This window comes from cf. Phormidesmis sp. LEGE 11477 (genome assembly GCF_015207105.1).
Taxonomy (GTDB): domain Bacteria; phylum Cyanobacteriota; class Cyanobacteriia; order Phormidesmidales; family Phormidesmidaceae; genus Phormidesmis.
Map to the genome: position 1 here is coordinate 1 of NZ_JADEXO010000014.1, position 54,918 is coordinate 54,918.

Annotated in this window: 63 protein-coding genes, 1 tRNA gene and 1 pseudogene; 34 read left to right on the forward strand and 31 right to left on the reverse strand. The window is 49.8% G+C overall.

Annotated elements, in window-relative coordinates; genetic code table 11:
- The 5 genes and pseudogenes from IQ256_RS06565 to petB all read right to left on the reverse strand — a co-directional run.
- A pseudogene (locus IQ256_RS06565) lies at positions 1–425 on the reverse strand (glycosyltransferase); the annotation flags it as partial.
- Between the two features lie 4 nt (positions 426–429).
- Entirely contained in the window at positions 430–1,419 is a 990-nt protein-coding gene (locus tag IQ256_RS06570; protein ID WP_193854746.1) for a GDP-mannose 4,6-dehydratase, read from the reverse strand.
- A gap of 113 nt (positions 1,420–1,532) precedes the next feature.
- Positions 1,533–1,994 carry an anti-sigma regulatory factor gene (locus IQ256_RS06575; protein WP_193854747.1) on the reverse strand — a complete coding sequence of 154 codons (462 nt, stop codon included), beginning with the start codon at positions 1,992–1,994 and terminating at the stop codon, positions 1,533–1,535.
- A gap of 285 nt (positions 1,995–2,279) precedes the next feature.
- Positions 2,280–2,762: a cytochrome b6-f complex subunit IV gene (petD, locus tag IQ256_RS06580; protein WP_006454563.1), complete on the reverse strand. Its 483-nt coding sequence runs from the start codon at positions 2,760–2,762 to the stop codon at positions 2,280–2,282.
- 203 nt (positions 2,763–2,965) lie between these two features.
- Positions 2,966–3,634: a cytochrome b6 gene (gene petB, locus IQ256_RS06585; protein ID WP_193854748.1), complete on the reverse strand. Its 669-nt coding sequence runs from the start codon at positions 3,632–3,634 to the stop codon at positions 2,966–2,968.
- Between the two features lie 322 nt (positions 3,635–3,956).
- On the opposite strand from petB, the gene ctpA reads away from it, so the two are divergent.
- Complete coding sequence (gene ctpA, locus IQ256_RS06590) at positions 3,957–5,261, forward strand: carboxyl-terminal processing protease CtpA (protein ID WP_228024637.1); 1,305 nt, start codon at positions 3,957–3,959, stop codon at positions 5,259–5,261.
- Positions 5,262–5,309: 48 nt separating this feature from the next.
- Positions 5,310–6,599 carry an HD domain-containing protein gene (locus tag IQ256_RS06595; protein ID WP_193854749.1) on the forward strand — a complete coding sequence of 430 codons (1,290 nt, stop codon included), beginning with the start codon at positions 5,310–5,312 and terminating at the stop codon, positions 6,597–6,599.
- Between the two features lie 31 nt (positions 6,600–6,630).
- On the opposite strand, the gene IQ256_RS06600 is transcribed toward IQ256_RS06595, so the two are convergent.
- Positions 6,631–7,371, reverse strand: a complete 741-nt coding sequence (locus IQ256_RS06600; protein WP_193854750.1) for an MBL fold metallo-hydrolase — start codon at positions 7,369–7,371, stop codon at positions 6,631–6,633.
- 245 nt (positions 7,372–7,616) lie between these two features.
- Between IQ256_RS06600 and IQ256_RS06605 the strand changes: the two genes are divergently transcribed.
- Positions 7,617–9,149 (forward strand): site-2 protease family protein, encoded by a 1,533-nt coding sequence (locus IQ256_RS06605; RefSeq protein ID WP_193854751.1) that lies wholly within the window; start codon positions 7,617–7,619, stop codon positions 9,147–9,149.
- A gap of 27 nt (positions 9,150–9,176) precedes the next feature.
- On the forward strand, positions 9,177–9,641 hold the full coding sequence (locus IQ256_RS06610) for a hypothetical protein (RefSeq protein ID WP_193854752.1): 465 nt from the start codon (positions 9,177–9,179) through the stop codon (positions 9,639–9,641).
- 43 nt (positions 9,642–9,684) lie between these two features.
- On the opposite strand, the gene thrC is transcribed toward IQ256_RS06610, so the two are convergent.
- Positions 9,685–10,818, reverse strand: a complete 1,134-nt coding sequence (thrC, locus tag IQ256_RS06615) for a threonine synthase (protein WP_193854753.1) — start codon at positions 10,816–10,818, stop codon at positions 9,685–9,687.
- A 584-nt stretch (positions 10,819–11,402) separates the two neighbouring features.
- Between thrC and IQ256_RS06620 the strand changes: the two genes are divergently transcribed.
- Positions 11,403–11,654: a hypothetical protein gene (locus tag IQ256_RS06620; RefSeq protein ID WP_193854754.1), complete on the forward strand. Its 252-nt coding sequence runs from the start codon at positions 11,403–11,405 to the stop codon at positions 11,652–11,654.
- A gap of 235 nt (positions 11,655–11,889) precedes the next feature.
- Complete coding sequence (locus IQ256_RS06625; protein WP_193854755.1) at positions 11,890–12,360, forward strand: hypothetical protein; 471 nt, start codon at positions 11,890–11,892, stop codon at positions 12,358–12,360.
- Positions 12,361–12,363: 3 nt separating this feature from the next.
- Here IQ256_RS06625 and msrA read toward each other — a convergent pair whose 3' ends face one another.
- Entirely contained in the window at positions 12,364–12,843 is a 480-nt protein-coding gene (gene msrA, locus IQ256_RS06630; protein WP_193854756.1) for a peptide-methionine (S)-S-oxide reductase MsrA, read from the reverse strand.
- A 309-nt stretch (positions 12,844–13,152) separates the two neighbouring features.
- On the opposite strand from msrA, the gene IQ256_RS06635 reads away from it, so the two are divergent.
- On the forward strand, positions 13,153–13,974 hold the full coding sequence (locus IQ256_RS06635; RefSeq protein ID WP_193854757.1) for a CAP domain-containing protein: 822 nt from the start codon (positions 13,153–13,155) through the stop codon (positions 13,972–13,974).
- Between the two features lie 121 nt (positions 13,975–14,095).
- Here the strand turns inward: IQ256_RS06635 and IQ256_RS06640 are convergent, their stop codons facing one another.
- On the reverse strand, positions 14,096–14,893 hold the full coding sequence (locus IQ256_RS06640; RefSeq protein ID WP_193854758.1) for an ABC transporter permease: 798 nt from the start codon (positions 14,891–14,893) through the stop codon (positions 14,096–14,098).
- 56 nt (positions 14,894–14,949) lie between these two features.
- Here IQ256_RS06640 and IQ256_RS06645 point away from each other — a divergent pair, with 56 nt between their 5' ends.
- The 6 genes from IQ256_RS06645 (at position 14,950) to rpsN (ending at position 19,633) form a co-directional block, all read left to right on the forward strand.
- The gene (locus tag IQ256_RS06645) at positions 14,950–15,498 is read left to right on the forward strand and encodes a peroxiredoxin (protein WP_193854759.1); all 549 of its coding nucleotides are present in this window, start codon (positions 14,950–14,952) and stop codon (positions 15,496–15,498) included.
- A gap of 53 nt (positions 15,499–15,551) precedes the next feature.
- Complete coding sequence (locus IQ256_RS06650) at positions 15,552–15,791, forward strand: NifU family protein (RefSeq protein WP_193854760.1); 240 nt, start codon at positions 15,552–15,554, stop codon at positions 15,789–15,791.
- 152 nt (positions 15,792–15,943) lie between these two features.
- On the forward strand, positions 15,944–17,227 hold the full coding sequence (gene serS / locus IQ256_RS06655; RefSeq protein WP_193854761.1) for a serine--tRNA ligase: 1,284 nt from the start codon (positions 15,944–15,946) through the stop codon (positions 17,225–17,227).
- A gap of 55 nt (positions 17,228–17,282) precedes the next feature.
- Positions 17,283–18,386: an RIP metalloprotease RseP gene (gene rseP, locus IQ256_RS06660; protein WP_193854762.1), complete on the forward strand. Its 1,104-nt coding sequence runs from the start codon at positions 17,283–17,285 to the stop codon at positions 18,384–18,386.
- Positions 18,383–19,186, forward strand: a complete 804-nt coding sequence (gene nth, locus IQ256_RS06665) for an endonuclease III (protein ID WP_370623359.1) — start codon at positions 18,383–18,385, stop codon at positions 19,184–19,186. The genes rseP and nth overlap by 4 nt, the downstream gene beginning before the upstream one ends.
- A gap of 144 nt (positions 19,187–19,330) precedes the next feature.
- Positions 19,331–19,633: a 30S ribosomal protein S14 gene (gene rpsN, locus IQ256_RS06670; RefSeq protein ID WP_193854763.1), complete on the forward strand. Its 303-nt coding sequence runs from the start codon at positions 19,331–19,333 to the stop codon at positions 19,631–19,633.
- Positions 19,634–19,815: 182 nt separating this feature from the next.
- Here rpsN and IQ256_RS06675 read toward each other — a convergent pair whose 3' ends face one another.
- From IQ256_RS06675 to psbB, 8 genes are all read right to left on the reverse strand, one after another.
- Positions 19,816–20,700: a M56 family metallopeptidase gene (locus IQ256_RS06675; protein WP_228024644.1), complete on the reverse strand. Its 885-nt coding sequence runs from the start codon at positions 20,698–20,700 to the stop codon at positions 19,816–19,818.
- Positions 20,700–21,179, reverse strand: coding sequence for a BlaI/MecI/CopY family transcriptional regulator (locus IQ256_RS06680; protein ID WP_193854765.1), 480 nt, complete (start codon positions 21,177–21,179; stop codon positions 20,700–20,702). Before IQ256_RS06680 ends, IQ256_RS06675 begins: the two co-directional genes overlap by 1 nt.
- Positions 21,180–21,263: 84 nt before the next feature.
- Positions 21,264–22,526 (reverse strand): methionine adenosyltransferase, encoded by a 1,263-nt coding sequence (metK, locus tag IQ256_RS06685; RefSeq protein WP_193854766.1) that lies wholly within the window; start codon positions 22,524–22,526, stop codon positions 21,264–21,266.
- Between the two features lie 194 nt (positions 22,527–22,720).
- Complete coding sequence (locus tag IQ256_RS06690) at positions 22,721–23,452, reverse strand: HAD family hydrolase (protein ID WP_193854767.1); 732 nt, start codon at positions 23,450–23,452, stop codon at positions 22,721–22,723.
- Between the two features lie 195 nt (positions 23,453–23,647).
- Complete coding sequence (locus tag IQ256_RS06695) at positions 23,648–24,622, reverse strand: 30S ribosomal protein S1 (protein ID WP_193854768.1); 975 nt, start codon at positions 24,620–24,622, stop codon at positions 23,648–23,650.
- A 330-nt stretch (positions 24,623–24,952) separates the two neighbouring features.
- Positions 24,953–25,573 (reverse strand): transcriptional regulator NrdR, encoded by a 621-nt coding sequence (gene nrdR, locus IQ256_RS06700; protein WP_193854769.1) that lies wholly within the window; start codon positions 25,571–25,573, stop codon positions 24,953–24,955.
- A gap of 280 nt (positions 25,574–25,853) precedes the next feature.
- Entirely contained in the window at positions 25,854–25,952 is a 99-nt protein-coding gene (locus IQ256_RS06705; RefSeq protein ID WP_038016079.1) for a photosystem II reaction center protein T, read from the reverse strand.
- 112 nt (positions 25,953–26,064) lie between these two features.
- The gene (psbB, locus tag IQ256_RS06710; protein ID WP_193854770.1) at positions 26,065–27,591 is read right to left on the reverse strand and encodes a photosystem II chlorophyll-binding protein CP47; all 1,527 of its coding nucleotides are present in this window, start codon (positions 27,589–27,591) and stop codon (positions 26,065–26,067) included.
- 407 nt (positions 27,592–27,998) lie between these two features.
- Here psbB and IQ256_RS06715 point away from each other — a divergent pair, with 407 nt between their 5' ends.
- Both IQ256_RS06715 and psbM read left to right on the forward strand, forming a co-directional pair.
- Positions 27,999–28,418: a 2Fe-2S iron-sulfur cluster-binding protein gene (locus IQ256_RS06715; protein ID WP_193854771.1), complete on the forward strand. Its 420-nt coding sequence runs from the start codon at positions 27,999–28,001 to the stop codon at positions 28,416–28,418.
- Between the two features lie 134 nt (positions 28,419–28,552).
- Entirely contained in the window at positions 28,553–28,663 is a 111-nt protein-coding gene (gene psbM / locus IQ256_RS06720) for a photosystem II reaction center protein PsbM (protein ID WP_038016085.1), read from the forward strand.
- Between the two features lie 239 nt (positions 28,664–28,902).
- On the opposite strand, the gene IQ256_RS06725 is transcribed toward psbM, so the two are convergent.
- The gene (locus IQ256_RS06725; RefSeq protein WP_193854772.1) at positions 28,903–30,252 is read right to left on the reverse strand and encodes a proton extrusion protein PcxA; all 1,350 of its coding nucleotides are present in this window, start codon (positions 30,250–30,252) and stop codon (positions 28,903–28,905) included.
- Between the two features lie 119 nt (positions 30,253–30,371).
- Here IQ256_RS06725 and IQ256_RS06730 point away from each other — a divergent pair, with 119 nt between their 5' ends.
- Positions 30,372–31,073, forward strand: a complete 702-nt coding sequence (locus IQ256_RS06730) for a 4'-phosphopantetheinyl transferase superfamily protein (RefSeq protein ID WP_193854773.1) — start codon at positions 30,372–30,374, stop codon at positions 31,071–31,073.
- Positions 31,074–31,108: 35 nt separating this feature from the next.
- On the opposite strand, the gene IQ256_RS06735 is transcribed toward IQ256_RS06730, so the two are convergent.
- Both IQ256_RS06735 and IQ256_RS06740 read right to left on the reverse strand, forming a co-directional pair.
- Positions 31,109–32,134 carry a phosphodiester glycosidase family protein gene (locus IQ256_RS06735; protein ID WP_228024638.1) on the reverse strand — a complete coding sequence of 342 codons (1,026 nt, stop codon included), beginning with the start codon at positions 32,132–32,134 and terminating at the stop codon, positions 31,109–31,111.
- Positions 32,109–33,248 (reverse strand): glycosyltransferase family 2 protein, encoded by a 1,140-nt coding sequence (locus IQ256_RS06740; RefSeq protein ID WP_193854774.1) that lies wholly within the window; start codon positions 33,246–33,248, stop codon positions 32,109–32,111. The genes IQ256_RS06735 and IQ256_RS06740 overlap by 26 nt, the downstream gene beginning before the upstream one ends.
- Before the next feature lie 70 nt (positions 33,249–33,318).
- Here IQ256_RS06740 and IQ256_RS06745 point away from each other — a divergent pair, with 70 nt between their 5' ends.
- A complete protein-coding gene (locus tag IQ256_RS06745; RefSeq protein ID WP_193854775.1) occupies positions 33,319–34,332 on the forward strand; it encodes a glycosyltransferase family 2 protein in 1,014 nt (337 codons plus the stop codon).
- An 8-nt stretch (positions 34,333–34,340) separates the two neighbouring features.
- A complete protein-coding gene (locus IQ256_RS06750) occupies positions 34,341–35,612 on the forward strand; it encodes a glycosyltransferase (RefSeq protein ID WP_228024639.1) in 1,272 nt (423 codons plus the stop codon).
- A gap of 209 nt (positions 35,613–35,821) precedes the next feature.
- Here the strand turns inward: IQ256_RS06750 and IQ256_RS06755 are convergent, their stop codons facing one another.
- Genes IQ256_RS06755 through ndhC form a run of 3 tightly spaced genes read right to left on the reverse strand, consistent with a single transcriptional unit; the run spans position 35,822 to position 37,487 of the window.
- On the reverse strand, positions 35,822–36,364 hold the full coding sequence (locus IQ256_RS06755) for an NAD(P)H-quinone oxidoreductase subunit J (protein ID WP_193854777.1): 543 nt from the start codon (positions 36,362–36,364) through the stop codon (positions 35,822–35,824).
- 5 nt (positions 36,365–36,369) lie between these two features.
- Positions 36,370–37,116 (reverse strand): NADH-quinone oxidoreductase subunit NuoB, encoded by a 747-nt coding sequence (gene nuoB / locus IQ256_RS06760; protein ID WP_370623362.1) that lies wholly within the window; start codon positions 37,114–37,116, stop codon positions 36,370–36,372.
- An 8-nt stretch (positions 37,117–37,124) separates the two neighbouring features.
- Complete coding sequence (ndhC, locus tag IQ256_RS06765; RefSeq protein ID WP_193854778.1) at positions 37,125–37,487, reverse strand: photosynthetic/respiratory NAD(P)H-quinone oxidoreductase subunit C; 363 nt, start codon at positions 37,485–37,487, stop codon at positions 37,125–37,127.
- Between the two features lie 280 nt (positions 37,488–37,767).
- On the opposite strand from ndhC, the gene IQ256_RS06770 reads away from it, so the two are divergent.
- From IQ256_RS06770 to IQ256_RS06795, 6 genes are all read left to right on the forward strand, one after another.
- Complete coding sequence (locus IQ256_RS06770) at positions 37,768–38,190, forward strand: rubredoxin (RefSeq protein WP_370623360.1); 423 nt, start codon at positions 37,768–37,770, stop codon at positions 38,188–38,190.
- A 185-nt stretch (positions 38,191–38,375) separates the two neighbouring features.
- Entirely contained in the window at positions 38,376–39,410 is a 1,035-nt protein-coding gene (locus IQ256_RS06775; RefSeq protein ID WP_193854779.1) for a photosynthesis system II assembly factor Ycf48, read from the forward strand.
- Between the two features lie 250 nt (positions 39,411–39,660).
- Positions 39,661–39,903 (forward strand): cytochrome b559 subunit alpha, encoded by a 243-nt coding sequence (psbE, locus tag IQ256_RS06780; protein ID WP_006455529.1) that lies wholly within the window; start codon positions 39,661–39,663, stop codon positions 39,901–39,903.
- Positions 39,904–39,951: 48 nt separating this feature from the next.
- Positions 39,952–40,086: a cytochrome b559 subunit beta gene (gene psbF / locus IQ256_RS06785; protein WP_193854780.1), complete on the forward strand. Its 135-nt coding sequence runs from the start codon at positions 39,952–39,954 to the stop codon at positions 40,084–40,086.
- A gap of 23 nt (positions 40,087–40,109) precedes the next feature.
- Positions 40,110–40,232, forward strand: coding sequence for a photosystem II reaction center protein L (locus IQ256_RS06790; protein ID WP_193854781.1), 123 nt, complete (start codon positions 40,110–40,112; stop codon positions 40,230–40,232).
- A 100-nt stretch (positions 40,233–40,332) separates the two neighbouring features.
- Positions 40,333–40,452: a photosystem II reaction center protein J gene (locus IQ256_RS06795; RefSeq protein ID WP_193854782.1), complete on the forward strand. Its 120-nt coding sequence runs from the start codon at positions 40,333–40,335 to the stop codon at positions 40,450–40,452.
- A 128-nt stretch (positions 40,453–40,580) separates the two neighbouring features.
- Here IQ256_RS06795 and psaI read toward each other — a convergent pair whose 3' ends face one another.
- On the reverse strand, positions 40,581–40,751 hold the full coding sequence (gene psaI / locus IQ256_RS06800) for a photosystem I reaction center subunit VIII (protein ID WP_193854783.1): 171 nt from the start codon (positions 40,749–40,751) through the stop codon (positions 40,581–40,583).
- Positions 40,752–41,495: 744 nt separating this feature from the next.
- Between psaI and IQ256_RS06805 the strand changes: the two genes are divergently transcribed.
- Entirely contained in the window at positions 41,496–41,753 is a 258-nt protein-coding gene (locus tag IQ256_RS06805; protein ID WP_193854784.1) for a GlsB/YeaQ/YmgE family stress response membrane protein, read from the forward strand.
- A 183-nt stretch (positions 41,754–41,936) separates the two neighbouring features.
- Positions 41,937–43,406, forward strand: coding sequence for a hypothetical protein (locus IQ256_RS06810; protein WP_193854785.1), 1,470 nt, complete (start codon positions 41,937–41,939; stop codon positions 43,404–43,406).
- Here the strand turns inward: IQ256_RS06810 and IQ256_RS06815 are convergent.
- From IQ256_RS06815 to trxA, 4 genes are all read right to left on the reverse strand, one after another.
- Positions 43,403–44,842: an FAD-binding domain-containing protein gene (locus tag IQ256_RS06815; RefSeq protein WP_193854786.1), complete on the reverse strand. Its 1,440-nt coding sequence runs from the start codon at positions 44,840–44,842 to the stop codon at positions 43,403–43,405. The genes IQ256_RS06810 and IQ256_RS06815 overlap by 4 nt on opposite strands.
- Positions 44,843–45,055: 213 nt before the next feature.
- The gene (locus IQ256_RS06820; protein WP_193854787.1) at positions 45,056–45,607 is read right to left on the reverse strand and encodes an NUDIX hydrolase; all 552 of its coding nucleotides are present in this window, start codon (positions 45,605–45,607) and stop codon (positions 45,056–45,058) included.
- 88 nt (positions 45,608–45,695) lie between these two features.
- On the reverse strand, positions 45,696–46,295 hold the full coding sequence (folK, locus tag IQ256_RS06825; protein WP_193854788.1) for a 2-amino-4-hydroxy-6-hydroxymethyldihydropteridine diphosphokinase: 600 nt from the start codon (positions 46,293–46,295) through the stop codon (positions 45,696–45,698).
- A gap of 70 nt (positions 46,296–46,365) precedes the next feature.
- Positions 46,366–46,695, reverse strand: coding sequence for a thioredoxin (trxA, locus tag IQ256_RS06830; RefSeq protein ID WP_193854789.1), 330 nt, complete (start codon positions 46,693–46,695; stop codon positions 46,366–46,368).
- A 225-nt stretch (positions 46,696–46,920) separates the two neighbouring features.
- On the opposite strand from trxA, the gene fabG reads away from it, so the two are divergent.
- Positions 46,921–47,670: a 3-oxoacyl-[acyl-carrier-protein] reductase gene (fabG, locus tag IQ256_RS06835; RefSeq protein WP_193854790.1), complete on the forward strand. Its 750-nt coding sequence runs from the start codon at positions 46,921–46,923 to the stop codon at positions 47,668–47,670.
- A gap of 36 nt (positions 47,671–47,706) precedes the next feature.
- On the opposite strand, the gene dcd is transcribed toward fabG, so the two are convergent.
- Both dcd and IQ256_RS06845 read right to left on the reverse strand, forming a co-directional pair.
- A complete protein-coding gene (gene dcd / locus IQ256_RS06840; RefSeq protein WP_193854791.1) occupies positions 47,707–48,306 on the reverse strand; it encodes a dCTP deaminase in 600 nt (199 codons plus the stop codon).
- 4 nt (positions 48,307–48,310) lie between these two features.
- Positions 48,311–48,889, reverse strand: a complete 579-nt coding sequence (locus IQ256_RS06845) for a cob(I)yrinic acid a,c-diamide adenosyltransferase (protein ID WP_228024640.1) — start codon at positions 48,887–48,889, stop codon at positions 48,311–48,313.
- A gap of 263 nt (positions 48,890–49,152) precedes the next feature.
- On the opposite strand from IQ256_RS06845, the gene rph reads away from it, so the two are divergent.
- Entirely contained in the window at positions 49,153–49,884 is a 732-nt protein-coding gene (gene rph, locus IQ256_RS06850; RefSeq protein ID WP_193854792.1) for a ribonuclease PH, read from the forward strand.
- Between the two features lie 89 nt (positions 49,885–49,973).
- Positions 49,974–51,101 (forward strand): hypothetical protein, encoded by a 1,128-nt coding sequence (locus tag IQ256_RS06855; RefSeq protein ID WP_193854793.1) that lies wholly within the window; start codon positions 49,974–49,976, stop codon positions 51,099–51,101.
- 62 nt (positions 51,102–51,163) lie between these two features.
- On the opposite strand, the gene map is transcribed toward IQ256_RS06855, so the two are convergent.
- Entirely contained in the window at positions 51,164–51,994 is an 831-nt protein-coding gene (gene map / locus IQ256_RS06860; RefSeq protein WP_193854794.1) for a type I methionyl aminopeptidase, read from the reverse strand.
- A gap of 283 nt (positions 51,995–52,277) precedes the next feature.
- On the opposite strand from map, the gene rplS reads away from it, so the two are divergent.
- The 5 genes from rplS (at position 52,278) to rplK (ending at position 54,758) form a co-directional block, all read left to right on the forward strand.
- A complete protein-coding gene (gene rplS / locus IQ256_RS06865) occupies positions 52,278–52,640 on the forward strand; it encodes a 50S ribosomal protein L19 (RefSeq protein ID WP_006456480.1) in 363 nt (120 codons plus the stop codon).
- Positions 52,641–52,917: 277 nt separating this feature from the next.
- Positions 52,918–52,990: transfer RNA gene (locus IQ256_RS06870), tRNA-Trp, on the forward strand.
- A gap of 93 nt (positions 52,991–53,083) precedes the next feature.
- Positions 53,084–53,341 (forward strand): preprotein translocase subunit SecE, encoded by a 258-nt coding sequence (secE, locus tag IQ256_RS06875; protein ID WP_193854795.1) that lies wholly within the window; start codon positions 53,084–53,086, stop codon positions 53,339–53,341.
- Between the two features lie 165 nt (positions 53,342–53,506).
- On the forward strand, positions 53,507–54,160 hold the full coding sequence (gene nusG / locus IQ256_RS06880) for a transcription termination/antitermination protein NusG (RefSeq protein ID WP_193854796.1): 654 nt from the start codon (positions 53,507–53,509) through the stop codon (positions 54,158–54,160).
- 172 nt (positions 54,161–54,332) lie between these two features.
- A complete protein-coding gene (gene rplK, locus IQ256_RS06885) occupies positions 54,333–54,758 on the forward strand; it encodes a 50S ribosomal protein L11 (protein ID WP_006456636.1) in 426 nt (141 codons plus the stop codon).
- The last annotated feature ends 160 nt before the right edge of the window (positions 54,759–54,918 follow it).

Sequence of the window (54,918 nt, forward strand, 5' to 3'; positions counted from 1 at the left end):
GTCCATATATTGTGCGCGTGGGACAGCGCCCGCTTATCTTTTATAGGCAGCTCGCACCAGACTTCTTTGCCATAAGTTAGAACGGTATAGGGAATGTTTAGCAGTCGGCAGAGCTGGCTCACCATGCCGGCTAAGTTGATATGGCCACAGAAAACATGCTCAGGGCGCTGACGAACTAGATAAGTGGCAAACGCAAGGGTAAAGCTAACGCGCTCCTTCCAAAGATGCTCATTCTTAAAATAGTGATAGCTAAAGGGAGAATGCTTTAGAGGATGCTTGCCTGCAATGTCTCTAAGTAAAAACACATCGGCACAGTCATTAGGTCGATTAGCAAGTTGCGCGTATGCACCTAACACATCTTGAATATAAGACTGAATACCGCCTTCACAGCCGAATACTTCAATAAAAACAAACGCATGCTTCACGACGCTATGCCACTCCAGCCGGAACCAGAGTGCCTGCTTCTAGGTACTTAATGTCTGTTAGCACCATGGTGCTAACAAGTTCCTCAAAGCTGACTTGAGGTTCCCAACCGAGGTTGCGTTTTGCTTTGCTAGGATCGGCAACTAGCTGAAAGTGCTCATCGGCTCTAACTAGATGAGGATCGCTTTCGACGTACTTCTGCCAGTCTAGACCTACACAATCAAAAGCAGTCGCGACTAAGTCTCTAACAGTGTGCAGTTTGCCAGTGCCAATCACGTAATCCTCAGGGGTTTCAGCCTGAAGCATTCGCCACATAGCCTCTACATGGTCGCCAGCAAAGCCCCAGTCACGTTTGGCCTCTAGGTTGCCGATAGAGAGGCGATCGCGTAGCCCTAGCTTGATTGCCGCCGCCGCCAAAGAAACTTTTCGAGTAACAAACTGAGGCGGACGACGCGGCGACTCATGGTTATACAAAATGCCACTGCAGGCAAACAGTCCGTAGCGCTCTCGATGATGCACCATCGTCCAGTGTGCATGGAGCTTAGCTGCGCCATAGGGATTTGTTGGCCGAAAAGCGGTCTCAGCAGTTTGCGGAGAAGAACACACTTGCCCAAAAATTTCCGAAGAGCTCGCCTGATAGAAACGGGTTCTCAGTCCCAACTGGCGAGTCGCTTCTAGCATTCGAGTCGCCGTCCCTGTGATGAGATCGAGCGTACCTAGCGGATCTTTCCAGGAATCCGGCACAAAGCTAGGCGCAGCTAGGTTATAAATTTCATCAGGCTGTAGGACATCCATAGCCTGAGTAATTGCATCTGCACGGGTCAAATCGACTAAATAGGTCGTCAGCTGATCCTTGAGCTCATTCAGCTTGGTCAAACTGTGCTGTCTATCTGGTGGAACCAATCCGACAACTCGGTAGCCTTTCTCTAGTAGTAATCGACTTAGATAATAGCCGTCTTGACCAGTAATTCCGGTTATCAACGCAGTTTTAGCCATCGAAACTCTAAACCCATAGCGAAAACATAAACAGCCTTAGCTGTCTCAGCCTAAGAGTTCACAGAATCGAATAGATCTTCTACACAAGATACCTTTCGTTGTAATGAAGCCGTTTATGAAGCGCAGCTTTTGACAATGCGTAGACAGTTACGCCATGGGCTATTGGCCGGAAGCGATAGTGAAGCGGATTGATTAGCTATCGGGGAGTAGGTTACTTGATCGGCTAGTCGACGTAGCAAGAACCAACCATATCCCCCTTCTCGTAAAACGCCTGGCTTCGGTTCGCGAATGCTATCAGGGTCGAAGGGCCGACCCTGATCAAAAATGAAGATCTCGATTTTGTCGGCCTGCAGTACTAATTCAATACTAATAGGTGTAGTGCTAGGTAAGTCTGCGTGAGCATGACGCACTGCGTTGGTAAAGCCCTCTGCTAGCGCTAAGTTCAGCTTGTCATACTGTCCGTTTATCCAAGGCGCTTCGGCTGATAAACGAGAAACAATCGACCGAAACCACTGCTGTACGACTGTAAGTTCTTCTAAATAGCTACCTACAGTAAGATGGGCTTTCTCCGACATTTTTGAATTAGCTTCTGCCCTACGGCCAAAACATAGAAATCTTTGCAAGGGATCATCGTGCGAGTCATTGTTTAGAATCTATCATCTCCCGTCAGAATCTTATGAGAGTTTATATTTCGCTTTAATAATTTTGATTTTATCTAGGAAGATATCTATCAATACATTGACAGCAAAATCGCTTAGATCCCCTGTAGAAATCTAAGCGATTCGCCTTTTGCTCTAACAGCTACCTAGTCTTTCAAAAAAATAGATCTGTTGGCAGAGATATCCAAGTCTAAAAACGATCTAGAAAAGCCCAAGAGTTAAAGAAGTATCAATTGGGAAAGTTGCGCCAATACCCAACCACAGCGTCACTACCGTACCGAATAGGAACACAGCAGTAGCAACGGGACGGCGAAACGGGTTTTGAAACTTGTTCACATTCTCGATAAAGGGAACAAGGATCAACCCCAAAGGAATAGCAGTCATTGCAGCAATCCCTAAAAGCTTATTGGGTAGAACCCTTAGCATTTGGAAAGTTGGGTAGAGGTACCACTCAGGCAAAATTTCTAGGGGTGTTGCAAACGGGTTAGCGGGTTCACCCACAAGCGCAGGATCAAGAACAGCTAAAGCTACACAGCAAGCAATAGTCCCCATAATTACAATTGGGAACACATAGAGAAGATCGTTAGGCCAAGCAGGCTCACCGTAGTAGTTGTGACCCATGCCCTTTTTAAGCTTCTCTCTCAGCATTGGATCGCTAAGATCCGGCTTCTTAAGAATCGACATCGTTTATCTTCCTAAAATAATGACACTTGCAGCTATCTACTATGCTACCTCGGTTCGCCTATTCACTCCACAGACCTATGACATATTCCCAGGGCTGTAAGCTCAATTAGCACCGATACAGTGAACAAAATACACAGCCAAAAAATAATAGAACTAGAAACCTAGCCTTAAGTTAAATCGACTTTAGACTAGGTTTGACCTGCTTACAAGGGACCAGAGATGCCTTGCTTACGAATCATGATGAAGTGAAGCAGCATGAAGACTGCGATGAACCATGGCAGCACGAAGGTATGAAGGCTGTAGAAACGAGTCAAGGTTGCCTGACCGACGCTTTCACCACCTCGCATGAGTTCAACGATGGTTCCACCGACGACGGGAATCGCACTAGGCACACCAGATACAATCTTTACCGCCCAGTAGCCGACTTGATCCCAAGGAAGAGAGTAGCCAGTAACGCCGAAAGATACGGTGATGACAGCAAGGATAACGCCAGTAACCCAGGTCAGTTCGCGAGGCTTCTTGAATCCACCTGTGAGGTAGACACGGAAGACATGGAGAATCATGACGAGAACCATCATGCTGGCAGACCAGCGATGGACAGAGCGGATCAACCAACCAAAGTTGACGTCTGTCATCAGATACTGAACTGAAGCAAAAGCATCAGTCACAGTAGGTCTGTAGTAAAAGGTCATTGCAAACCCAGTGGCGAACTGGATGATGAAGCAAACGAGTGTGATGCCGCCGAGACAGTAAAAGATGTTCACGTGAGGTGGAACATACTTGCTAGAGATATCATCAGCGAGTGCCTGAATCTCTAGTCGCTCATCGAACCACTTATAGGGCTGGGAGTCGGTGACTTGCTTAGTAAACATGAAGCAAAATAAGGTGTGTCTTAGGGTTATGTACCAATACTAAAAAATGTAACACAGTAGAAGGGGTGAGGGGTTTGCTTTGCGGGCAAGTTCTACTGATTTCGTGGGAGGTACGTCATTCTGCTCGCGATCGCTCTTTCGATTATGAGGCTTGATACAGCTCGTTTTGGCTCTGATGGCTGTCCAAATTAAGTGAAACTTTAAGAAAAACCTGTATTTGCTAGAGTATACATAACTTTACGTTTGGTGCTATCTAGCTGAAGCTGACGGCCTGTTTGCCCTCTGTGACGGGATTTGGTACGAAAAGAAGCCGTATTTTTTTATGAGAGCTGTATATAAGGCAATGGGAAAACGGATGGGAAGACGATTTTTTCGGATTGGGCTGAAGATTGCGCTAACCATCACATTGGTCGTCATACTATGGCTAGGCGCTGCAGATAGGAGTCTTAATGGACTTGGCAAGATGCCATCCGCCTCGGCTTTTACCAATCAACAGCAGCTAGTGATGGAAGTGTGGCGAATCGTCAATCGCAGCTATTTGGACGAGACATTTAATCATCAGAACTGGTGGTTCATGCGTCAAAAGGTACTGCGGAAGTCACTGCCCACCTGGAAAGAAACCTACACGGCGATCTCCGAGATGCTGGCGGTGCTAGACGATCCTTACACCCGGTTCTTACCCCCCCAGCAGTACCAGAGCCTGCAGACAAACACCAACGGAGAACTATTAGGGGTGGGTTTGCAGATTGCGAAAGACGAAGAGGCTAGCCCACTGCGGATAATTGCCCCAATTGAAGGATCGCCAGCAGAGTCAGCGGGGCTGCAGCCTTTAGATACGATTTTGGCAATCAATGGAACCTCGACGGAGTCACTCAGTCTCGACGAAGCGGCAGCTCGGATGCGAGGAGCGATCGGGACGAAGGTAACGCTGACGGTAGGCCGCGAGCAGTTGGAGCCTTTTGATGTCAACGTGCAGCGTGATCGCATTACACTCAATCCAGTTTCCTTCGAGCTACGCGCTGAGCCTGGCCTGCCTAAAATGGGCTATCTCCGCTTGGGACAGTTCAATGGCAACGCCGTTGAAGAGCTAAGAGAGTCACTGCAGGCGTTAGAAAGCCAGGGCGCAGACGCTTACATTTTGGATCTGCGGAACAATCCAGGCGGCCTGTTGCAAGCAGGTATTGAAATTGCTCGGATGTGGATAGATCAAGGCACAGTTGTATACACCGTGAATCGACAGGGCTCGCTCGGTAGCTATGACGCCAACGGTAAGGCAATTACTTCTGATCCTTTAGTTGTGTTAGTCAATAAGGGGACAGCTAGCGCTAGTGAGATTCTATCGGGCGCATTGCAAGACAACGGTCGAGCCCAGCTAGTTGGAGAGACCACGTTTGGCAAAGGGCTAATTCAGTCTCTTTTCGATTTGCCTCACGGGGCAGGTCTAGCGGTCACAATCGCTAAATATGAGACCCCCAGCCATCGAGATATCAACAAGCTCGGAATCGATCCTGATCAGGTCGTAACCAGTTCTGTAGAACGTCGTCAGCAGTTTGGATCAAAAGAAGATGCTCAATACGAAGCGGCAGTAGCGCTGTTAGCACAATCGTTTGCGATGGCTCAAAAGTAGTTTTTATCAGAGAGCTCCACGCCATGTCAGAGGCTATGTGTTGAATAGATGTCTAGAAGCATGCGTACCTACCACGATCCCCTGCACGGTGCGATCACTTTAGACGGAACAGACGAGGTTGAGGCGCTGCTAAAGGCGCTGATTGATACACCAGAGTTTCAGCGACTACGACGAATTAGGCAACTAGGGCCAGCGAGTCTGACTTTTCATGGCGCTGAGATGTCGCGTTTTACCCATTCTTTGGGCGCAATGGCAGTCGCTAGACGAGCATTCGATCGACTAGCCTCGCTGTACAAAGAGCTGAGGGAGCATCGTGCTACGGTTCTGTGTGCTGCGCTGCTGCACGATATTGGGCACGGCCCTTTTAGCCACACTGCCGAGGAAATCTTTGGGTCTCACCACGAGCAGTGGACGATCGCTATTATCAAACGCTCGCTGACCATTCGACCGCTTTTAGACGCCTTTCATCCGAGCCTTTGGCAATCGATTACGCAGGTCTACACACACACTCATCCCATCCCGTGTGTGTGGCAGCTGGTCTCTAGTCAGTTGGATTGCGATCGCATCGACTACTTAATGAGAGACAGCTACTTTACTGGTGCAGCCTACGGTCAGCTAGATCTCGATCGAATTGTGCTAGCGCTAAACTACGATCCAGTTAGTCAGCAGCTGATTGCTGAGCGAAAAGGACTCGCAGCCATTGAACACTATTTGGTCGTGCGCTCTTTTATGTACGCTCAAATTTACAACCACTCAAAGAATCTCTCTGCTACCTGGATTCTAGAGCAGGCGTTTGATCGGGCCAGGGAGCTACTGACCAGAGGTGAACTGACTGCCGACGAAACAGTCACTGCATGGTTGATAGACCCATCCGATCAGCTTTCGCTAGAGGCTTACCTAGCTGGGGACGACATCGTCTTTACTTACCATCTGCAGCGCTGGCAGCAGCATTCTGATTCGGCGCTGCGCGATCTTTGTCAGCGCTTTCTAAATCGCAGGCTGCTAAGGGTTCTAGAAGTCACCTATGCAACGCCAGCAGAGCGTGAAAGCCTGTTGGAAAGTGTGCAACAGCAGCTTTTAGCAGAAGGGGTAGACGCGCATAGATACAGCGGGCTAAAACATACCTGGAGCAAAGGCTACAGCGTCTATCAGCGGGGCATAAAAATTCAAACACCCAGAGGGCTAAAAGATATCAAGCAACTTTCTGGGCTGGTACGAACGCTCTGTGAACCCGCGCAGCGCACCTGGCTGATTCATCCTAAAGAAATTCAGGTAGGTGTTTGCCCGCTGCCGGAGGAGGAGCTAGCAAACAGCAATTCCTTGATAGCGACCCCTTGATAGCGCCCCCTCGACAGCGACCCCTCGACAGCTAAATCACTGGTTTAGCAGCCGCTAGGGCTTGCCAGTTGGTGCTCTCTAGCTGTTGATAGGCCGCTTTGATTGTCTTATCTCCTCTCAGATAGCCAGTGCTAGCACCAGGGCAGATGTAGCTTAGATCATCTGCGGTAAAGTCGCTGAGCAGTTGCTGAGCGTAGCGCAACTGACGAGGCCAGTGAAAAGTTTTGGACAATCTCAGCGGGACAGGCGCGCCATTGCGGTCAGGGACGAGATGTCTGCCTGTGAACAAGACGCCGCCATAGTTACTGTAATAGAGGCTAGCAGACCCTGGCGAATGGCCCGGATTCCAAATGACTTTGCTCGTGGATGATAGGGTGCGATCGCGATGAAAAACCACCGTCTCAACGCCTGGGAGCAAATAGGCTTCTTGCTCTTGAATCAGCACTTGAGCATTGAATTCCCTTTGAAACTCTTTGACCCTTGCCATACCACCACGATGCGTAATAAAAAGCGTTTGGATGCCCCCCTTAGAATGAATAAACTCTCGATGAAAGTCCGTCAGGGCCGGACAATCGACTAGGATGTTTGCTCCCTTGTGGCCCCCTTGATCAGCCTCCTTGTCGGTGGTTTGCACCCATGGCGCTAGATCTTCCAAAATGAGATAGGCCGTTCCTCCTAGCGTTTCGCGATTAGGTGCAAAGGCAAATATAGTATCGAAGACAGTCTGCGGTTGCTTATCTTTAGTGGACTGTGTAGAAATAGACTGACCCATCAATGCAAAACCTTAGAGTGCGAAGCTTTAAAGTACAAACCCTTAGAGTGCGAAAACTCAAAAAGTCAACGAAACAACGAATCTGGGACGCTGAATTACAATAAAAAATACAGCTCGACTGCTCTAGCTAATCACCTGTCTAGAGACATTTGCTTTTTAAGAGATATTCGCCTTCTTAAGAGAGACTACTATCCCTTCTCATCCAAACACATCTGTTCCATCATAATTCGCGTCTAGCTCTATCTATGCCCCTTGTTTTACTTACGCTGCTTATCGGTCTGATGACCTACTGGGTCATCAACAATCGGCTTTCAAAGGCCAAGACGCCCGTCCCACTGTGGCTGATATGGCTAGTGATGATGGCACCTATCCTCGTCTTCACAGTGTGGATGAATGTTGGCGATGGCAATCCACCCCCTGCCATTTTGCTGTACGGGCTGATGGCTGGATCGACGCTGTTCTTGTACACGACGCTGGTTGTATCGAGCGTACAGGCTAAGCAGCGGGCGATGGACACAGCGCAACAGTCAGCAGATGGACCAAAAAAAGAACTGCCACCAGCGAAAAAAGAGCCGACTAACCCGCTGAGCCGCGACGAAGAAACGTTGCTACAGCGATGCTTTCCCTGGTCAACTTACTATTTGCAAAATATTGAATACTTGCCCCAGGCAATGATCTGTAAAGGCAAGCTCAAAACGTCGCCGCAAGAAGCTTATAAAACGGTACAAAAAAATGTCGAAAGCAGCTTTGGCGATCGCTTTCTAGTCCTTTTGCAGGAAGGTCTAAACGGCACACCTTTCTTTGCGCTGGTCCCTAACCCACAGGCCAAGAATGCTATGCAGGCACTGCCAGCCTCAGCGACTCCAGCTCAGATAGCCCAACTCAAAAAGTACAGTCAACGGCAGGTTACTCGCCCTGTCTTAGCAGCGGTGCTGGCTTTGGTCACGCTACTGACGACGACGTTTGTCGGCAGCGTATTGGTTGGCGGTATCGACGATCCTGCTGCGCTTCAAGCCGAGCCAGAATTGCTACTGCCGGGTCTGGCCTATAGCCTATCTTTAATGTTTATTCTAGGCGTCCATGAGTCAGGGCACTACTTGGCAACGCGCTACCATCGGCTCAAGGCAACACTGCCTTACTTCATTCCCATTCCTTTTTTCTTGGGGACCTTAGGGGCGTTTATACAAATGCGATCGCCTATACCCAATCGCCGAGCTCTCTTTGATGTGGGTATTTCCGGGCCGCTTGCTGGACTGATCGTTAGTCTCCCTATCCTGGCCTGGGGACTCGCTAATTCTACTGTCGTCCCTCTAAGTGAGGCTTCGCAGCTACTGAGTTTCGACTCACTAAATCCTAGTCGATCGATTGCGCTGTTAGTCATGAGCAAACTCGCGCTTGGTCAGACTTTGCAGGCGGATAGCGCGATCGATCTACATCCGCTGGCGATTTCTGGCTGTTTGGGATTAATCGTGACGGCGCTAAACCTGATGCCGGTGGGTCAGCTAGATGGCGGACATATCGTTCATGCTATGTATGGCCAGCGAACTGCGATCATTGTCAGCCATGTGGCTAGGGTGCTGATGCTGGTATTGGCTTACGCCTATCAAGAATTTTTGTTTTGGGCGCTCTTTCTGCTATTTGTGCCTGCCGCGCAACCCGCTTTGAACGACGTAAGCGAACTCAACGGCCCGCGTGACTTTTTAGGCTTAGTGTCTTTGGCACTGCTGGTTATTATTATTCTGCCTGCGCCTGCTTCGCTGCAAGGGCTGCTATTGTGAGGTTGCTATTGTGAGGTTTTGACTACAATGACTCAACCAAATGCGGCTCAATGGCTAGCAGAAGTTCAAGCCCTGAAACGTCAGGTCAGTGAACTGCAGCAAGAGCGAGAACGGGCTTATGATAGTGCTAACAACTGGCGCAAGCTGTACGATTTGGAAGCGCAGCAAAGGCGTAGAGAGTCTGCGATCGCCGCTGGTAAGATTGAACGGCTTCAAAAAGATCTTAGCGATCTGCGATCGGCGAATGCAGAGGGCGATCGTTCTGCAGCAGCCACTATAGCTTCATCCATTTCGTCCAACGAAAAAGGCACTCAGCTATCGCAGCTTCAGTCTGAGCTAGCAGCAGCCCAACAAGAATGCAAGCGAATTCAGTCTCAGCTAGAAACCGAACAGGCAGAGCATACGAAAACTCGAAACAGCCTGACTGCAGCCCTAGGCGATGCTGTTGACCTACTGTCTAAGGAACGAACTGCGGCTAATTTAGAAAAGTGAATCCGCAGACCGGCAGATCGATAGTGGCAATTCTACAGCAGCACTAGAAACCCATGACCTTCGCTAGGCTATCCGCATCTGGAGAAAGCCCCGCCTTGAACTGATTACCGCTGCGCTCGATTGCCGCCTCAGGATCTTTCAGGCCATTGCCAGTCAGGACACAAACGATCTTAGCGCCTTCGGGCACCTGCTCTTTGACTTTGAGTAATCCAGCAACAGAAGCCGCACTAGCCGGCTCACAGAAAATCCCTTCCTCTGAAGCTAGCATGCTGTAGGCCGCCGCAATTTCATCATCGGTAACAGCATGAAAAGCGCCGCCACTCTCATCTTTAGCTGCGATCGCCTTGTCCCAACTAGCCGGATTTCCAATTCGAATGGCTGTCGCAAAAGTATCAGGTGATTCGATCGGATGACCCATGATTAGGGGCGCTGCGCCTGCCGCCTGAAAGCCCATCATCTGCGGCAATTGCTGACAGCGGCCTACTGCTTTGAACTCTTTGAATCCTTTCCAATAGGCAGTAATATTGCCTGCATTACCCACCGGGATGCACAGCCAGTCAGGCGCATCACCCAGGGCATCTACTAGCTCAAAAGCCCCTGTTTTTTGCCCTTCAATTCTATAGGGGTTAACAGAATTTACTAAAGTGATTGGATAGCGATCAGCCACAGCTCTGACCGAAGCCAACGCCTGATCAAAGTTGCCTTTGATAGCTAGAATCTCAGCGCCGTACAGAAGCGCCTGAGCAAGTTTTCCCATTGCCACATAGCCATCAGGAATGACGACATAGGCCCGTAGTCCACCTCTTCTGGCATAGGCAGCAGCAGCAGCAGATGTATTGCCCGTACTGGCGCAGATAACGGCCTGGGCACCTGCCTCTTTGGCTTTGGTGATAGCCATAGTCATACCCCTGTCTTTGAAGCTACCAGTGGGGTTAAGGCCATCGTACTTGATGAAAACCTGCACCGATTTGCCAATGCGAGCGGCAATAGAGGGTACCGGAATCAGTGGCGTGTTGCCTTCGTGGAGCGTGACAACAGGCGTAGAGTCACTAACCGGTAGATACTGGCGGTAGGTTTCTATGAGTCCTGGCCAGCCCTTGTGCGGGGCAACTTGCTTAGCCGATTGACTGTCAGTAGCGACAGTCGAAGAGGGGGGGGAGTTGAGGCTGAGAGTCACAATATTTTCCAACTACCAATATCATCTATGAGCCTAATCTATACAGACAGCAGTTCTGTATGCGGTCCCAGTAATGTTTAGTCAAGTTTACCTTGAGAAAGCGGTAGGGGGGTCAGTAGAAAACAAGAAATAAACCATCCTATCTACGATAGTGAGCTTCCTAGAGAGAATAGTGCTGCTCTTGAGGCGGACAGAACTGTCTCTATGCTATTTCCCATACCAGAAGCGGCCAGCTAGTAAATTGACACCCGCAAACCAGACACTTTCATCTCAGCCTAGCTAGCATCCAATCACGTGGTTCAGGTGATATTAGATTCTACAGTTGATAAGTATTAACTACTAGTTAACGGTAGACTATAGCTAACCGCTTTCATCATTCAGCTAGCTCTGATCAGTTAGCTCTATGCTGGCTGGTTTTGTGCTAGTAGAGCTAGCTTGAGTCGCTCTGAATCGTAGTCGATACTTCGGCTGTTTCTCTGCCTAATCATTAAGCTTTCGTGACAACATGCAGAATGTGTGATGTATTTAGTGGTCAGAGAAAAGTGACTGTTTAGTGTGTGATGAGTAAGTATATGAATGAGACTATGCCTTTATCCCAGCAGCCCTCTGCAGCTTCATCTACGGTTTCATCCACAGCTTCTTTGGCCGCTGCTAGCGGTGATGAGGTGGATCAACAACCCGCTAATGACAGCGACCAGCTGTGCTGGATTCAGATAAAGGGTTATCCATATCACCCCGATCACCAGGTCGAGCTACTACATCTGCAGGCAGAAGCAGATGCATTGATGATCAAGCTACAGGCTGCTAAAACAAAAGATCTTGAAGATGAGGCATAACAGCCTATGCCGCGCTTAGCAGTCAAGCTATATAGCTGAGTAATACAGCACAGCTATATGTCTAGAACCGTCAATGCATGTTGCTGCCTGTTAAGAATTTACTACCGAAGCGTGAGTCTAGTTTTTGTCAGACTATCTTTATAGATGAAAACCAGAACGAGGTGCGAAATGAAGCCTTGCTGGTTTGAGCCTACGTAAAGATTAGAGAATGAAGAAAAACAGCGCCTCTAACCCTTTGTCTTACACTTCGTTGAACTATAGTTCAACCTACCGCTGTCCAGCCTGCGCCAGTGGGGAGCTCAATGTGATCGCGCTGATGGACGTGTTTGCCTGTGACTTCTGTCGGCATATGTTCACAGCTAATCTAGACACGCAGTCTGTACAGCTCGCGGATACGGTTCGCTCGCGGATCTGGCACTGGAACGGTTGGCGTTGGCGAACCTCGCAGCAGCGCGATACGGCGGCTGTAATGGTATGGGCTTTCTCGGCTGGGCTGACGATTGTCCCGGTCACGTTGATAGCTTTATCCAACTACATTTTTCCACCCCTAGAAGCCTCTAACTTTCCATTGATGTGGATTGAGCTGACCTTAGTTGCTCATGGCGTTATGGCTGGCTGGCTACTGGCCGAATATCACCACTGGCCCTGGTACATTTCTAGCCGGATTCGACTAAAGCAGCTTCGAGAACGCTGGTTTTCTAGCTAAAAGCTAGCTATTTTTCCTCGCTAGGTATTGCTGATGATCGGCGGTAGCTAGCCAGTATTCGCCAGCAGGCTGTATCTCAGTAACGATTGGATTGTCGTAGGTACTAGAAGCATCGAGCGCTGCCTTTGAGCGTTTCGCGGCAGTGGCCTGTTCAGGCGTGTGCCAAAAGATAACCGACCGATACTGTTCGCCTCGATCTGGGCCCTGCCGATTGAGCGTGGTGGGGTCGTGACAGTTCCAAAATATGTCTAGCAGCTCTAAATAGTTAATGCCCTCAGGGTCGTAATACACCTGGGCAACTTCCGCATGGCCGGTGATCCGAGAGAGCACGTCCAAATAGCTGGGATTAGCAAAGTGTCCTCCCATGTAGCCAACGGATGTAGAAATAACGCCTGGATGCTGACGAAACGCTTCTTCTACGTGCCAAAAACAGCCTGCGCCGAAAGTAGCAACGGCCTGTTTGTCTATTAAAGCTGCTGGCATTCGCTCGTCACCTCAGCAGAATATTGTGTTGTAGATAATACATCAATTTTTTTAGTTACGTAGATGTGAAATTCGATACATCACCCTGACGCTGGGGACTGGACGCATCGCCCTTACACAGAGTTTACGTGTTCTTTTGCCTATACCGGTATCCGAGTTTGGGCCGCGATCGTCACGAGCTCGGATGGCTCCTCATTTTCTGAAGAATTAGATTACGTAATGTAATTGGCAGGTTCAAGACCTCTTGTAGGCTAGATTTCCTTGCTACCGCATTTTTTGCGTGAGACTATCTTCCTCAGGAGAATTCTAATGAAATGGACCACCTTAGGAAGTCTTCTGCTGGTTGGATTAGTCGCAACTGGATGCGGTAGCGAGGGCGAAGGAGCCGCTCAAAAGGACAGCGGCGGATCAGCAGGTTCACCTAAGTCAGATGTATCTAATAGCTGCGGGTTCCTCAGTAATTCCTTTTCGAGACTATTGAAACTAACGAATCAGGCCCGTGCTGAAGCTGGCGCAGAACCACTAAGGTTTTCTCTTCAGCTGGGTCAGTCAGCCCAGGCATATGCTCAAGATCTAGCCACCCAAAATTTCTTTTCTCATGATGGGCGAGATGGTTCAACTTTCAAGTCAAGAATTGCTGATACGGGCTACGACTTTGAAAATGCCGGTGAAAACCTGGTAGCCGGCAGGAATTACAAAGCACAAGATGCTTTCGATGCTTGGATGAGGAGTAATGAAGGGCACCGAGAGAATTTGTTAAGTAAGTCGTTTACCGAGGTCGGCTTTGGGCTATTTGATGCGACTGGTAGCTCTACGTATGGTCGCTACTGGGTAAAACATCTAGGAACGCCTGAGTCTGGGCGCAGCAGAGGAGGCGTTTATATTCCAGATGAGTGCGGCGTAACAACATCGGGGGCAGCGGCGATCGCGAACGCAGCGGCAGTCTCTGGAGCAAGCGCGGTCGCAGGACGCTCTATCTTTGGACACTCTGCTATGGAAATTGCAGATGTGGAAATCGCAGAGATCGTACCGCAGCCCAGTAGTAACACTAAAGCTATTCCAGAGCCTGCTCTAGTGACGGGCTTAGCGCTTTTCGGAATCATGTTTCGGCGAACAAAAAGGCGATCGTGATCGCTTCAGTCCTGATGTTTCAAAGACCTATATATTTCGACGGACTAACGTTTCGACGAACTAGCCTTGATGCAGCTAACGCTAGGGTCTGATACTAAATTCTAGCGCTAGGCTCCAATCGCTACAGCTGTTTTTCTCTAATCAGCATGCGCTGATAGGATAACCAGCCAACAGCGACCATACTTATAGAAAAACTGAGCAATACCCAGAAGTGACTGCCTTCTTCGCCGAGAGGATATTCGGTATTAAGCAAAGCGTTGGTAAGCGCTTCGGTCATGTGATAAATCGGGTTGAATCTGGCGATGTTCAACAGCGACTCAGGAAATAGAGAAATCGGCAAGAAAGCGCCGCCTAGAACCATCAGTGGAACGCCAAATGCCGCGATCAGAGCGCTGACATCCTCTGTTCGGCGGGCAAATTGAGTGCCGAGCATAAAACCTAGACCGACATAGGCCAAGATGCTAAGCCAGATGATCAGCGCCGCTAGCAGCCAGGCAGCACCCGTGAAGTTGGCACCGGCTGCGAGTGCGATCGCAAAGATCACCAGCGACTGCCCAACCCCAATCACGCTATGAGCTAGGAATATCCCTAGAAAATACGAAACGCCACTCAAGGGCGATAGAAATAGACGTTTTAGCGTCTGCTGCTCGCGTTCGGAAACAACAGTGGCGACGCCACCGCCCAGGCAGCTAAAAAACAGTGCTGCGCCGACTAGCGTGGGTGGAGCCGCGATCTCAAACGCCATACTTGCCGTCGTATCGGCCCGCTCGGCGGTAATAAAGCCATTTAGCATCAAGATCAGGGCCGGAAAAATTAGCCAGGAGATCAGGCTACGGCCTCGCCTAAATAGCTCAGTCAGAATGCGACGAGCCACTGCCCAACTTTCGCGCCAGTACTTTTCTAGGATGAAGGTAGTCATAAAAGAAACCTAGCTCGTGCGTTATAAACTTGGAGTAGCCTTTTACCTATCACGTTATGACGCTCCGCCGCATAGTTCTGGTCACATGCTTTAGCTTTATACTGAGTCTGCTGACCCTGATTAACCTACCCGCAGCGCACGCGATGGGTGGCACACAGCCAGATATTGACCAGCCAGCTCCTGCGTTTACGCTACCGAGCAACAGCGATGACGGAGAGATTGCACTCAGCGATTATCTAGGTCAGTGGGTAGTTTTATATTTTTATCCACGAGACTTTACGCCCGGCTGCACATTAGAAGCAAGACGGTTTCAGCAAGACTTGCCTGAATACCAAGCTAGAAACGCGCAGATTCTAGGCGTAAGCGCAGATGATGTTGATTCTCACGCCGAGTTTTGTGATTCAGAAGCCCTGGTCTTTCCACTCCTATCTGATCCAGACGGTGCAGTCAGCCAGGCTTATGGCTCTTGGATGAAGCCAATGTCAATGCGCCACACCTATGTGATCGACCCAGAAGGGATATTGAAAGAACGGTTTCTAGGCGTGCGACCAGCCATACATAGTCAAGAAGTATTGGCTAGGTTGGATGAACTGAGCGCTAGCTAGCTGGCAAACCCGCTAGACTAGAAATATTGTTGAAATCTAGTGGAGAAAATACTATGTCAACTTTAGCTTTGACTAGGCCCAACGTTGAAAAAGTCTTAGACGATCTACGGCCCTATCTAATGGCCGATGGTGGCAACGTGGAGCTAGTAGAGCTAGACGGACCCATCGTCAAGCTCCGTTTGCAAGGGGCTTGTGGCAGCTGCCCTAGCTCTGCGATGACGCTACGGATGGGTATCGAGCGCCGTCTGCGCGAGTTTATTCCTGAGATCGCTGAAATCGAGCAGGTATTTTAACGACCTGATATTCGATAATTTATTCGACTAGGGATTAACTGGGGACGGTAGGGCAATGAGCTTTACCGTCCCTTTCGCTGTTAATCTTGCTAGAGAAAACAGTTGAAGAAAAACTGGCTGAAGAACGCTTAGGAATAGGTAAAGGAAGGACCGTGCTCGACATCAAGCAAATTCGCAATCAAACCGAAAAAGTAAAGGCTGCATTAGACAAGCGAGGCAGTTATGATTTGCAGCCCTTGCTTGAGCTAGACAGTCAACAGCGTGAGCTTGAGCAGCGGCGTTCTGAGTTGCAGGCCCGTAGTAATGAGGTAGGTAAATCAGTCGGTCAAAAGATTCGCGCAGGCGCAGACCCAAAAGGGGATGAGGTCAAGTCACTGCGTGAAGCGGGCAACCAGGTTAAGCAGGAGATTGGCGAACTTGAGCCGAAAGAACGAGAGCTTAAAGCTCAGATTGAATCGATCTTGCTGACGCTGCCGAATCTGCCTAGCGATTCGACGCCAGTTGGAAAAAGTGAAGATGACAACGTGGAGCTACGGCGTTGGGGAGATGAGCTGATTCCGGCGGATGGTGAGGATAGACTGCCGCACTACGAAATCGGTGAAAAGCTTGGCATTATGAATTTTGAGCGCTCGGTCAAGATCGCGCAGAGTCGGTTTGTGACCTTGACTGGCGCTGGGGCAGCGCTGGAGCGATCGCTGATCTCTTTTATGCTAGATCGGCACACAGGCGTAGGCTACAACGAGGTTCTACCGCCGATCTTGGTAAATTCGGCATCGATGCAGGGTTCGGGGCAGCTACCGAAGTTTGCTGAAGATGGGTTTAAGTGCGATCGCGACGATCTTTGGCTCACCCCCACCGCCGAAGTCCCGTTGACGAACCTTCACCGCGACGAAGTCCTAACCGCCGATCAGCTGCCGATTGACTACTGCGCCTATACCCCGTGCTTTCGTCGTGAAGCTGGGAGCTACGGCAGGGACACTAGGGGCCTGATCCGTCTCCACCAGTTCAACAAAGTTGAGATGTACAAGTTCGTTCACCCTGGCAGCTCGTTTGACGAACTCGAAAAACTGACCGCTGATGCCGAAGATATTTTGCAGCAGCTCAAGCTGCCGTACCGGGTGCTAGAGCTGTGTAGCGGCGATCTCGGCTTCAACGCAACCAAGACATACGACCTCGAAGTGTGGCTGCCTTCTGCTGGCAAATATAGAGAAATCTCTAGCTGCTCAAACTGCATTGACTTTCAGGGGCGCAGAGCTAACATTCGCTTCAAAGAATCCGGGAAGAAAGGCACTGAGTACGTTCATACCCTCAACGGCTCTGGTTTAGCCGTCGGGAGAACGATGGCCGCAATCCTAGAAAACTATCAGAAACCGGACGGTACGGTAGAGATTCCCGAAGTCCTGCAGAAGTATATGGGCACACAAGCCATAAGCTAGCGCTGTACAATAACACCTGTGACGACAACAAAAGTTAACCTAACGCAGCGCTTCTATGACCGTACTGGCCGTAATCGGAGTTTTAGCCCTTCTAATCTTTGTTCATGAGCTTGGCCACTTTATGGCAGCTCGCTTGCAGGGCATTCATGTCAATCGTTTCTCTATCGGCTTCGGTCCGATCTTGTGGAAATATCAAGGTCCGCAGACTGAGTATGCGCTTAGGGCCATTCCGCTAGGCGGCTTTGTTGGCTTCCCAGACGAAGATCCTGACAGCACGATTCCCGCCGATGATCCTGACTTACTAGGCAATCGTCCGGTTCTAGATAGAGCTATCGTGATTAGCGCTGGCGTCATTGCCAATATGGTATTTGCCTATCTGGTGTTTGTCATTCAGTTCGGCAGCATCGGCGTCCCTGATAGCTTTAACCTCAAGCCAGGTGTGTTTATTCCAGAGGTCATGCAAGGAACGCCCGCTGAAGTAGCTGGCATCAAATCTGGCGACATAATTTTGGCAGTAAATGGCGATCGCCTTGGCAGTGAAGTCGAAGGCGAAGACAGCGCGCAAAGGACGCTGATTCGGATCATTCAGGCCAACGAAAATGAGCCAGTCGACCTGACACTACAGCGATTCGATAGGCAGCTAGCAGTGACCGTTACGCCTCAGGTCAAAAAGCCCGGTGGCGACGCAGTGATCGGCGTTGCCCTACAGCCGAACGGTTCTGTTGAGTATCGCCGCGCCAATAGTCCGACAGAAGTGCTCAGCGTTGCTGCTAGAGAATTTCAAGAAAAGACAGTCCTAGTCGCGAGCGGTATGCTCTCTTTAATTACTGACTTTTCCTCTATGGCTGGTCAGGTCGGCAGCCCAGTCAAAATCGTCGAACAGGGGGCAGGACTGGCCAAAACAGATGGACGTAGCCTGTTTCCCTTCGCGGCTATTATCAGCATCAACTTGGCAATTATCAATATTTTGCCTTTGCCTGCGTTAGACGGCGGTCAGCTCGCTTTCTTGATGATTGAAGCGCTGCGCGGCAAGCCGCTACCCGTCCGCCTGCAAGAAAGTGTCATGCAAACAGGCATCTTCCTTTTGCTGGGGCTAGGTGTCTTCTTGATTATTCGAGATACCACCCAGCTTGAAGTTCTACAAAATCTCAGGCAGTGAATCCTCCCGTCCAGTTAGGCCCACCGCCTAGTAAAGAGAACGGCTACGTTGCTGTTCCACAGCCCTTACCGGACCTGCCGCCGCCGCTACTGCGTCCGGTGCAGAAGCTACGGAAAAAAGAGCGCGCGCTAGAAATCCTGTCGCGGCTGAAGGCGATTTATCCAGAAGCGCCCTGTTCTCTAGACCATGAAACGCCCGTGCAGCTGATGGTCGCGACTATGCTATCGGCGCAGTGTACGGATGCTCGGGTCAACAAGGTAACCCCTGCTTTGTTCGAGCGCTTCCCTGACGCTGAATCTATGGCCGGAGCAGACATCGCTGAGCTAGAGGAGCTAGTTCGCTCTACTGGCTTTTTTCGAAGTAAGGCGAAGAACATTCGAGCAGCTTGTCACAAAATTGTCACTGAATTTGATGGCGTAGTGCCGAATTCTATGGAAGCGCTAACGAGTCTACCTGGCGTGGCGCGAAAAACGGCTAATGTCGTCCTGGCGCATGCGTTTGATATTCATGAGGGCGTGACAGTAGATACTCATGTAAAACGGCTCTCTGGCTTATTTGGCCTTACAAAGCAGACAGAGCCAACCAAGATCGAGCAAGATCTGATGAAGCTGCTGCCTCAGCCCGACTGGGAGAACTGGTCAATTCGATTGGTGTATCATGGGCGGGCGGTGTGCAGCGCTAGAAATCCCAACTGTTCTGGCTGTGAACTGCTAGATATTTGTCCAGGGGCAATCAAAATTCGTAAAGCGGCTGAGAGAGCAGCAAAGGTAGCTGAGCGGTCAAAGGCGAAGAAGCGATAGGCGAATCGCCAAGTCTTCTAAACTGGCATCGTTAATAAGTTGGCATTGGTAGAGTTAGCCAATAAAATTCAGACGTTTACAAAAGCTGCTAACGCTCATATAATCAAAGACTGAGTACTAGAAAATAGTAAGTAATCCTGCCTCATGGCTAAGAAAAGCATGGTTGCGCGCCAGAAAAAGCGCGAGAAATTAGTCGCAAAGTACGCGGATAAGCGTGAAGCTTTGCTCAAAGAATTTGCCCAAGCGCCTAACCAGGCTCAAAAGCTGGATATCCACCGTCAGATTCAGCAATTACCTAGAAACAGCGCCCCCACTCGCCTCAACAACCGCTGTTGGAAAACAGGACGTCCGCGTGGCTACTACCGCGACTTTGGCCTTTGCCGCAATGCTCTACGTGATATGGCTCACCAGGGTCTGTTGCCTGGCGTAGTTAAATCCAGCTGGTAGAGTCTAGTCGGTAGGCTTAGCTGCTAAAAGCTCAACCTACCAAAACTACAGCTAGTAGATTCTTTTCAACTTTTTAAAAAGGGACTTTCACTATTGCGGTGGAAGTCCCTTTTTATAGCGAGTTTACTAACGGCAGAGAACATCAGCGCAGCGTAACGGATTGATTGGTAATAGTGATTTTGTTAGTAGTGGAATGGGATTGTGAGCAGCGGCGTCAGTGAGAGCGACACGGCTAACCAATGTTCGGGCAGGAGCCTAAGCGATTTAACATCTTCGCCAAGTAGCGCGTCCACTCTTTGGTTGAGACGGCTCTGAGGAGTCGGCCAGCTAAATCCAGGGCAAATCTCTTCTGTCGTCGTTAGCGGAGCCTGGATAACGCTCAGCAGTGACTCTGCTAGGACCAGCGCATCAACACTCTTGGCGGCCCAGCGGTCGGCTCTAATTTCTCGAAGCAGCATCAACTCTTGCCATAGTGCCTCAGTGTAGGGCAGCCAGCGAGTAAGACGACGCAAGCCCCCCAACCAAAGGAACCAAAAAGTGTCACGATAATGGGCGTGTCCGGCTTCGTGAGCAACGACTGCATGCAGATGTTCTTCATCTAAACAGTCAAGCAACCCCTGACTGAGGACGAGTTCAGATGACCACAGGCCGACTCTAGCGCAGTAGACAACCGCAGAGTCTATGCATCTGCTGGTTGCGATACCGTCGGCAGTTTGAATGGTGTGTATGGGATAGTTGTGGACGGCATGACGCCGCATCTGCAGCGACAGCCAGCTGAGCTTGGCCCAGAGAGCTAGGGCGCTTAAAATGAAGCCGAAAGAAATGAGATAGCTGAGCTGACCGTCTAAATGACGAGAACTGCTAAAGCCCATCACAACGATTGCGATCGCAGTCGTCAACAGCAATAGCGGCGGTGCGACGAACGCAGCTAGGGCACGGGTCCAGCGAGCAGACCACTGATGAGCTGGCCGGTGAGCAAGGCGCTGAGCCGGTGAAGCTATGAACTGACTGAGCACACGAGCAGCGATCGCAATTACAATCGATAGCCCGATCATCTGGAGGTGCATCACTGCTGCTGGCCTCCTTGCTGAGGGTCTTGCTGCTGATCTTGAGACAACTGATTTTGAGACGACTGGTCTCTAGCTATTCTAGCGGCCTTTACTTTCTGGGCGATCGCATCTAGCTGGTCTAGGCTGTGGTCATCTAGCGTGTCGGCAAAAGCAGCGACAATCTCTGGACTGCCAACCGCTAAGAACTGATGCAGCTGCTGGTGAGCCTTGAGAATTTCGGCGCTGCGGCGCGAGACCAGCGCTTTCCAAATGTGAATTCGATTCTGGCGATCGCAGCTTACCCAGCCCTTCTTGGTCAGTCGCTTCAGCACAGTCGATACGGACGAATACGTCAGTTCTCGTTCAATATCTTCCAAGATGTGCTGATGGATAGCCGTAGCCGAGGTTGGGCCAAGCAGCCACAAAATCTCAACAATCTCAGCCTCAAGCGGCCCTAACGACAGGTTTTGAGGCTGATACGACGGAAATGGAGTCATCTGCGATATTACCGTAGCGTCTTAGCCCCTAAAGCCTATCATCTGAGTCAAAATCGTTAGTCGACGGGTCGTCAACCAACTCCGCTACACGCTGACCACCTCTCGTTTAGCCACAGCCGATTTTAGCTCTGCGACCTTGTCCGTTTTCTCCCAAGGCAAATCGAGATCGTCTCGGCCAAAGTGACCATAAGCAGCCACATCTTGATAGAAACGACCACCCCGCTCTGAAGGCAGCTTGTTTAGGTTGAAGGTTTCGATGATGCCAGCGGGTCGCAGCTCAAAGTGGTTAGTGATTAGCGCTAGCAGCTTGTCATCTGAGACAGTGCCAGTACCAAAAGTCTCAACAAAAATGCTCGTTGGTCTAGCCACACCGATCGCATAGCTGAGCTGCACTTCGCATCTATCAGCTAGTCCTGCTGCCACAATGTTTTTAGCGACGTATCGGCAAGCATAGGCCGCGCTGCGATCGACCTTAGTCGGGTCTTTGCCAGAAAAGGCACCGCCGCCGTGCCTAGAGTAGCCGCCATAGGTATCCACAATGATCTTCCGCCCGGTTAAGCCAGAATCACCTTGAGGTCCACCAATAACAAACTTTCCGGTGGGATTCACTAAAAAGCGAGTTTTTTCGGAAGGCTGAATATCTAAGCCTGCAAAAGCAGGTAAGACAACCGCTTTCCACAAGTCTTTTTTGATGCGAGCTTGTACATCCTGGTTACTGCTCAAACCGTCAAAGGTTTCCTGATGCTGAGTAGAAACCAGAATGGTATCAATGCCAACTGGCTGACCGTCTTCATATTCAATGGTGACTTGAGTCTTTCCATCTGGGCCTAGATAGGCGAGCTGACCACTCTTTCTAACGGCAGCTAGCTCGCGAGAAATTCTGTGGGCTAGGCTAATAGGCAAAGGCATCAGCTCGGGCGTTTCATTACAGGCAAATCCAAACATAATGCCTTGGTCGCCCGCGCCAATAGCGTCCCAACGCTCATCGCTCGTCTGTTCACGGGTTTCTTGAGCCTGGTCTACACCCTGGGCAATGTCGGCTGACTGCTCATCTAGGGCGATTAGAACAGAGCAGCTATCAGATGAGAAGCCGTTATTCTTGGGATTGGTATAGCCAATTTCGGCAATTTTCTCACGAACAACTTTGACAAAGTTCGCAGAGGCACTAGAAGAGATCTCTCCAGTCACAACGACTAAACCCGTATTGACAACGACCTCAGCAGCGACTCTACTGCTGGGATCTAGGGCCAGCATTGTGTCTAGAATAGTGTCCGAAATCTGATCACAAATTTTATCGGGGTGTCCCTCTGTGACCGACTCTGACGTAAACAGATAGCGACGAGACAATAGCCAATTCTCCTTAACCTGAGATGCGAAGCCTTTTTAGATAGCTTTAGATGACTCACAAAACGCACAGGGGGCCGTGTGTTTTGTCTGACATGATATCCAAAGTACCTCGTTATGCTGTCTGTACACCAATCGAAAGCACTAATAGGCTTCTAGCTGAAACGTTCAACGTGGCAATTTTTTGGCCAGTTAAGCTAGCAGCGAATTTGTGACAGGTGCGAAAATGTTCTGACAGTTGGTGCGAGGGTAGGCGATCGCGTCCAGCCGCCAACCATCCCTAAAAAGCCAGCCGCCCCTTGTTTTGCCAGCATTAGATCAGAAGCAGAGTCGCCAACAACTAGGGTTTCGCCGGGACTAACAGACAGAGATTTACAGGCAAACGATAGAAACCCTGGCTGTGTTTTGAGCGGGAAGCCCTGAGCCGCACCGCAATACCAGCCGATTTCAGCTAGATCATAGTGCTCTACGAATTTGGCCACCTCTGAATGAAGATCGCAAGAAACAATACCAAGCTTGATATTAGCTAGCGATAGCCGAGACAGCAGCGAGCGCACGCCTTCTAGCAAAGGAGTCTGCTCAACTTTTGGCGCGAGGGCAATATCGGCCTGGGCAAAAGCGGATTGAGCGATTGTCTGGGCTTCAATCCAGCCTGTACCAGTGGCCGCAATATAGGCAGCAGCCGCCACTTCATTTTCTTGGCGGCTGCCCACTGCTAGCAGTCCAGTCGGATCGAGGCTGCTTGTTGTTAGGCCAAAGGCGGCCAGCAAGTTGGCATGGAAAGCGGGGGGCTGGTTTGGAATGGATTGCGATCGCGCCATTCCCACCTTGCCTAGATACTCCTCGACATTCGCTAGCGTGCCATCTTTGTCAAATAAAACGGCCCGAATTGATTCAAACTTATGATCGTGGCAATAGATAGTTGCCATAGGGTTTCTTTGTCATATATGTGGTGAAATACGCAAAAGCTGAAAGCATAAAGAAGGAAAGGCCAACTGACCTTTCCTTCTAAGCACCGTAGCTCAAAGACTATATTTCGAGCTCGAAGAGATATAAACAGTGACGTAGCCTATCGCTAGTGCCTACGCCTCAGATTCCAAGTCTCAGACTCCAAAACTCAAACTCTATGCCTCGGTCTCTACCAACTGTTCTTCTACCACATAGCCATCATCACTAACAGCCTCTCCAGACTCGCCTAACGCCTTCTGACGTAGCTGCTCGCGATAGCGCTCCGCCATCTCTTCTGCCTTGTCATAGACCAGATCAGGATTTTTCACCATGTCACCCGGTTCCGGCTCTAGCTGCTTGGTCGAAAGTGAAATCCGTCCTCGCTCAGCATCTAGATCAATAATCATCACCTTAATTTCGTCATTCACATTCAAAACGGAATTAGGCGTATCGATGTGGTCGTGAGAAATCTCAGAGATGTGAAGCAGACCGCTGACGCCACCGATGTCAATAAACGCACCGTATGGCTTCAGGCCACGCACCGTACCTAGCACGACTTCGCTGACCTGTAGACCGTTCATCTTGCGCTCGACTAGCGCTCGGCGGTGGCTCAGAACCAGACGATTGCGCTCTTCGTCCACTTCCAAGAACTTCAGCGGCAGCTCTTCTCCGACCAAATCTTCTTTAGGTTTGCGGGTGCTGATGTGAGAGCCTGGAATAAATCCGCGCAGACCCTCGATTCGCACCAGTGCGCCACCTCGGTTAGTCGCAAAGACAAGTGAACGAACAGTCGCGTCTTCTTGCTGAAGCTGACGAACGCGCTCCCAGGCGCGCATGTACTCAATGCGGCGAATAGAAAGCGTTAGCTGACCGTCTTCGTTATCGTCTGTCAGAATAAAGAATTCGCGAGTCTCATTTGACTGGAGAACTTCTTCGGCACCTTCAACTCGGTTGATAGACATCTCCTGAATCGGGAGATAAGCAGCTGTTTTAGCACCAATATCGATCAGAGCACCCCGAGGTTCGATGCTAAATACGGTTCCTGGAACGATATCACCGGGGTTGAAATTGTAGTCGTATTGGTCTAAGAGTGCTGCAAAATCGTCGTGTGTAAAACCAATGTCTGCGCTTTGAGTATCCGAGTTGGCCATGCTAGATTTTTCCTACAGTTATTCTGTCTCCGCGAACGAGTGAACACCTCGCGATCACAGCCATTTTCCAAGATCTTTTGATCTCTGCGTTCGGCTTACGTAATCGCTTATAAATCTTACTAAGGTTTTCAGTTAGAAAAGGCAATCGACGCCTTTGAGGTCTCCTGTCACAAGAATAATCATCATAGAACACAGAGGATACAAAACGCCATCATTTTTAACAGGCGTTTGAGCCTTTGCCGCATTATTTTGAGCTCGCCGCTTTGAAGCTCACCCCCTCAATCGAAGCAATATTCAAGCGCTATAGTTCGAGCGCTATAGAAGGATTGGCTAGGCATTGCTGGGTAGTGGTACTCGATCTGCCGCTTTTTCTCTACTAGTAGAGTTATCAGTTGAGTCAGATGCCCCAGAACAATCAACACCGACTGAAGCGTAGTTGGGCTCAGCGTTCTCTTCCTTGGTCGCGGTCTTTCCCGAATGATCGTCACGAGCTTGCGTGTGGTCGTCTTTGAGGTGATTAAGTGCCTCTGCAAAGTCACGAATTCCTTGAAACTGTCGATAGACTGAGGCAAAACGGACGTAGGCGACTTCGCTGACGGATTTGAGATGACTTAATACCAGCTCACCAATTTCTTCGCTAGTAACTTCCCGAATGACTTTTTGCTGTAGCCCAGCTTCAATATCATCCACGATACGCTCAATAGTTTGAGCGGTGACACCCGTTTTTTCACAGGCGGTAATAATACCACGCAGCAGTTTGGAACGATCAAAAGACTCGCGATCGCCTCTTTGTTTAAGTACCGTAATAGGTACATATTCGATTCGCTCGTAGGTCGTGAAGCGGCGTTCGCATTCTAAGCACTCACGACGGCGGCGGATGCTGCGCTCAGACTCTGCCGATCTCGATTCTAGAACACGGTTATTTGGATACTGGCAAAATGGACACTGCATGACAGGTCAGTCTCTAAAAGACGAGCTTTCTGTAGGGTTCCCCTACTGCAACGTTACGACAAAACGAGCTTAACTAACACGATTGCCAGAGAAAATGTCTTAGCAGAAACGCACCAGACGGGTTGATGAAGTCTAGCAATGAACTGAATAGCTGCTATCAAACAAACCTTCAAATAGTCAGAAAGCTGACGCTAATCAACCTCTTTCAAGGAAGATCAAGCGCCAGCCCTCTTTTGATAATAACGGTCTCGAAATACCGCTAATCAGTAGCCTGTATCGATTAGTCTTTGGTAATTTTTGGGGGTTCGCGAAATGCGATCGCAAAAAACAAAGTTCCAATAATACAAGCAAAAATCAAAATGTAAGCAACAGCTTCCATAACGCATTCTCCAAATGAACGACATCTTGCCCTGAACCGAAATTGCCTCGAACCAGAGCAAAAACTAAGACAGGCTCTAACACTATATTAGAGCCTACCCTAGCCGATTAACTTACTTAGAAACCTTAGTTGAGAGGTCACCTACCTTCTGATAGAAACCCCACTCAACCTGCTGAGGCGATAGGTCAGGATCGACACCCGCAAATACGTCTCTAAATAACGTACGAGCGCCATGCCAGATATGACCAAAGAAGAACAGCAGCGCAAAGACCGCATGTCCGTAGGTAAACCAGCCGCGAGGACTAGAACGGAATACACCGTCAGAATCCAGCGTTGCCCGGTCAAACTCAAACGGTTCACCCAACTGAGCTTTACGCGCATAGCGCTTAACTGCAGCGGGGTCTGTAATATGCTGGCCGTCTAGCTCACCACCGTAGAAGTCAACAACTACGCCAGTCTGCTCAAAGCTATACTTCGATTCAGCTCGGCGGAACGGGATGTCAGCGCGCAAGTTCTGGTCCTTATCAACAAGAACAACTGGGAAAGTCTCAAAGAAGTTAGGCAAGCGACGAACCGTTAGCTCGCGGCCATCACCATCGTGAAAGACAGGATGCCCTAGCCAAGCAGTCGCAATACCATCGCCTGTATTCATCGGGCCAACGCGGAACAAACCACCCTTGGCAGGGCTGTTGCCTACATAGTCGTAGAACGCAAGCTTCTCAGGAATACTGGCGTAAGCTTCTTCCTCAGAAGCACCGCCAGCAACAGCTCGCTGTACACGTCGGTCGATCTCTTCGGCGAAGTAGCTGCCATCCCACTGATAGCGAGTTGGGCCAAACAGTTCAATGGGTGTCGTCGCAGAGCCGTACCACATTGTGCCAGCTACGATGAAAGCCGCAAAGAATACAGCCGCAATCGAGCTAGATAGCACGGTCTCGATATTACCCATACGCAGCGCTTTGTACAGCCGCTGTGGCGGACGAACCGTGAGGTGAAATAGCCCAGCCACAATGCCGACAATACCTGCCGCAATATGGTGAGCAACCACGCCACCTGGATTAAACGGGTTAAAGCCAGCCGGTCCCCACTCAGGAGCAACCCCCTGAACATGGCCAGTCAAGCCATACGGATCAGAAACCCACATGCCAGGTCCCCAGAGACCTGTGAGATGAAACGCTCCGAAACCGAAGCACAGTAGACCAGAGAGAAATAGGTGGATGCCGAACATCTTAGGCAAGTCCAGAGCAGGCTCGCCCGTACGGGGGTCGCGGAAAAGCTCTAGATCCCAAAACACCCAGTGCCAGCAAGCTGCCAAGAACAGCAGGCCGGACAATACGATGTGAGCGAGTGCCACACCTTCAAAAGACCAAAAGCCAGGGCTTACACCCGTAGCTCCGGTTACGTCCCAGCCGCCCCAAGACCCTGTTACACCCAATCGGGTCATAAAAGGAAGCACGAACATGCCCTGCCGCCACATGGGGTTGAGCACTGGATCGCTTGGATCAAAAGTGGCTAGCTCGAACAGGGCCATAGAACCTGCCCAGCCGGCTACAAGTGCCGTATGCATTAAATGTACAGAAATCAAACGCCCTGGGTCATTCAGAACGACTGTATGTACTCGGTACCAAGGTAGACCCATTGACTACGCTCCTCCTTGTTTTGCTAAAAAAATGTTGATTGCCTACTTAAACTTTTGTGAACATCAAAATTTGAGTCCAAACCGAGCTTTTGTAGAGCGAAGCCTGTTAATAAAAATTTGATGTCCGCTAAAAAGACTTCAGATATTACTAAGGCTACCAGATATAGAACCTCTCCAAACCTGTAAAGTGGCGACTATATGGCGATTATCCCTGCTTTTTGCCAAAGAAAAAGTAAGAAATTAGACCCGTCTGCCCAGGTTCGTACACAAAAATGTAAAAATGAAGGTGTATAAAGAAGTGTAACTATTCCTCAACCTTCAAAGCAAGCGTGAGGCAAACGAAATGGCCTGATAATAGATGGCCTAATCAGCAAAGACGCGGCAGAAATACAGATGGGACACAGCTCATGGTTAGTATTAAGTTTGTTAAAGAAAATAAGGAAATTGAGGTAGCTACTGGCTCAAACCTCAGGTTCAAGGCCCAGGAAAACAACATTGATATCTATACCTTCATGGGCAAGCTCACTCAGTGCGGTGGCTATGGTCAGTGCGGTACCTGCGTTGTGGATATCGTAGAAGGAGCGCATAACTTATCTCCTCGTAACGCGGTTGAAGATCGCATGCTTAAGAAACGCCCTTCAACCTGCCGATTGGCTTGTCAAACGGTCGTAAACGGCTCGATCAGCGTTGTGACCAAGCCTGATAAAAAGGAAAGCTTGAAAAAACTCAAAGCAGAAAAGGCAGCGCTTCAAGCTGCTGAAGCAGTTCCTCAAGAGTCAGCGGGCGAAGATAGCCCCTCTGGCAAAACCATAGCCTCAGTGGATTAGACCTTGGCAGAACTGTCCTTTGGCAATCTCTTTAGTAATGTAGAAGGCAAGCGGACAGAGCGTGGAGTGCTATGCTGAGGCTGTCGGCTGCAAATATTTGTCGGCTGTAAATATTTAGGATTAGGTAGGGTCTTATGGAAACTAACAAACTAGGCTTTGTTGCTAGCGTTTTGTTTGTCTTTGTTCCGACGGTATTTTTGTTGATTTTGTATATTCAAACTGCGAGTAAGAAGACAGGTACATAGCTCGCGACTAGAGGAGCTGACTGTAGAAATCATCGCCAAAAATATTAGCTATGTATGCTGGCGTACCCCCTAAACCATAAGGATATTACGAAGACAGTCTTGCAAAGGCTCAATCCGCCTAGCTTGGCTTCGTTTGGCTTGAATCTGCCTTAAATCTGCAGGGCAGCTCGTCTGGTCTAGTCCATTCCAATATCCAAATAAAAAGCCCTTCAGATAGCGAGTATCAGGAGGGCTTCTTTTTATTCATTCATATTTTTATAGGTAGCAACAGCAGAGGGAGAGATACGGTTGAGGTATCGGAAAATCCAATACTTAAAAACGGTATCGAGGATGACTGGAAAGGTAGCAATGAACAGAAAGATAAAGTTGCGGTTAGCTGGTAATCCTAAGTGATCGGCCATGCCTTCTAGTAGAACCTCCCACCCATGTGGGGAATGGAAGCCGACGAAGATATCAGTAAAAAGAATGATGATAAAAGCTTTAGCACTATCGCTAAGACCGTAGATGATTTCGTCAATAAAGCCCTTAAGGGTGGCAACCTGCTCTCGGCAGTTGGTCAGGAGCAAGGAGAAGCTAAGAACCGCAATCACGTCGGCAAATACATTTTCTACTGCGTCGGCGCTGCGTTGACGATAGTCTTCTTCGATCTGGAAAGCTTTCTGTTTAACCCGCTCTTCGATCTCTAGTTCGGTCAGGCTGGGGGCTTTGCCAATCAAGACTTCGAATCGAAAGCGTTCTTCGTACCGCTGCAGTTCGTGAAGGGCTTCTTCCTCCATGGCTACGTTGAGGAAGACCTCTGCTTGAGTCGTGTCACGAGTGTATTCAACCAGGGGGGCAACCAAAAAGTTTTTGCTTAAGTACTGGGCTAGCAGCGGTACGATGATCAACTGCAAGACGAAAGTGATAGCAATTGTGGTTTGAGTCTTGGAATTGCGAAAGTTGCGAACGACCTCGACTTCGGCTTCAGGATCGAGGTCTTGTTTGATGCGATCAACCGTACGCAGAATAGAGCGAGGCAGGACACTACTGCTGCGGCTGAGCGCTTCGTTTTGAGTGTCATCTTTGGAGCTATTTTTTAGCTTCCTATCAGAAAGCTCGCTGGAAGAAGATTGATTAGTAGGGCTATTGGCGGATCGTGGGGAAAGAGAATTGGCGGCGGTTGCTTGAAGCTGGTTGAGCGAGAGCAGAGAAGTCTGGCCGTATCGCTCTAAGACTTCGTCGACAAGCTGAAGCTTTTTGAAGAAAACCGCAGGACCGCTGATCTGATTGAGGGGCAGATCGTCAGGCAGTGAGATGGAGCGGCGGCCAATGCTAGATAGCTGCAGCGCGTCGCTGCTGGTTCGAAATTCAGCCATCCGCCGCCGAATAATGGAAAGATATTTGCGGCGGTCTTTTTGCAAGATGCGATAGGAACTAGCGCTGTAGGTGCCGTTTTCTGGGGTGATCGGTTTGCCGTTGAAGTAATTTTCTTCGATCTGGCAAATCTTGAGAGCAGCCTCGTAAGCTTGGTCTAAGGATCTATCAGGCGTGCCAAAGAACCACCGCCGAAGCCGGCTGATGATTCCTAGTTGCTGCGAAGAGTTTGTCATTGCTAACTAAAGCTGCAGCCTGCGAGTGATTAGTGCTTATATCTTACGGGGATGACAAATTATCTTAGTTTATTGTGAGCTTATTGTGGACAAAATTAGCATTCTAGTTGCGCGCTTGTATGGGTGAGGCTGTTCAGGTTTGGCGAGTGCCGCTGCTGATATCAGACCAGGCGATCGCACGGTATGCAAAGTGCTTGTCTGCAGATGAGCGCGCGCGGGCGGATCGGTTTCGGTTCGAGGCAGATCGCCGTAAGTTTGTAGTTGCCAGAGGAACGCTGCGGCATTTGCTGGGGAAGCGATTTGGCTGCGCGGCGGGGGCGATCGCATTCTGCTATAGCAAATACGGCAAGCCCGAGACCAGCGCTGACCCAAGTGGTTACAGCTTTCACTTCAATCTTTCCCACTCAGGAGAAATCGCTTTGTGTGCGCTAGGGGGCGATCGCACTGTAGGCATCGATATCGAAAAGGTCAAGCCGATCCAGCGTCTCGACAGCCTGTTAGAGCGGTGCCTAGTCGCAAGGGAAAAAGCGATAGTAAAATCTCAGCCGATAGAACAGCAGCCTTCTGCTTTTTTGCAGCACTGGACCTGCAAAGAAGCCTATCTAAAGGCGATTGGTTTGGGACTGTCGCAGTCGATGACCACTGTAGAAGTCGATCTAAATCCGGCCCCGTTCGATTCACCTCGATTCGTCCATGTGCCGGATGAGTGCGCGGCAGGCTGGCAGCTACACAGGATAGCGGTGCCCGAAACTTATGTAGCAGCCTTAGTCGTCGCCGGAGAATCGGCTGTAGACGTCAAAGATTGGCAGCATTCTGATTAGCTGGATCTGGCTAGCGAAACTTAAAGTCAGTTCTGTCAACGATCTGGCTGCGTGAGTAGGATGACGGACTTAACTGGCCGTCGAACTGGGTTGTCTTCGGCATCTGCGAGGCCAAAGTAGGTTTGGCCTGCTACGAATAGCGCTGAGGAACTGCCGCCGTCTAGATTTAACAGCTTAGTAATGCCTAGAGATTTGGCGAAGTCTGCTAGTTCTAGAAGCGTCATGCCGCTAGAGCTAGCGTTCTTTTCGACCATGATTAGCGCGATCGCCCCGTCTGGATAAAGGCCGATGGCGCTGCGAGCATTGGGCTGTAGGCTACCGATGGCATCTCGAATTAGCGTGCCGTTGTCGTAGTCTATAAACGCTTCAGTCTCAGAGGTATCGATCGGTAGAAGCTGCGGACCTGCACCAATAGCGGTGCTTACCCGGCAGCCATCGGGTGGCGGCGCGTCGTGAAAGGTGATGTCGTAAGTAGTAGCATTTGCCACGTCAGCATCTGCGCTGCGGCAGCGATAGACCCGAAATTCTGAACGGTTAAGAATCTGAGGCATATACTGACTTAGATCCAAGTTATCAACGAGGCGTTCATTATCCGCAGGATCGCCGATGGTCTGACCTTGAGAAATTAGGTGAGAGGTGGTTTTGCCGTTGTTCGGATCGAAGAATCCGCCGTTGATGATGTAGTCGGCGCTAGAGTCTTCGGCAAAGGCTTCTATGGTGGCAAGACCAGTGGCAAGATCTTCAGCAACTGCAATCGATAGCTCGGCGCTGACAGGCTGAGTGACTACGTGTGCGATCGCCTCTCCGACAACGTGCGTTCTATGACCATAGGCTCTGATTGCGTCAGCAGATGTTGTTCTGGCAGTGTCAATCTTGTTGTTTTCAATCTTGGGTGCAGTCTTGGGGTCCATCACTCGCGGTTCATTTGGCACAGCCGCCGCCCACTGCCTAGAAAATCTAGTCAACAGCCAGGTGCTGCCTAATCCTAGACACAGCAGCAGACCAAGTGCTGCCCATAGATTACGCGGCGATAGATTACGCGGCGGTCGTCGCGGTGGCATTTCTAACTTTCTCGCTGTAGTCTTTAGCACGCAGTTGACGAAAGCCTGTGAAGACGATTTGCCTGGCCCACGCTGGTAAGTACGATAGCACTTGGCCTAGCTTTGCTCGATTTGAAAGAGTGCCTGCTTGTTTGAGCTCAGTGATCAGAGTTCTACCGCGTTCTGTTTCGCCTTTCTCGATCAGGCGCAGGGCTAAAACTTGCTTGAGGTTTTGCAGACTGCTAAGGCGAAACTGTTCTAGCGCTGGGCGATCGCAAAACTGATAGCTAGCTAGACAAAAAGACTTGGCGCTGAGGAAATGAATATCTTGATTAAGACTGGTTTGACCGCCGTGGAATCGGTATTCCATCAGCCGTTTGGGTAAGAAGTAGGCAGTTTGATTGGCGATCGCACAGCGCACTAATAGATCAAAATCCTCACAGCCATCCGCCTCAAACCGCATAAAGTCTATAGCCTCTAAACTACGCTTACGAAACAGCGAAGACCCTACCTGCAAGCTTTGTTTCACGAGCGTTTCGTAGAGTAAATCATCGACGATACCGCCCAATCGATCTTTTCCCCATTTAATCGAATTCGCTACCGTTGCGGCCTGATCTCGCTGATTCAAAACATTGATTATCCAATGATCTGAGCAAACAAAATCGACGGTGGGCTCAGCCTCAAGCACAGCCACCGCTTCTTCTAGAAAGGTGGACGTTAGCGCGTCATCGTCATCAAACTTGATGAAATACTGGCCTTTGGCAGCGTCGTAGCCAGACCTCATATTGCGGCTTCGCTGAATATTTTGAGGATGTCGAATGTAGCGAATGCGCGGATCGGCCCACTGACTAATGACTTCAGCAGTGCGATCTTGTGAAGCGTCATCGCAGATAATGAGCTCGAAATCGGAATAGGTTTGATCGAGCACGCTAGCCACGGCGTAGGGCAAAATGTCAGCGCGATTATAGGTAGGAATGCAGACGCTGACTTTAGGATTATGGGCTGGAGCTTTTTGCTCACCGCCTGCTGACTCAGTATCTGCTGCTAACCCATTGTCTGCTGACTCAGTATCTGCTGCTGGCTCAGTATCTGCTGCTGACTCACTGCCCGTTGAATAGAAAGAATCGTTTGCCACAAGATATAGGAATAAGGGTGGGAAGACTGGTAAAGATATCGACCTTTTGTTGAATACTTTCGGTAGGTTTATGACTCCCCCATATAGCGCTGGCTATAGCGAGGATGCTTCTACATATTGCCCACAGGTCTCAGTCATTGTGCCCATCTACAATGGCGAGCAAGATTTGCCAGGATTGTTGGACTGTCTGCTTTCCCAGACCTATCTGGCCGATCGAGTTGAGTTTTTGCTAGTAGATAACGGCAGTAGTGATAGCACCGCTCAAATCCTATCGACCGCTACCGCTCGCTTTGCTGCCAAAGGGCTAGTACTCAAAGTCCTTAGCGAGACCCACATTCAAAGCGCCTACGCTGCTCGCAACGCTGGCATTCGCGCCGCGACAGGCGAGATTTTGGCGTTTACGGATGCCGACTGCTACCCTCACTCTTGCTGGCTCTCGGAGCTGGTACAGCCCTTTCAAGATTCTGAGGTGGGGTTAGTTGCGGGCGAAATTTCGGCCCTGCCAGGCAATAACTGGTTAGAAACCTACGCTGAGCGCAAGGCGTTTATGAGCCAGCATCACACGCTAAACCATGCGTTTTGTCCGTATGGTCAAACGGCTAATCTAGGCGTGCGAGTGCGATCGCTACACAAAGTTGGCCTATTCCGTCCGTATTTGACCACAGGCGGCGATGCCGATATCTGCTGGCGGATTCAAAAAGAAGGGGGCTGGAAAATTCAGGCTGCGCCCAAAGCACTGGTTCAGCATCGGCATCGGCAGACACTCAAAGAACTCGGTCGTCAGTGGTATCGATACGGTCAATCCAATCGTTACTTACATGAGCTATATGGCGTTGATTTAGCTAGACCTCTGCCCAGCCGGGAGCGCAGTCGTAGTTTCTTTCGATGGCTGCTAAAGGATTTGCCGAGTGCGCTAGCTGGATTTATCTGCTGTCAAGAAGCAGCGATTGAAGCCGTCATCGTGCCGCTCGATATCTACTGCGCTCGGGCTCGCGATCTGGGTCAAAAAGAAGCCAGACTGCCTGATGCTGCCCGGCAAAAGCCAACTTTTGAAGTCACTGTTCCTATCCCGGCTGTGGAATGAATATTTTAATGCTGTCAGCGACGTTTCCCTATCCGCCGACCAGAGGAGGGACTTCGGTCAGGACATTCAATCTACTGAAATATCTAAAGCAGCAGGGACACCATATTAGCTTGGGCACGCTGCGATCGCCTGATGTGACGTTTGATGAGATCGAGGCTTTGGCAGAGTGGGTAGATCAGCTAGCCGTGTTCAATCGCCCGGCGGATGCTTCGAGTCCATCCTCTCTTAGAAAAATGCAGCAAAAAGCGCAGCGGCTGGCGGATTTTGCCGTCAGCGGCGTCCCACCTAGCGTGAGTACGACTCATTCTGAGGATATGCAGATTTGGGTAGATCAGCAGATCGCCAGTGATTTGTTTGACGCGATTACCTGCGAGCACTGCGTCAATGAAGCGTACGTACCGGATGACATTTTGCGGAAAGTTCCAGTAGCGGTAGTGAATATTCACAGCTCTGTGTACGGCACCTGTGCCCATCAGCTAGCAGGGGGAATGGCTGAGAAGCCTTGGCGCGATCGCATCAACCTTCCCCTACTCAAACGCTACGAGCACCACTACTGCCAAAAATTCTCTCACCTGGTGGTAACCACCACCGAAGACCAAGCGCAGATTCAATCGCTTAGCGGTAAAAACAATATTCAAGTCATTCCTAACGGCGTTGATTTAGAAGCCTTTCCCTATCGCGTCCAAGATCCGGGTGGTCAGCAGCTAGTATTCATCGGCGCGATGGATAATCTTCCTAATATCGACGCAGTTACCTTCTTGGCCCAAAAGATCTTGCCCCTAATCAGAGCGCACTATCCTGATACCACGCTTTCACTAGTTGGCGCTCGCCCAACGCCAACGGTCCAGGCACTAGGCAACTTACCCAATGTAACTGTGACTGGCAAAGTGCCAGAAATGACGCCTTATCTACACGAATCTGCGGTCTGCGTGATTCCGATGCGGACGGGTTACGGCATCAAGAACAAAACGCTGGAGGCGATGGCAGCAGGAATTCCGGTGGTGGCTAGCGATCGCGGGTTAGAAGGATTGGAGGTCGATGGCGATCGGATTCCTTTACGGGCCCTGCGAGCAAACACCGCTGAAGAATTTACCGAGGCGATCCAGCGACTGTTTGAATCTATAGATCTAAGGCGAACGCTCTCGGCGAATGGTCGAAGGATGATTGAGGAAGGATTTACCTGGGCGATCGCCGGTAAAAGATATGAACAGCTGCTATGCACTGCCGAAGTCTCAGATAACCGAGACAGTAGCCCTCGATCTGAGTCCAGCCGACCATAGCATTGGCTGATTGACCAATATCCAACCTATAGGTCGAAAGCCATGGCGAACGCTACACGTTCGAGAAACGCTATGGCTTCAGTCACTTTACCGTATAACTCTCCGCGCTAGTCTGACAAAAGCCCGCCAAAAAAGGCCTTCTACACAGCGTAGAAGACCTCATGAGCAAGCATTTATCTCATTTTCATTCGCTTCTTCAGCAGACTGCTCTAATAGGCGTCTTGGAGCTCATAGAAATCAGGAGAGATATAGTCCTTACGCAAAGGCCAGCCTTCCCAGTCCTCTGGCATCAGCAGCCGCTTCAAATTAGGATGCCCTTCATAGACAATCCCAAATAGGTCATAGCACTCTCGTTCTTGCCAGTCTGCTGCTTTCCATATCCAATAAACCGAAGGAATCTGAGGATTATCCCTCGGTAGAAAGCACTTGATTCGAACTTCAGCTGGCGCGTCCGCATCGTCGCTTAGCTTAGTGAGGTCGTAGACGCTGACCAAATCTTGACCCGGACCAGAATCATAGGCGCTCTGACAGCGCAGATAGTTAAATCCATAGGCATAGAGCGCAGTCGCAAAAGGCAGCAGGAACTGCGGGTCAACTTTGAGAACCTCGATCCCGGCATGGTCGCGCTCCATGACCTCATGGCCAAACCCCTGTTCACTTAGCCAGGTAGAGACCTCTCCAGCCTCGACAATTGCGGCATCATCAGACTCTTCCGACTGCGTAGCCGCCTCTTTATTTTCTGTATCAGCCATCTACCTCACGCCTTTTCCTTATCAACGTCTGCACCTTCTAATTTTGCCTCCGATGCTGAGCGCTCGACAGGCATACCCATCGCTTCCATCAGCTCTTTCGGCGGCGTATCCCTCGTACCAGAAGCCAAATATTCGCCAGTTAATATAGGCGCAACCACTTTCATCTCGTGAGCGCGCGTATAAAAACGATGCGTCTCTTGAAACTCTGCTCGCTCCTGCATAGACTCGTTCGCAATCTTCTTACGCAGCTTGATCACCGCATCAAAGATCGCCTCAGGTCTAGGCGGACAGCCAGGAATATAGACATCAACCGGAATGATTTTGTCTACGCCGCGCAAAGCGGTCGGCGAATCCGAGCTGAACATACCGCCAGTGATAGTACATGCGCCCATCGCCATCACATAGGCAGGTTTAGGCATCTGCTCGTATAGCCGCACTAGAGCAGGGGCCATCTTCATGGTCACAGTACCAGCTACAATAATGAGATCGGCCTGACGAGGGCTGGCCCGAGGCGCTAGACCAAAGCGGTCAAAGTCAAAGCGAGAACCTAGCAGCGCTGCAAACTCAATAAAACAGCAGGCCGTACCGTACAGCAAGGGAAACAGGCTTGAAAGCCGAGTCCAGTTGTATAGATCATCAACCGTCGTCAAAATGACATTTTCAGAGAGATCCTGCGTAACGCCTGTTCTGGCCGCAGGATTCATGATCCGCTCGCCCGGATTTACTAGCGGGTTTTGCATATCTGCTCGCATACCTTTACCTATGACCACTCCAAAGCTCCTTTACGCCATGCGTAGACTAGACCAACTACCAAAATAGCGATAAAAACCAACGCCTCCACAAATGCTAAAAGCCCTAACGTGTGGAAAGCAACTGCCCAAGGATACAAAAAGACTGTCTCTACATCGAAGACCACAAAAACCAGCGCAAACATGTAGTAGCGAATGTTGAACTGAATCCAGGCACCGCCAATGGGCTCACAGCCTGACTCGTAGGTTGTTCGGCTAGCGGGTCCAGCGCTGGCAGGGCGCAATAGCTTAGATGCGCCCAAGGCCACTACCGGTACCAGGCTACTGATGATCAAAAAGCCTAGAAAGTACTCGTATCCACTTAAAACAAACACAGCGTATGCCTTGAACCGTTGACAAAATTTCTCTTATTGTAGCGGGCTAAGCCTATAGCAGTAGCCTACTTTCTGAGTCTGACAAAGATTTCTATCGCAACAGAAAGTTGATAGAAATCTATATGAGTAGACTACTGCTTAAGCAGAAAGAAACAAAAAGGTGGGCAGAAACAAAAGCGTTCAGACCACATCCTTGCTGAGAGAAAACCACTCTATGCAATAATAGTTTACAAATATTTCATATTTTCAGTTCGCCATACCAGGCAAGTGTTTTAATCTCATGACTACTGAGCCGACTACTAATCCCGATCCGGAATCGTCCCCGATCGAGGAAATGATTCCGCTGGTGAAGCCTGACGGTTCTGATGCAGAAGAAAAACCACCTACTCCTGAGGAAATGGATCGGTTTGAGTGCCGTTCTTGTGGCTATACCTACGAACCTACTAAGGGGGATAGCCGCAGTGAAACACCGCGCGGCGTTCCCTTTAGAGAGCTACCTCTGGATTGGCGATGCAGTGTCTGTGGCTCTAGCAAGTCGCAGTTTAGCAATATCGGGCCAGCCGGTTCTGCTTCTGGTTTCAAAGAGAACTTGAGCTACGGGTTTGGTGTAAACACGCTGACACCTGGACAGAAAAACGTGCTGATCTTCGGCGCTCTAGGACTAGCTGTCCTCTTCTTCTTGAGTCTTTATGGACTGCGATAGTGGCTAGCTCGTGTGCAAGCTTTATAGGTGAGTTTGGTAGTTCACTGCTAGAGTTTGTTTCTTTTACAAATGGCGACTGACCTATTCGGTTATACGGCGTTAGTTGTTTAACGTTTGACTATTTAATGTTTGACTATGTTCTTTCGGATTGATTTTTTGCTGGAGTTGTTATGCAAACGGTTTTAATGTCCTTTCTCATAACCGCTTTTACAGCTGTGAAAGGAACCCTTAGAAAGGGAGTGATGTTGGCTTTAGTTGCGGTGCTAACAACTAGCTGTAGCAATATATTTTTACCAGGGACAGAGACTAACCCCTGGGACGTGATTGCGCTGCCAACTGAGGCATCTATCTCTGATGTGGCTTTTGCGGGTGATGGTGAGCACGGATGGTTAGTCGGTAGTCGCACAACGCTGCTGGAATCAACGGACGCTGGCAAAACCTGGGATACTCGCATTCTAGAGCTAGGTGACCAGAATTACACTTTTACCTCGATTGACTTTGAAGGGGATGAAGGCTGGCTAGTTGGGCAGCCCAATATCATGCTGCACACTACAAATGGTGGCACTTCCTGGTCTAATATTCCGCTCGATCCAAAGCTGCCAGGACAGCCGCTGCTGGTGACCGCAACCGGCAAGGATTCGGCTGAGCTCGCTACAGATATTGGCGCTATCTACGTCACTGAAGATGGCGGTCAGCAGTGGAAGGGCTTGGTTCAGTCGGCGGTGGGTGTCGTCAGAAACATGACCAGAAACCCAGATGGTCGCTACGTGGCGGTATCTTCTAGAGGTAATTTCTACTCGACTTGGCTACCCGGACAAGAAGCCTGGCAGCCCCATAACCGAGAGAACTCGAAACGACTGCAAAATATGGGCTTTACAAAAGACGGTTTGCTGTGGCTAATCGCCAGAGGCGGACAGATTCAGTTTGGGACTGAGCAGGTCGAGTATGAGGACTGGAGCGAGCCGATTAACCCTGAATTCGCATCTAGTTGGGGGCTGTTGGATGCTGCCTACCGTACGCCTGAAGAACTATGGGTAACTGGCGGCAGTGGCAACTTGCTAGTCAGTAAAGACGGGGGAGAGACCTGGGCCAAAGATAAGGCAGTCGAAAATGTTCCAACGAACTTCTACAGGGCCAAGTTTTTAGGGCCTGACCGTGGTTATGTCTTGGGTCAGCGGGGCTATTTACTGCGCTATGTTGGAGATGGGCTGCCAGTTTGAGCGGAACGCTGACGCGGGGTTCTCACCCTGAGCTCAAAATTAGTTGAGGGTCTCAGCTAAAGGCGGCTTCAGCAAAAATGAAGAAAGGCAAAAATGGAGAAGTGATGGAGAAAAGAGATTCTTGAACATTTTTCTCATACTTGCTTGTGAGTATGGCTGAGAGTTTCGTATGATGAGTCTACATACCGAATATTTTTCATACAGACCAAACGTTTTTTCTAAGAAGATTTAGTTAGGAGATCTAAGAGATATGGCTGGCGTTACCGGCGAAAGACCTTTTGGTGACATTGTCACTAGTGTTCGCTACTGGATTATTCACAGCATCACCATTCCGGCTCTGTTCATTGCGGGCTGGTTGTTCGTTTCGACGGGCCTTGCCTACGATGCATTTGGCACTCCTCGTCCTAACGAGTACTACCCTAGTAACCAAATGGAGCTACCGATTGTAGACGATCGCTACAACCCCGATCGCACGTTGAAGTATCAAGACTAGTTCGCGGCGCTCGATTTCTTTACAAGACGATTTTTCTGGAGACTTCTCATGACTAGTGGTAACCCCAACGAACCGATTACCTATCCAATTTTCACTGTGCGCTGGCTGTCTGTACATGCTTTGGCTGTGCCTTCAGTATTTTTCCTAGGCGCGATCGCAGCAATGCAGTTCATTCAACGCTAAGCCCCTAAAGGAGACACATTTCCATGGCTGATAGACCCACTAACCCGAATAAGCAGCCCGTAGAGCTAAACCGAACGTCTTTGTTCTTGGGTTTGCTCGTTGTCTTTGTGACCGGCTTGCTATTTTCTAGCTACTTCTTTAACTAACTACTTCTTTAAATAAGTTGTGGCGAAATTCAAAAGCAGGATATCTAATTAGATTAGGTATCTAAAGACATTTCCCTTGTTGTGAGTAGGATTAGGTTCCATGTTTCAAAACGGTAAGATTCCTCTTTGGATCGTAGCGACGGTCGCTGGCATCGGCGTTCTAGGTGTTGTTGGCATCTTCTTCTACGGTTCCTACGTGGGCACTGGCGCTGCTGTCTAGGCAAGTCGCTTAAACACGTAAAAGCATTAAAGAAGCCATCCGATCGAGCTGATCGGATGGCTTCCTTTTTTTTGTTTCTGTACAGAAAAGCCTAGAAGGCCATATAGCTTCGTCCGCTTGGGCTGAGCTTAGACCACATCTGTTTGGCTATCTTCAGATACCTGACCCCAAGGCGCGGACTCACCGCCTGTGGTGGCTTGACCGCGTTCGATATATATGAAGAGGGCAGCCATTGCGATCGCAGGAAAGACCAAACCAACCGTAGGGACTAGAATCGAAGGGAGAAAAGAAGCCGACATGTTCACCAATCCTTATATTAAAACTAACTGAACACCACTACCTTACTCTGAATCCGGGTCGCGGTGATCCTCCCTTAGTCGAAGTTAAAAATTAAACGCCAGCGGTTTTGTCAGGAATGATCCGGCACTAGCACCGTTAGCACCGAAGTGGCTCGTTGACGCTCTCCCCCTAACCCTATGGGTATAGTCGGAGATTCTTGCTTCAAAGACTCTTAACTAGATACCTAAGCAAGCTTAAGTACCCCCGTCAGCCCGTCTCGACAAGCATTTTAATTAACGTCCACTGTGCGCCCCACAGCAGACGGTGAACAAGTACAAAACTGATATGTTCAACCTATATCGCACAAAGTTTTACCCCAAGCACGATTTAGCTTGGGAACCCAATACTTCGTTTTCAAGGTTCAGTGCTTTGGCCCACATGACTGGTTACCTCAGCAGTACTATTGTATCAAAAGTTGCCATGATTGAGCAACATCATACGCAAGACTGTTCGCAAAGCTCACCCGTTTACACCACCCCCTAAGCTTCGCTATAGACGGAGTCCTAGCGGAGTCTGGATAGTGGCGATCTGCGAGCACCAATTCAGCCCTATCAGTTTAGCTTGATGCTAATACATCATCTCAAAGATAGATCCAATGTCTCCCTTATGAGGGGCGAGATCTACGGGTAACGCAGGCTACAGTGTGAAGCACAAGGGGGAAACCACTGTAAATCCCCTGTATTTAATCACTGGAGATTTTTATTATGGGCATTCTTGCTTGGGTTGTTTTAGGCTTATTGGCTGGTGCGATCGCTCGCGCTATCTACCCTGGTCACCAAGGACTCGGCATTCTTGGAACTATGGTTCTAGGTATCATTGGTGCGGTTGTTGGTGGCTTCATTGCTAACATATTCGTCCCTGGGGCGGCAGCAGGCTTGACCATTCCCGGCGTTATCGTCGCTGTACTGGGTGCTATCATCACTTTGTTCATCTACTACGCGGTTACAAAGCGCACTGCGTAATTGGCGCTGTATAGCCAGTAGATACCAGTAGCGGGATATAAGCGTGAGGCGAGAGCTTCCCTTTTATTTCTATACAAATAGGTTTAGAGAGGGTCAACCGGGCAACTGTCTGGTTGACCTTTTCGGCTTTAGAATACTGTCGTGCCTTCACCTAATAGCTCTGCTACTTGCTAATACCTGCTAATGAAAGAAACTCAATCTATCGCTCGTTCAGTCACCGAAGCTAGAGAAACGCAGCAAACGCAGCACTGGATAGAAAAGCTACAAAGCTATCCTGCCCTCAAAGAACAGGTTGTCAATTTTGTTTTTGATGCGGAAGATGAGATCGCGGTTTCGCTAGAAAAGTTCTCAGCCAAACAGCTCTCTCGCTGGGCGACGCCAAAGCTAGTAGGTCTTGATCGTACAGAGCTAGCAACCGACATGTTTATCACCGAGGGCCAGGTAAAAGGTCAATTCGTTATTCAGCAGTTCATAGCGGCTGATTCGGCTCTGGCAAGCGAGGTTCAAGCATGGCTAGGTCAGTGGACAAACAGCTTCACCGGACTGTTTGAAGTAACAGACGTAAAAGCCGTGGATGCAGAATTAGGCCAGGTAGGTAATCGATACCAGTTGATGAACTGGCTGACCGAGAAAAATTACGGTGTCTATCCAAACAGCCTGCAGTCCGCTGAAATGCTGAAGCGTCTCAAGGTGGGTGAGATCGTATTGGCGAGACTCGTTCCACTAACCGCTGATGAATGGACATTTTCGGGACCAATCACATTGCTAGGAAAATTAGGAAAGCCCAAGCTAGCGGTCGCTATTGGTAACTTCAAAAAGTGGTTTCCAGAACAGCTCTATGGCGATGCCCCTGAACTCAAAGAAGCTGCGTGGGATTCGGTAAAGCAGCAGTACGAGGATTTTATCGATATTTTTGGGCCAACGCCTGTGACCTTGCCAGGGGAGGAACTGAATGAAAAACTGCAGGCTTATCAACAGGAATCTACAGAAAAGCAGCTAGCTGATGCTGGCATAGACAGTGACAAATCTTTTCTAGAGATGGCGAAAGCCCAAAACCTTTCGGATGCAGAAATCGACGAGGCGCTAGCGGCAGTGGGCGACGACAACAAGGCAGCAAAGGCAATATTGACGAGTAAACAGTCAATTAAAATGGTGATGCCAAAAGTAGAGCTGCCTGACAATCTACGCAAGGCTCAGTCGGTAACGGTGTTTTCTCATCCTCGCTGGGGGCAGTCGTTTTTACCGGACTATCACAGATTAGAGACGTTGGTGAATATAAGTGAGGGCGATCGCACTGAAGAGAACACAGCAGAGCTGCGATCGCTCGTGCTCAAATATTTAGAAGACGAACAGGTCAACGCCCATGTCTGGCAGCACATGCAGCAGCGCTTTGGGAAAACGATTGAACCGTTAGTCCAAGCACTCACAAAATCACCCGAACTGGACATTCAGACAGACTTTGAGCAGATGCTCGCTCGCTACGACAAGCCCCTAGCTCCTACGCTGCCAGAGAGCGCTAGCGTACCAATTCATCTACATAACCTGTTTCAAGTGGCGCTAAAGCAGGTAGGAAAAAGCGCTAGCGGTGAAAAGACATCCAAGAAGAAATCAGCTAAGAAAAAATCAGCCAAGAAAAAAACAGGCTTCGGTTAATTCTTTTGGGCCTTGTACCTTTCTTTAAAAATAGCCTGCTGTTCTTTATGATCGACGACCTTCGAAGGATAGCCCGTACCCTCCAAATCTTCTGGGTCAATCTTGCCGCTGACTAGCGCCCCCGTATCCAGATGACGAATCTCAGGTAGCCACTGACGGATATATTCAGCCTCTGGATCGTACTTCTTAGCCTGGCTTGCTGGATTAAAGATCCGTAGAGGTTTGGGGTCCATACCACTCGAAGCGCTCCACTGCCAGCCGCCATTGTTAGCAGAGAGATCGCCATCAAACAGGCACTGCATAAAGTACTTTTCGCCCCAGCGCCAGTCGATGATTAAATCTTTGGTCAAGAAGCTAGCGACGATCATGCGGCAGCGGTTGTGCATCCAGCCAGTTTCATTGAGCTGTCGCATGGCAGCATCTACAATCGGGTAGCCAGTTTTGCCCTCACACCAGGCTTGAAAAAGATCTTCGTCATTGTCCCAAGGAAAATCTTTCAGCGGTTCGCGGTAGGGGCCTTTGGCCAAACCTGGAAAGGTATACATGACGCTTTGGTAAAACTCTCTCCAGGCCAGCTCCTGCTGCCAGGTGCGAATGTTATTACGGGTTTCTTCGCTACGCGCCCGGCTATAGGCATCGCTGGCGTGTTCCCAAACGGTGCGAATGCCGATCGTGCCAAACTTAAGCGCGGCGCTAAGCGTAGAAGTGCCTGTAATAGCCGGATAGTCACGCTGCTGATCGTACTGCGCGATCGCCCGTTGATCGTCGCAAAAATCTTCCAACTGAGCCAGCGCAGCGGCTTCTCCCGGTTCTAATAAGAGCGGGTTATCCCACTCATATCCCAACGCTTCGGCAGTAGGTAAGTCAATATTTCCAGCTTTGTTAGCCAGTGACTTCTGATGGGGGCTCAGGCCAGTGACTTCGGTCAGTGCTGGGGCCGGTGGCTGCTTTTCTTGTTCGATCCACTTGCGCCAAAATGGCGTATAAACCTTGTAGGGATCGCCTGCTCCAGTTTTAAGCGCGTCGGGTGGATGAAGCAGCTGATCCCAGTATTGCGTCGATCTTTCGATGCCTTCATCTTTTAAAGCGTTGGCGACGTTAGTATCTCTTTCTCTAGCATAAGGCTCAACATCGCGGTTCCAGTAGACAGCCGTAGCTTCTAAGGCGCTGGCCAGTTTAGGGATGGCTTTTTCGGGCTGACCTTTAAAGATGAGAAGCTCACTGCCAGCGGATTTATAGCTGGCTTGCAATTCAGCTAGAGAGCCAATCATGTAGGTAACGCGGGCTGGGGCGATGTCATCACCCTCTAAAATGCCAGGATCTAGGCAGAAGAGGCCAATGACCTTCGAGCTACGTTTTCGCGCCGCCGCCAGTCCTAAATTGTCTCGAACTCGTAAATCCCGCCGATGCCAAAACAGCACCAAATCGTCCGCCATAGCCTGCACTTGATGAAAAAGTATCGGGGTTTAGTATAGCGAGATTGGCTTCGACTCCGCTCAGCCTACGGGTTGGAATCAGAAAGCGAGATTGGCTTCGGCTCCGCTCAGCCTGTAGGTTGGAATCAGAAGTAGGATTGAGAAACTTTGATTGAGAAATTTCGAGGACTGGGCGAATGTCTGAGCGGAGCCGCAGTCCAGTCTAGATAGGCTCTAGATAGACAGCGCTGACCTAGCCATATAGAAAGCGGCGATAGACTTGGCATCTATAGGAGTGCCAGACAGAATCTCTTTTTCTAAAGTCTCTGCATCCATTAGTAAGACTTCGAGGTCTTCGTCTTCTTCTAGCTGAGGACCGTCGGGCAGCTTCTCTAAGTCAGTTGCCAGGTAGGCATAGATAATTTCGTCAGAATAGCCAGGCGCGTTGGGAAACTTTCCCAGGCTTTTCCACGTGGCTGCTTTATAGCCAGTTTCTTCTTGAATCTCTCTTTGAATCGTTACCAGTGGCTGCTCATCGATTTCGACAGTGCCCGCTGGAAATTCTAGCAGGCGGGCTTGCAAGGCAAAGCGATACTGACGGACTAAAACAAATCGATTATCGTTTGTGATCGGAACAGCCATTGAGCCACCTGGATGCCGAATACATTCCCAATCACCGACTGACTTATTTGGTAATCGAAACCTAGAGACCTCGAAGTTGAACTTTTTGCCTTCGTAAAACAGGCGGTGCTTCAGCAGCTGAGGCGGTTCTTGTCCAAAGGGCATGGCGATGCGGTTCTGAAGGGGCAGTTTTGAGAGGGTAGTTTTGAGGAGCCAAGTTTGATAGCTAGTTTAGTGCTTCTAGTGACTAGGTCTATACCGTCTGCGACTCGTAACTTGACTCATAACTTGACTCGTAACTTGTAGGTGGGGCGGGGCCGATTTTCTCTGTGGCCTGATCTAGCGCTTGCTTTGAGAGCTTCGCTAAGCAAGCTTCTATCGTGGTTTGAAAGATGGGATGCTGCCATTTGGGGGCGATGTCTGTGAGTGGCACTAGGACGAAACGCCTCTCGTGTAGCCGAGGGTGAGGAATGGTGAGTCCGGGGATATCAATAATGTGACTGTCGTACAGCAGCAGGTCAAGATCTAACGATCTAGGGCCCCATCTTTCTTTTCGCACTCTGCCAAATTGTTTCTCGATGGCGAGCAGGTGGCGAAGCAGCTGCTGTGGGGATAGCGCCGTTTTGATAGTGATACAGGCATTGATATAGTCGGGCTGAGGCGGACCAACGGCAGCGGTTTTGTAGAAGGGCGACCTGGCTACCACGGTGGTATGCGTGGCGCTATCAATCACCTCAATCGCCGCCGATAGAGTCTTTTGCGACTCTCCTATGTTGCTGCCCAGCGCAATGGCTGCCGGTAGCCAGGTAGTGCGATCGCGATCGTCGCTGTCGGTTTTAGACAAGTAACTCATCGAAGTGCGCGAGAAAGGAAAGCACTGGGGAAGAAGTTTCTCTCCCCCAGCTTTAAGTGATCAGACCCAACTAAGCGTCTCCGTTGAGGACGCCTCTGACCCGGCTAATTAGCTGATCTGCGGTTAGAACCCCTTCAATGCGATCTACGGGCTGACCACCTTTAAATAGAACCATCGTTGGCAGTGCATGAATATTGTGCTGGGAGGCGATTTGGGGATATTTCTCAGTATCGACTTTGGCAATTTTGAGCTCACCCTTCATCTGCGCGCCAACATCGACCAAGATCTTCGCCATCATTTGGCAAGGACCGCACCAGTCAGCATAGAAATCAACCAAGACCGGCTGCTCAGCGCTACCTACCAAATCCTCAAAACTCTTGAATTCCTGTTTGACTGCCATAGACTTTAATAAAACCTAGAAAAAGAACTTATCTATGCTAGACGCCCACTTAAACGGTGACGCCTTTGCACCGCAATAATTTAAGACTACGCAATAAATTGATAGACGCAATAGACTGACCCAGCCGAAACAGAGGAAGTAGGCGAAGCAGTAATTGATTCACTTCCCCTCTGCGGCTTACAGTGATTGGGCTGAACGCACGTATTTTAAGGAAGCAAAACCATCATGGCTAGAGCGCTAGACGGGAAGGTCGCCATCATTACTGGCTCATCTAGAGGAATTGGCAAAGCGGCGGCTTTAGCACTAGCTGAGCAGGGCGGCAAGATTGTGGTGAACTATGCCCGTTCTAGCGAGGCGGCAGATGCGGTAGTAGCGCAGATTGCAGAATCTGGAGGAGAGGCGATCGCGCTCCAAGCCGACGTCTCTAAATCCGATGAAGTCGATGCCCTAATCCAGTCCACAATGGACAAGTTTGGCCGCATTGACGTACTAGTCAACAACGCGGGCATCACCCGCGATACCTTACTCCTACGGATGAAGCCCGCCGACTGGCAGGCTGTCATCGACCTTAATCTTACAGGCGTATTCCTTTGCACCCGCGCTGTCAGCAAGATCATGCTAAAGCAGCGCTCGGGTCGAATTATCAATATCTCTTCTGTTGCTGGACTGATGGGTAACCCCGGACAGGCGAACTACAGCGCTGCCAAAGCAGGCGTTATCGGCTTTACCAAAACCATCGCCAAAGAACTGGCACCACGGGGAGTGACTGCCAACGCGGTTGCGCCTGGCTTCATCGCCACTGATATGACAGGCGATCTAAAAAATACCGAAGAAATTCTCAAATATATTCCTCTAGGCCGCTACGGGCAGCCGGAAGAAGTTGCAGGTCTGATTCGATTCTTAGCATCCGATCCGGCTGCGGCCTACATTACTGGTCAAGTGATGAATGTAGACGGCGGTATGGTGATGCATTAGTTCTGAGCCGTGGCGTGAGCCCTGATAGGTAACCTTCTACACGCGGGCAATCGTGACTGCTTCGGGCTGGTCTTGATACTTCCCTCGCCTGGTATCGTAGCTGACCTGGCAGGGTTCACCTTCTAAAAACAAGAGCTGGACAACGCCTTCGTTGGCATAGATCCGACAGTCGGCGCTAGAGGAATTGGAAAATTCTAGGGTGAGATAGCCACGCCAGCCGGCTTCAGCAGGGGTGAGGTTGGCGATAATGCCACAGCGAGCGTAGGTACTTTTGCCAATACAGATAGTGGTGATGTTGTTTGGCATCTGTAGTCTTTCTAAGGCAACGCCTAGCCCATAAGAATGCGCTGGCAAGATGAAATAGCTGCCGTTCTGGTCTGTTTTGAGCTGTGTGGGTTCTAAATTCTCAGGGTTGAAGTTCTTTGGATCGATGACGGTACCGGGAACATGCCGAAAGATCCGAAACTCGTTAGGCGAAAGGCGAATGTCGTAGCCGTAAGAAGAAAGTCCGTAGCTGATAACAGGCGTTTCATGCCCATCATTAGGTAGCTGCGCGCGGCGAATCAGTGAGGCTTCAAAAGGAGAAATCATGCCTTCGCTAGCGGCCTGCTTGATCCAGGCATCATTTTTGATCATCGACTTATACCAGGTAGTTACGGCGGAACTGGGTGACCTGATCGGCCACCTCTAAGAGCGACTCTGGCATTTGCGCGCCAGTAAAAATAACTTCTACATGAGAGGGGCGATCTTTGATCAAGGTCAGCACTTCATTTTCTAGAACCAGCCCGAAGTCAATCGCTAGACTCAGCTCATCCAGGACGATCAATCCGTATACGCCACCCCGCACGGCAAGCTGCGCGTGTGCCCACAGTGCTTGTACCGCCGCTCTAGTCTGATCGTCGACTTCTGGTCCTTTTATACAGGTCAGACTGCCACAGCGCACCCAGTCGAGATTTTGGCCCATGCTCATAGGATTTTCAGGCCCCTGACCGATTCCCCCTTTCAAAAACTGCATAATCAGCACAGGGAGCCCCTGCTCTGCTACGCGCATCGCCTGCACCATCACGTTGGTAAAGAAGGTGCGATGCTGTGAGGTAAAGACCTGCACGCTACCTTCGATCGCGCTAAGCAGTGGATGTCGTAGCGGATGACCAATGGCCGAAATGGTGGCTGGACCGTTATCTAGCGAGCTAGGCAGTACTCTAAGCAGGGAACCCATGAAGCGATGGCAGCGAAATAACAGGTGGCAAAGCAAAGCGCGCTTAGCGTGACGACGTAGCTTCGACCAACCAAATATAGCGTAGCGGATGTCTTTTACAAGAAACAATACGCTATATGTCGAAACTGAGCCCTAAAGCGGCGGCGATCGAAACTGAGGCAGTCTCGGCGTATGATTCAACACAGATTCCCTAATTCTCAGTGCCGTTCTATTCCTTAGCTCAGTAATTCCCCATCCCTTAACTCCCAATCCCCCGATCCCTTATGCCCTGGCAACGCCCTGACCAACGACAGCCCGATCAGCTCCGCCCATTCAAATTCGAGCGCCAATTTACCCACTATTCAGCCGGATCGGTACTAGCTCACTGCGGCGATACCAGAGTGCTATGTACGGCGTCGATTGAAACGGGAGTCCCTCGCTTTCTCAAAGACTCTGGGCAGGGATGGCTGACAGCGGAGTATCGGATGCTACCGGGTTCGACCCAGACCCGGAAGTCTAGAGAGTTTATGAAGCTCTCAGGGCGCACCCAGGAAATTCAGCGGTTGATCGGACGCAGTTTACGAGCGGCGCTAGATATGGAGGCGCTAGGCGAGCGAACAATTACCATCGATGCGGATGTATTGCAGGCGGATGGTGGCACTAGGACAACCGCTATTACTGGCGCGTATGTGGCGCTGGAAGATGCGATCGCCCACCTGATAAAAACTGGTGAACTCACAACCTCTCCTTTGCGTCATCAAATTGCGGCCATCTCGGTCGGCCTACTAGAAGGCGATCCTTTTCTAGATCTGAACTATCCCGAAGATTTTGCCGCTGATATTGACTTCAATGTGGTGATGAATGAGAAGCTAGAATTCATCGAAGTGCAGGGTACGGCTGAAGCGGGTAGCTTTACGCGATCGCAGCTCAACGCCATGCTCGAATACGCCGAGAAAGGTATCTCGCAGCTTATGCAGCTACAAAAAGCGGCGTTAGCTAACGGAATTGCCAGCTAGCTGAGGACGCCTAGAATATTGAACCTACAGGCTCTTAAAGGGTAAGCATCTTCGCTATCCTTGGTACTACGAAGATCGCACATTTTCCTATGAAGCTCGTTCAATTCATTCGCCCTCTTTTTCTGGTGGCTCTTGGTCTGCACGCGCTAGTGCTGTTCTTACCAACGGGCGAGGAATCAGAAGTAGCTGTCGTAGAAGATCTATCTTTTTCTGATGACTCGGATCTGTTGGATTCTACCTCAGATAATTTGCTGAGAAGGCCGTTGGGCACACCAGCCTCGGATCAGCTACCTATTGCCAACCCAAGTTCGGTAGCGATCGCGAGCCGGAAAGCTGCCAAGCCGACTGCCGCACGCATGCCCGCGCAGACTCAGACTGCGGTTCGGCGTACCAGTCCCTTGGCCAGTCAAACAGCTAGTCCACAAACTAATCGTCCTGCTGACGGCGACAATAACAGCTCGACTGATCGCAGTAGTGAATCACCTACCAACGATTCGCAAACTGAAGACCCCTCAACAAGCGTCACCGACCAGCAAACACCCGCTACTAATCAGACTAGACGCCGCCGTCCTCCAACCAACAACATTCCTAATCTTTCTAGCACCGCTACTAATAGTCCGTCAGATAATGGCCAGACGGCTAGTCGCCAGACAACCACAGGCGCTGATGGAGAAACTGTACTTTCTGCGGCGAATCTAGCAGCAAAACTTACAAACCCAATATCAGATGAGCAGCTAGAGTCTTTACTCGATCAGATCAGCGATCTAGCTGCCTCTTTGACATACAGTGAGGAAAATACAGACGATGCCAGCGCTAGTCAAAATCGAATCGACTGGCAGGCCGATATTCAAAGGCAGGCTAACGTTGGCAAGATAGAGAGCATCGCGCCAAGGGCGATCGCAGATCTTACCGAGATCGACTATCCGATTGAGTCGCCAAAGCAAGCTGGGATGAAAGCGCGATCGCTCAGCCTCTGTTTGGAAGAAACCCCCCACAATGCCGAAGTCGGTGTCCGCTTCGACTCGCAAGGCAACGTGGCAGGCAATCCCCTTCTGGTCCGCAGTACCGGTTACGACGCGCTTAACGACGAAATTATTGCTACCGTCATCAGCTATGACGACTTTCCACCCAACCGTAATTCCAAAGCCTATCTCTTGGAATTCGAGATTGATTACGACGCTGAAGCCTGCGTCAGCCTAGAAGAACTAAGAGAATAGTCCAATATCAAACGACTGAAGCTAGATTTCGAACTCAGGAATTCTAGAGTTTCAAGATAAACCTAGACCCGATCGCGGTCAGTCAAAATCTCATGTCCGCTCTCAGTCACTAATACCGTATGCTCCCACTGTGCAGACCAAGTGCGATCTAGCGTAACCACCGTCCAGCGATCGCTCAAAGTCCGCGTGTGCTGACTGCCCGCATTCAAAATTGGCTCAATCGCCAGCGTCATCCCTGCTTTCAAAGTCACATTCGGAGCCTGATTAGTGCGAAAGTTGAACACGGCTGGCTCCTCATGCAGATTGCGGCCCACGCCATGCCCGGTAAATTCTTCTACGACGCTAAACCGGTTCTCTTTCACCGAATCTTCTATAGCCCCAGCAATGTCTAGCAGCGTATTACCTGGCTTTACCTGTTCGATCCCGGCATATAGCGCTGCTTGAGCCGCCGCCGCGAGCCGCTGGGCCTCTGGCTTCACCTTCCCTACAGAAATCGTGATACAAGAGTCGCCATGAAATCCATCAAAGTAGGCACCCGTATCAATCTTGACTAGATCGCCATTGTTGATTTTCTTTCGCTTGCGAGGGATGCCATGAACAACTTCATTATTCACACTCGCGCAAATAGAGGCTGGAAACCCGTGATAACCCTTGAAGCTAGGCGTTGCCCCCATCTCACGAATCCGCTTCTCAGCGTAATCATCCAAATCGGCAGTGGTCATTCCCGCTGCAGTGAGATCGTTGATTTCCTTTAGCACCGTTGCCACGATCTTAGAAGCCGCTCGCATCTTTTCAATTTCCATCTCTGACTTCAGCTCGATGCGTCTGCCCGACATCCCTTGAAGCGCGGGCGGGAAAGATATCTTGGGCAATAGGTTGGTCAAAAAATTCATGGAATTGACTACTAAAAAGGCATATTGGCGCAGATATATCGTAACGGTTCTGAGGGTTGAAAACGGAACAAACTCCCAACAGCCCTCTAAAAGCAAACATTACGCAAGAGACATTTCGCAGGCAGGTCGCGCTAGATAAGTTCTAGACTAGATAGGTAAAGGCAGTCAGGGAATTGCCAGCAGGCAAACCTAGAAAACTTATGCCTGCCTCTTTCAAAAAAGGTCTCAACTTTCTGCGTTTATGCTATATCCTTAAAGACTGTGCGCTTTTACAAAGGCTGAGATGAACGCTGAAGCAATAATTCGCTCAATTGAAGCGGAACAAATTAAAGACGATCTACCCAAGATCTATGTTGGGGATACGATTCGTGTCGGTGTACGAATTGTTGAGGGCGGCAAAGAGCGCGTCCAACCCTACGAAGGGACCGTCATTGCGATGCGTAATGGCGGCATTAATGAAACCATCACCGTTCGTCGCATCTTTCAAGGCGTTGGCGTAGAGCGGGTATTTTTGCTGCATGCTCCAAGAGTTGCTAGTATTAAGGTGATTCGCCGAGGTAAGGCGCGTCGGGCGAAGCTGTATTACTTGCGCGATCGCATCGGTAAAGCAACTCGCCTGAAGCAGCGCTTTGACCGCTCTCTCTAACTCAGAAGGCTAGTCTCAGAAGGCTAGTTTAGAGAGCTTAGTTTAGAGGGTCTAGTCTGGAGAGCCTAATTTAGAGAGCTAGCTAAAGCAGTTGGCTTTTGAACAGTTAGATTAAAAACTCTATTTTCCAAGGCTCGATTTCAAGCTCTTCTATTCAGGCTCTCCAATCTTATTGTGTAGGTTGAACCCAACTTCTCATCTTATTGGTAGGGCTTACTATCGGGGTTCATCGGTTGAGTCTAATTGGTTGGGTGCGCCCCGTAGCCAACCGACGTATGCGTCCTTAGTTCAGTTGGTAGAACGTCGGTCTCCAAAACCGAATGTCGGGGGTTCGAGTCCCTCAGGGCGTGTTTTCCCATACTTTATGTGTTTTACGCGCTTTAATTGATTAGAGTGCTTAAGTTGAGTGCTTACTGTTGTGGGTAGGCAAGGAATCATAACCAGTGGCTAAAAAAGATACCAAGCAGGCCGAGAACAAAGGCAAAGCCAGTAAGAAACCCGCTGAGCTTGAGGCAAGTGAGGGATTTAGCGCTAATGCCTTTGCTCAAGGTACTCGCGAGGAGCTTACCAAAGTAATCTGGCCAACCCGTCAGCAGTTAATTAGCGAATCGGCAGCGGTGATTCTGATGGTTGGTCTGTCTGCAACGCTAATCTACTTTGTAGATAAGCTGTTTGGCTGGGCCTCGCGCCAGGTTTTTTAAGTGCCTACCAGATTTTTAAGCGCCTGCTTTTTGAGGGCCATCTCTTACGCTGTACTGAACGTCGGCGGTAGAGGTTTTTCATCCAGCTAACATAATTGTCTTTACACAGACCTATTTAGATTTTTAACGAATTAGATTTTTTAGCGAACTTGAGCGAGTTTGATTATGGCTGCCGACGATCTTAACTACGACGAGTCTCAAGCCCTTGAGGAAAGAGAGTCCGAACAGGGAGAAGAAAAAGTAACCGTACGGACCCAAAGACCTCGCTGGTACGCAGTGCAAGTCGCCTCTGGATGCGAGAAAAAGGTCAAGCTCACCTTGGAGCAACGGGTAAAAACCTTTGATTTATCTAATATAATTTTGGAGGTAGAAATTCCTCAAACGCCTGCCGTCAAAATGCGAAAAGATGGCAGTCGTCACAGCATCGATGAAAAAGTTTTTCCAGGGTATGTCCTGATTCGGATGGCCCTAGATGATGACGCCTGGCAGGTCGTCAAGAACACGCCTCACGTCATTAACTTTGTAGGTGCAGAGCAGCGCCGGGCGCAGGGGCGAGGTAGAGGCCATGTCAAGCCTATGCCCTTAAGCGCTGGCGAAGTCAAGAGAATCTTTAAGCAGACCCAAGAGCAAGCGCCCGTTGTCAAGATCGATATGGCAGCAGGTGATAAAATCACTGTGCTTTCGGGTCCGTTTAAAGACTTTGAAGGCGAGGTGATCGAAGTGAGCCCAGAGCGCAGCAAGCTGAAGGCTTTGCTCTCTATCTTTGGTCGCGATACGCCCGTAGAACTTGAATTTAATCAAGTGAAAAAAGAGTCGTGACTTCGACTCCGCTCAGCCAACGGGCTGGGCTTCAATCGTGGCTGAGGTTATCTTTGGCCACTAGGCTGAGGATTCCTATCTATTCCGAGCTGTGGGATAGATAAAGTCGTAGGCCGCTTCAGGTCTGCTTGTAAGAGTAGACCCGTTTGTTTAAGTAAGTAAGAGTTAATCAATGGCAAAAAAGGTAGTTGCGCTCATTAAGCTAGCGATTCCCGCTGGCAAGGCGAACCCTGCCCCACCGATTGGTCCCGCTTTGGGTCAGCACGGGGTAAACATCATGGCGTTCTGTAAGGACTACAATTCCAGAACGGCTGACAAGGCAGGGTTGATTGTTCCGGTTGAAATTTCTGTTTTTGAAGATAGAAGTTTTACCTTTATTCTCAAGACCCCTCCGGCGTCCGTTTTGATCAAGAAAGCGGCCAAAATCGAAAAGGGTTCAGGCAATCCTAGAACTGAGAAAGTTGGATCGATCACCCGCGCTCAGTTACAAGAAATTGCTGAGACGAAAATGCCTGACCTCAATGCTAACGACATTGAAATGGCGATGAACATCATTGAAGGCACCGCGCGTAATATGGGCGTTGAGGTCGCAGGTTAAATTGGGCTCTAGCCTGATCTTCGAAACTCATAATTGGAGATTCGCAGTTTCAAACTTTCAAGATCTTCAAGGAAACCCTTTAGACAAGAAGATCGCTCTAAGCACTAGACAGAAAACTAGACAGAGCACTAAGTAAACACTATCGGGGCAGAGACGGTCG

Coding starts and splice junctions, on each gene's coding strand:
- IQ256_RS06570 (WP_193854746.1), bottom strand. CDS start 1,419: ATGGCTAAAACTGCGTTGATAACCGGAATTACTGGTCAAGACGGCTAT.
- IQ256_RS06575 (WP_193854747.1), bottom strand. CDS start 1,994: ATGTCGGAGAAAGCCCATCTTACTGTAGGTAGCTATTTAGAAGAACTT.
- petD (WP_006454563.1), bottom strand. CDS start 2,762: ATGTCGATTCTTAAGAAGCCGGATCTTAGCGATCCAATGCTGAGAGAG.
- petB (WP_193854748.1), bottom strand. CDS start 3,634: ATGTTTACTAAGCAAGTCACCGACTCCCAGCCCTATAAGTGGTTCGAT.
- ctpA (WP_228024637.1), top strand. CDS start 3,957: ATGAGAGCTGTATATAAGGCAATGGGAAAACGGATGGGAAGACGATTT.
- IQ256_RS06595 (WP_193854749.1), top strand. CDS start 5,310: ATGTCTAGAAGCATGCGTACCTACCACGATCCCCTGCACGGTGCGATC.
- IQ256_RS06600 (WP_193854750.1), bottom strand. CDS start 7,371: ATGGGTCAGTCTATTTCTACACAGTCCACTAAAGATAAGCAACCGCAG.
- IQ256_RS06605 (WP_193854751.1), top strand. CDS start 7,617: ATGCCCCTTGTTTTACTTACGCTGCTTATCGGTCTGATGACCTACTGG.
- IQ256_RS06610 (WP_193854752.1), top strand. CDS start 9,177: ATGACTCAACCAAATGCGGCTCAATGGCTAGCAGAAGTTCAAGCCCTG.
- IQ256_RS06620 (WP_193854754.1), top strand. CDS start 11,403: ATGCCTTTATCCCAGCAGCCCTCTGCAGCTTCATCTACGGTTTCATCC.
- msrA (WP_193854756.1), bottom strand. CDS start 12,843: ATGCCAGCAGCTTTAATAGACAAACAGGCCGTTGCTACTTTCGGCGCA.
- IQ256_RS06635 (WP_193854757.1), top strand. CDS start 13,153: ATGAAATGGACCACCTTAGGAAGTCTTCTGCTGGTTGGATTAGTCGCA.
- IQ256_RS06640 (WP_193854758.1), bottom strand. CDS start 14,893: ATGACTACCTTCATCCTAGAAAAGTACTGGCGCGAAAGTTGGGCAGTG.
- IQ256_RS06645 (WP_193854759.1), top strand. CDS start 14,950: ATGACGCTCCGCCGCATAGTTCTGGTCACATGCTTTAGCTTTATACTG.
- IQ256_RS06650 (WP_193854760.1), top strand. CDS start 15,552: ATGTCAACTTTAGCTTTGACTAGGCCCAACGTTGAAAAAGTCTTAGAC.
- rseP (WP_193854762.1), top strand. CDS start 17,283: ATGACCGTACTGGCCGTAATCGGAGTTTTAGCCCTTCTAATCTTTGTT.
- rpsN (WP_193854763.1), top strand. CDS start 19,331: ATGGCTAAGAAAAGCATGGTTGCGCGCCAGAAAAAGCGCGAGAAATTA.
- IQ256_RS06675 (WP_228024644.1), bottom strand. CDS start 20,700: ATGCACCTCCAGATGATCGGGCTATCGATTGTAATTGCGATCGCTGCT.
- IQ256_RS06680 (WP_193854765.1), bottom strand. CDS start 21,179: ATGACTCCATTTCCGTCGTATCAGCCTCAAAACCTGTCGTTAGGGCCG.
- IQ256_RS06690 (WP_193854767.1), bottom strand. CDS start 23,452: ATGGCAACTATCTATTGCCACGATCATAAGTTTGAATCAATTCGGGCC.
- IQ256_RS06695 (WP_193854768.1), bottom strand. CDS start 24,622: ATGGCCAACTCGGATACTCAAAGCGCAGACATTGGTTTTACACACGAC.
- nrdR (WP_193854769.1), bottom strand. CDS start 25,573: ATGCAGTGTCCATTTTGCCAGTATCCAAATAACCGTGTTCTAGAATCG.
- IQ256_RS06705 (WP_038016079.1), bottom strand. CDS start 25,952: ATGGAAGCTGTTGCTTACATTTTGATTTTTGCTTGTATTATTGGAACT.
- psbB (WP_193854770.1), bottom strand. CDS start 27,591: ATGGGTCTACCTTGGTACCGAGTACATACAGTCGTTCTGAATGACCCA.
- IQ256_RS06715 (WP_193854771.1), top strand. CDS start 27,999: ATGGTTAGTATTAAGTTTGTTAAAGAAAATAAGGAAATTGAGGTAGCT.
- psbM (WP_038016085.1), top strand. CDS start 28,553: ATGGAAACTAACAAACTAGGCTTTGTTGCTAGCGTTTTGTTTGTCTTT.
- IQ256_RS06725 (WP_193854772.1), bottom strand. CDS start 30,252: ATGACAAACTCTTCGCAGCAACTAGGAATCATCAGCCGGCTTCGGCGG.
- IQ256_RS06730 (WP_193854773.1), top strand. CDS start 30,372: ATGGGTGAGGCTGTTCAGGTTTGGCGAGTGCCGCTGCTGATATCAGAC.
- IQ256_RS06735 (WP_228024638.1), bottom strand. CDS start 32,134: ATGCCACCGCGACGACCGCCGCGTAATCTATCGCCGCGTAATCTATGG.
- IQ256_RS06745 (WP_193854775.1), top strand. CDS start 33,319: ATGACTCCCCCATATAGCGCTGGCTATAGCGAGGATGCTTCTACATAT.
- IQ256_RS06750 (WP_228024639.1), top strand. CDS start 34,341: ATGCTGTCAGCGACGTTTCCCTATCCGCCGACCAGAGGAGGGACTTCG.
- IQ256_RS06755 (WP_193854777.1), bottom strand. CDS start 36,364: ATGGCTGATACAGAAAATAAAGAGGCGGCTACGCAGTCGGAAGAGTCT.
- nuoB (WP_370623362.1), bottom strand. CDS start 37,116: ATGCGAGCAGATATGCAAAACCCGCTAGTAAATCCGGGCGAGCGGATC.
- IQ256_RS06770 (WP_370623360.1), top strand. CDS start 37,768: ATGACTACTGAGCCGACTACTAATCCCGATCCGGAATCGTCCCCGATC.
- IQ256_RS06775 (WP_193854779.1), top strand. CDS start 38,376: ATGTCCTTTCTCATAACCGCTTTTACAGCTGTGAAAGGAACCCTTAGA.
- psbE (WP_006455529.1), top strand. CDS start 39,661: ATGGCTGGCGTTACCGGCGAAAGACCTTTTGGTGACATTGTCACTAGT.
- psbF (WP_193854780.1), top strand. CDS start 39,952: ATGACTAGTGGTAACCCCAACGAACCGATTACCTATCCAATTTTCACT.
- IQ256_RS06790 (WP_193854781.1), top strand. CDS start 40,110: ATGGCTGATAGACCCACTAACCCGAATAAGCAGCCCGTAGAGCTAAAC.
- IQ256_RS06795 (WP_193854782.1), top strand. CDS start 40,333: ATGTTTCAAAACGGTAAGATTCCTCTTTGGATCGTAGCGACGGTCGCT.
- psaI (WP_193854783.1), bottom strand. CDS start 40,751: ATGTCGGCTTCTTTTCTCCCTTCGATTCTAGTCCCTACGGTTGGTTTG.
- IQ256_RS06805 (WP_193854784.1), top strand. CDS start 41,496: ATGGGCATTCTTGCTTGGGTTGTTTTAGGCTTATTGGCTGGTGCGATC.
- IQ256_RS06810 (WP_193854785.1), top strand. CDS start 41,937: ATGAAAGAAACTCAATCTATCGCTCGTTCAGTCACCGAAGCTAGAGAA.
- IQ256_RS06815 (WP_193854786.1), bottom strand. CDS start 44,842: ATGGCGGACGATTTGGTGCTGTTTTGGCATCGGCGGGATTTACGAGTT.
- IQ256_RS06820 (WP_193854787.1), bottom strand. CDS start 45,607: ATGCCCTTTGGACAAGAACCGCCTCAGCTGCTGAAGCACCGCCTGTTT.
- folK (WP_193854788.1), bottom strand. CDS start 46,295: ATGAGTTACTTGTCTAAAACCGACAGCGACGATCGCGATCGCACTACC.
- trxA (WP_193854789.1), bottom strand. CDS start 46,695: ATGGCAGTCAAACAGGAATTCAAGAGTTTTGAGGATTTGGTAGGTAGC.
- fabG (WP_193854790.1), top strand. CDS start 46,921: ATGGCTAGAGCGCTAGACGGGAAGGTCGCCATCATTACTGGCTCATCT.
- dcd (WP_193854791.1), bottom strand. CDS start 48,306: ATGATCAAAAATGATGCCTGGATCAAGCAGGCCGCTAGCGAAGGCATG.
- IQ256_RS06845 (WP_228024640.1), bottom strand. CDS start 48,889: ATGGGTTCCCTGCTTAGAGTACTGCCTAGCTCGCTAGATAACGGTCCA.
- rph (WP_193854792.1), top strand. CDS start 49,153: ATGCCCTGGCAACGCCCTGACCAACGACAGCCCGATCAGCTCCGCCCA.
- IQ256_RS06855 (WP_193854793.1), top strand. CDS start 49,974: ATGAAGCTCGTTCAATTCATTCGCCCTCTTTTTCTGGTGGCTCTTGGT.
- map (WP_193854794.1), bottom strand. CDS start 51,994: ATGAATTTTTTGACCAACCTATTGCCCAAGATATCTTTCCCGCCCGCG.
- rplS (WP_006456480.1), top strand. CDS start 52,278: ATGAACGCTGAAGCAATAATTCGCTCAATTGAAGCGGAACAAATTAAA.
- nusG (WP_193854796.1), top strand. CDS start 53,507: ATGGCTGCCGACGATCTTAACTACGACGAGTCTCAAGCCCTTGAGGAA.
- rplK (WP_006456636.1), top strand. CDS start 54,333: ATGGCAAAAAAGGTAGTTGCGCTCATTAAGCTAGCGATTCCCGCTGGC.